Origin of the sequence: Pseudomonas sp. BF-B-30 (assembly GCF_019956305.1) — a bacterium.
GTDB classification, from domain to species: Bacteria; Pseudomonadota; Gammaproteobacteria; order Pseudomonadales; family Pseudomonadaceae; genus Aquipseudomonas; species Aquipseudomonas jessenii.
On the sequence record NZ_JAHBDG010000005.1, the window covers coordinates 1 to 57,230 of the forward strand.

The 57,230-nt window shown below is 59.2% G+C and carries 55 protein-coding genes and 1 tRNA gene (1 of these 56 running past the window's edge); 19 read left to right on the forward strand and 37 right to left on the reverse strand.

The genetic code is table 11. The features are described 5' to 3' along the window. Positions 1-103: 103 nt before the first annotated feature. On the reverse strand, positions 104-1,162 hold the full coding sequence (gene nadA / locus KGB29_RS02990; RefSeq protein ID WP_007995624.1) for a quinolinate synthase NadA: 1,059 nt from the start codon (positions 1,160-1,162) through the stop codon (positions 104-106). 352 nt (positions 1,163-1,514) lie between these two features. On the opposite strand from nadA, the gene KGB29_RS02995 reads away from it, so the two are divergent. Beyond that, on the forward strand, positions 1,515-2,471 hold the full coding sequence (locus KGB29_RS02995) for an alpha/beta fold hydrolase (RefSeq protein WP_150813299.1): 957 nt from the start codon (positions 1,515-1,517) through the stop codon (positions 2,469-2,471). A gap of 98 nt (positions 2,472-2,569) precedes the next feature. On the opposite strand, the gene KGB29_RS03000 is transcribed toward KGB29_RS02995, so the two are convergent. The 17 genes from KGB29_RS03000 to KGB29_RS03080 all read right to left on the reverse strand — a co-directional run bounded on the left by KGB29_RS03000 (position 2,570) and on the right by KGB29_RS03080 (position 15,671). Next, positions 2,570-2,645: transfer RNA gene (locus KGB29_RS03000), tRNA-Lys, on the reverse strand. Positions 2,646-2,708: 63 nt separating this feature from the next. Next, positions 2,709-3,401, reverse strand: a complete 693-nt coding sequence (queC, locus tag KGB29_RS03005) for a 7-cyano-7-deazaguanine synthase QueC (protein WP_090457445.1) — start codon at positions 3,399-3,401, stop codon at positions 2,709-2,711. Position 3,402: 1 nt separating this feature from the next. After that, positions 3,403-4,050: a 7-carboxy-7-deazaguanine synthase QueE gene (queE, locus tag KGB29_RS03010; RefSeq protein WP_053155342.1), complete on the reverse strand. Its 648-nt coding sequence runs from the start codon at positions 4,048-4,050 to the stop codon at positions 3,403-3,405. Positions 4,051-4,216: 166 nt separating this feature from the next. Then, entirely contained in the window at positions 4,217-5,050 is an 834-nt protein-coding gene (gene ybgF, locus KGB29_RS03015; RefSeq protein ID WP_102670353.1) for a tol-pal system protein YbgF, read from the reverse strand. Positions 5,051-5,056: 6 nt separating this feature from the next. Next, positions 5,057-5,554, reverse strand: coding sequence for a peptidoglycan-associated lipoprotein Pal (gene pal / locus KGB29_RS03020; RefSeq protein ID WP_003178634.1), 498 nt, complete (start codon positions 5,552-5,554; stop codon positions 5,057-5,059). A 52-nt stretch (positions 5,555-5,606) separates the two neighbouring features. Beyond that, complete coding sequence (gene tolB / locus KGB29_RS03025; RefSeq protein WP_167362903.1) at positions 5,607-6,887, reverse strand: Tol-Pal system beta propeller repeat protein TolB; 1,281 nt, start codon at positions 6,885-6,887, stop codon at positions 5,607-5,609. Between the two features lie 17 nt (positions 6,888-6,904). Further along, a complete protein-coding gene (gene tolA / locus KGB29_RS03030) occupies positions 6,905-7,984 on the reverse strand; it encodes a cell envelope integrity protein TolA (RefSeq protein ID WP_218543249.1) in 1,080 nt (359 codons plus the stop codon). Next, on the reverse strand, positions 7,984-8,436 hold the full coding sequence (gene tolR / locus KGB29_RS03035) for a protein TolR (protein ID WP_162135951.1): 453 nt from the start codon (positions 8,434-8,436) through the stop codon (positions 7,984-7,986). The genes tolA and tolR overlap by 1 nt, the downstream gene beginning before the upstream one ends. Before the next feature lie 23 nt (positions 8,437-8,459). Continuing rightward, a complete protein-coding gene (gene tolQ / locus KGB29_RS03040) occupies positions 8,460-9,155 on the reverse strand; it encodes a protein TolQ (protein ID WP_007897030.1) in 696 nt (231 codons plus the stop codon). Then, positions 9,145-9,612 (reverse strand): tol-pal system-associated acyl-CoA thioesterase, encoded by a 468-nt coding sequence (ybgC, locus tag KGB29_RS03045; RefSeq protein ID WP_057713518.1) that lies wholly within the window; start codon positions 9,610-9,612, stop codon positions 9,145-9,147. Before ybgC ends, tolQ begins: the two co-directional genes overlap by 11 nt. Before the next feature lie 127 nt (positions 9,613-9,739). Continuing rightward, positions 9,740-10,801 (reverse strand): Holliday junction branch migration DNA helicase RuvB, encoded by a 1,062-nt coding sequence (ruvB, locus tag KGB29_RS03050; protein ID WP_057713517.1) that lies wholly within the window; start codon positions 10,799-10,801, stop codon positions 9,740-9,742. After that, on the reverse strand, positions 10,802-11,410 hold the full coding sequence (ruvA, locus tag KGB29_RS03055; protein ID WP_008052450.1) for a Holliday junction branch migration protein RuvA: 609 nt from the start codon (positions 11,408-11,410) through the stop codon (positions 10,802-10,804). It lies immediately after the preceding gene. Between the two features lie 113 nt (positions 11,411-11,523). Beyond that, positions 11,524-12,048, reverse strand: a complete 525-nt coding sequence (gene ruvC / locus KGB29_RS03060; protein ID WP_008015799.1) for a crossover junction endodeoxyribonuclease RuvC — start codon at positions 12,046-12,048, stop codon at positions 11,524-11,526. A 158-nt stretch (positions 12,049-12,206) separates the two neighbouring features. Then, on the reverse strand, positions 12,207-12,953 hold the full coding sequence (locus tag KGB29_RS03065; protein WP_150813301.1) for a YebC/PmpR family DNA-binding transcriptional regulator: 747 nt from the start codon (positions 12,951-12,953) through the stop codon (positions 12,207-12,209). Between the two features lie 129 nt (positions 12,954-13,082). After that, positions 13,083-14,858, reverse strand: a complete 1,776-nt coding sequence (aspS, locus tag KGB29_RS03070; protein ID WP_150813302.1) for an aspartate--tRNA ligase — start codon at positions 14,856-14,858, stop codon at positions 13,083-13,085. Positions 14,859-14,977: 119 nt separating this feature from the next. Beyond that, positions 14,978-15,199: an FmdB family zinc ribbon protein gene (locus tag KGB29_RS03075; protein ID WP_032829812.1), complete on the reverse strand. Its 222-nt coding sequence runs from the start codon at positions 15,197-15,199 to the stop codon at positions 14,978-14,980. Positions 15,200-15,335: 136 nt separating this feature from the next. Next, complete coding sequence (locus KGB29_RS03080; RefSeq protein ID WP_150813303.1) at positions 15,336-15,671, reverse strand: ribbon-helix-helix domain-containing protein; 336 nt, start codon at positions 15,669-15,671, stop codon at positions 15,336-15,338. 512 nt (positions 15,672-16,183) lie between these two features. Between KGB29_RS03080 and KGB29_RS28695 the strand changes: the two genes are divergently transcribed. Next, a complete protein-coding gene (locus KGB29_RS28695; protein ID WP_057713515.1) occupies positions 16,184-16,786 on the forward strand; it encodes a cold-shock protein in 603 nt (200 codons plus the stop codon). A 64-nt stretch (positions 16,787-16,850) separates the two neighbouring features. Here the strand turns inward: KGB29_RS28695 and KGB29_RS03090 are convergent, their stop codons facing one another. Beyond that, the gene (locus tag KGB29_RS03090; RefSeq protein WP_008052459.1) at positions 16,851-17,057 is read right to left on the reverse strand and encodes a SlyX family protein; all 207 of its coding nucleotides are present in this window, start codon (positions 17,055-17,057) and stop codon (positions 16,851-16,853) included. Between the two features lie 3 nt (positions 17,058-17,060). Then, on the reverse strand, positions 17,061-17,486 hold the full coding sequence (locus KGB29_RS03095) for an HIT domain-containing protein (RefSeq protein ID WP_150813356.1): 426 nt from the start codon (positions 17,484-17,486) through the stop codon (positions 17,061-17,063). 908 nt (positions 17,487-18,394) lie between these two features. Here KGB29_RS03095 and KGB29_RS03100 point away from each other — a divergent pair. Next, positions 18,395-19,741, forward strand: coding sequence for an OprD family porin (locus KGB29_RS03100; RefSeq protein WP_150813304.1), 1,347 nt, complete (start codon positions 18,395-18,397; stop codon positions 19,739-19,741). A 144-nt stretch (positions 19,742-19,885) separates the two neighbouring features. Here the strand turns inward: KGB29_RS03100 and KGB29_RS03105 are convergent, their stop codons facing one another. Both KGB29_RS03105 and KGB29_RS03110 read right to left on the reverse strand, forming a co-directional pair. Further along, entirely contained in the window at positions 19,886-20,728 is an 843-nt protein-coding gene (locus KGB29_RS03105; protein WP_057713512.1) for a mechanosensitive ion channel family protein, read from the reverse strand. A 136-nt stretch (positions 20,729-20,864) separates the two neighbouring features. Next, positions 20,865-21,350: a YajQ family cyclic di-GMP-binding protein gene (locus tag KGB29_RS03110; protein WP_007990750.1), complete on the reverse strand. Its 486-nt coding sequence runs from the start codon at positions 21,348-21,350 to the stop codon at positions 20,865-20,867. A 135-nt stretch (positions 21,351-21,485) separates the two neighbouring features. Between KGB29_RS03110 and KGB29_RS03115 the strand changes: the two genes are divergently transcribed. The 3 genes from KGB29_RS03115 to KGB29_RS03125 are packed head-to-tail and all read left to right on the forward strand — an operon-like array spanning position 21,486 to position 25,069. Further along, entirely contained in the window at positions 21,486-22,403 is a 918-nt protein-coding gene (locus tag KGB29_RS03115) for a putative 2-dehydropantoate 2-reductase (protein ID WP_150813305.1), read from the forward strand. Positions 22,404-22,448: 45 nt separating this feature from the next. Then, a complete protein-coding gene (locus KGB29_RS03120) occupies positions 22,449-24,485 on the forward strand; it encodes a sensor histidine kinase (RefSeq protein ID WP_150813357.1) in 2,037 nt (678 codons plus the stop codon). 2 nt (positions 24,486-24,487) lie between these two features. Next, complete coding sequence (locus KGB29_RS03125; RefSeq protein WP_057713510.1) at positions 24,488-25,069, forward strand: cob(I)yrinic acid a,c-diamide adenosyltransferase; 582 nt, start codon at positions 24,488-24,490, stop codon at positions 25,067-25,069. A 106-nt stretch (positions 25,070-25,175) separates the two neighbouring features. On the opposite strand, the gene KGB29_RS03130 is transcribed toward KGB29_RS03125, so the two are convergent. The 4 genes from KGB29_RS03130 to secA form a co-directional block, all read right to left on the reverse strand. Beyond that, positions 25,176-26,123 (reverse strand): Nudix family hydrolase, encoded by a 948-nt coding sequence (locus tag KGB29_RS03130; RefSeq protein WP_150813306.1) that lies wholly within the window; start codon positions 26,121-26,123, stop codon positions 25,176-25,178. Then, positions 26,120-26,752 (reverse strand): glutathione S-transferase family protein, encoded by a 633-nt coding sequence (locus tag KGB29_RS03135; RefSeq protein ID WP_150813307.1) that lies wholly within the window; start codon positions 26,750-26,752, stop codon positions 26,120-26,122. The genes KGB29_RS03130 and KGB29_RS03135 overlap by 4 nt, the downstream gene beginning before the upstream one ends. 179 nt (positions 26,753-26,931) lie before the next feature. Next, positions 26,932-28,149, reverse strand: a complete 1,218-nt coding sequence (gene argJ, locus KGB29_RS03140; protein WP_056726069.1) for a bifunctional glutamate N-acetyltransferase/amino-acid acetyltransferase ArgJ — start codon at positions 28,147-28,149, stop codon at positions 26,932-26,934. A gap of 120 nt (positions 28,150-28,269) precedes the next feature. Beyond that, entirely contained in the window at positions 28,270-31,005 is a 2,736-nt protein-coding gene (gene secA, locus KGB29_RS03145; RefSeq protein WP_150813309.1) for a preprotein translocase subunit SecA, read from the reverse strand. A 307-nt stretch (positions 31,006-31,312) separates the two neighbouring features. Here secA and KGB29_RS03150 point away from each other — a divergent pair, with 307 nt between their 5' ends. Then, the gene (locus tag KGB29_RS03150; protein ID WP_150813310.1) at positions 31,313-31,768 is read left to right on the forward strand and encodes a DUF721 domain-containing protein; all 456 of its coding nucleotides are present in this window, start codon (positions 31,313-31,315) and stop codon (positions 31,766-31,768) included. A gap of 125 nt (positions 31,769-31,893) precedes the next feature. On the opposite strand, the gene KGB29_RS03155 is transcribed toward KGB29_RS03150, so the two are convergent. Beyond that, a complete protein-coding gene (locus tag KGB29_RS03155; protein WP_150813311.1) occupies positions 31,894-33,372 on the reverse strand; it encodes a helicase HerA-like domain-containing protein in 1,479 nt (492 codons plus the stop codon). A gap of 188 nt (positions 33,373-33,560) precedes the next feature. Between KGB29_RS03155 and KGB29_RS03160 the strand changes: the two genes are divergently transcribed. The 4 genes from KGB29_RS03160 to KGB29_RS03175 all read left to right on the forward strand — a co-directional run bounded on the left by KGB29_RS03160 (position 33,561) and on the right by KGB29_RS03175 (position 38,534). Then, positions 33,561-35,450, forward strand: a complete 1,890-nt coding sequence (locus KGB29_RS03160) for a methyl-accepting chemotaxis protein (RefSeq protein WP_150813312.1) — start codon at positions 33,561-33,563, stop codon at positions 35,448-35,450. Between the two features lie 210 nt (positions 35,451-35,660). Continuing rightward, entirely contained in the window at positions 35,661-36,773 is a 1,113-nt protein-coding gene (locus KGB29_RS03165) for a glycosyltransferase family 4 protein (protein WP_150813313.1), read from the forward strand. Continuing rightward, positions 36,766-37,542: a DUF2334 domain-containing protein gene (locus KGB29_RS03170; protein WP_150813314.1), complete on the forward strand. Its 777-nt coding sequence runs from the start codon at positions 36,766-36,768 to the stop codon at positions 37,540-37,542. The genes KGB29_RS03165 and KGB29_RS03170 overlap by 8 nt, the downstream gene beginning before the upstream one ends. Next, complete coding sequence (locus KGB29_RS03175) at positions 37,539-38,534, forward strand: YbhN family protein (RefSeq protein WP_150813315.1); 996 nt, start codon at positions 37,539-37,541, stop codon at positions 38,532-38,534. The genes KGB29_RS03170 and KGB29_RS03175 overlap by 4 nt, the downstream gene beginning before the upstream one ends. On the opposite strand, the gene KGB29_RS03180 is transcribed toward KGB29_RS03175, so the two are convergent. Next, positions 38,521-38,697 carry a hypothetical protein gene (locus tag KGB29_RS03180; protein ID WP_173677941.1) on the reverse strand — a complete coding sequence of 59 codons (177 nt, stop codon included), beginning with the start codon at positions 38,695-38,697 and terminating at the stop codon, positions 38,521-38,523. The two genes, KGB29_RS03175 and KGB29_RS03180, sit on opposite strands and share 14 nt — an antisense overlap. Before the next feature lie 86 nt (positions 38,698-38,783). Further along, positions 38,784-39,632: a formyltetrahydrofolate deformylase gene (gene purU, locus KGB29_RS03185; RefSeq protein WP_057713501.1), complete on the reverse strand. Its 849-nt coding sequence runs from the start codon at positions 39,630-39,632 to the stop codon at positions 38,784-38,786. Between the two features lie 336 nt (positions 39,633-39,968). On the opposite strand from purU, the gene mvaT reads away from it, so the two are divergent. Continuing rightward, positions 39,969-40,346, forward strand: a complete 378-nt coding sequence (gene mvaT, locus KGB29_RS03190) for a histone-like nucleoid-structuring protein MvaT (RefSeq protein WP_007933316.1) — start codon at positions 39,969-39,971, stop codon at positions 40,344-40,346. A 99-nt stretch (positions 40,347-40,445) separates the two neighbouring features. Here the strand turns inward: mvaT and sbcB are convergent, their stop codons facing one another. Then, entirely contained in the window at positions 40,446-41,876 is a 1,431-nt protein-coding gene (gene sbcB / locus KGB29_RS03195; RefSeq protein ID WP_150813316.1) for an exodeoxyribonuclease I, read from the reverse strand. Between the two features lie 200 nt (positions 41,877-42,076). Here sbcB and KGB29_RS03200 point away from each other — a divergent pair, with 200 nt between their 5' ends. The 4 genes from KGB29_RS03200 to KGB29_RS03215 are packed head-to-tail and all read left to right on the forward strand — an operon-like array spanning position 42,077 to position 46,467. After that, on the forward strand, positions 42,077-42,802 hold the full coding sequence (locus KGB29_RS03200; protein WP_150813317.1) for an RDD family protein: 726 nt from the start codon (positions 42,077-42,079) through the stop codon (positions 42,800-42,802). Then, positions 42,799-43,776 carry a stage II sporulation protein M gene (locus tag KGB29_RS03205; protein WP_150813318.1) on the forward strand — a complete coding sequence of 326 codons (978 nt, stop codon included), beginning with the start codon at positions 42,799-42,801 and terminating at the stop codon, positions 43,774-43,776. The genes KGB29_RS03200 and KGB29_RS03205 overlap by 4 nt, the downstream gene beginning before the upstream one ends. Then, on the forward strand, positions 43,763-45,307 hold the full coding sequence (locus KGB29_RS03210) for a DUF4129 domain-containing protein (protein ID WP_150813319.1): 1,545 nt from the start codon (positions 43,763-43,765) through the stop codon (positions 45,305-45,307). The genes KGB29_RS03205 and KGB29_RS03210 overlap by 14 nt, the downstream gene beginning before the upstream one ends. A 32-nt stretch (positions 45,308-45,339) precedes the next feature. Next, entirely contained in the window at positions 45,340-46,467 is a 1,128-nt protein-coding gene (locus tag KGB29_RS03215) for a DUF4350 domain-containing protein (protein WP_191626097.1), read from the forward strand. 171 nt (positions 46,468-46,638) lie between these two features. Here KGB29_RS03215 and KGB29_RS03220 read toward each other — a convergent pair whose 3' ends face one another. Both KGB29_RS03220 and KGB29_RS03225 read right to left on the reverse strand, forming a co-directional pair. Beyond that, entirely contained in the window at positions 46,639-49,149 is a 2,511-nt protein-coding gene (locus KGB29_RS03220) for a putative bifunctional diguanylate cyclase/phosphodiesterase (RefSeq protein WP_150813321.1), read from the reverse strand. Positions 49,150-49,609: 460 nt separating this feature from the next. Beyond that, entirely contained in the window at positions 49,610-49,810 is a 201-nt protein-coding gene (locus KGB29_RS03225) for a DUF6602 domain-containing protein (protein WP_218543245.1), read from the reverse strand. A 237-nt stretch (positions 49,811-50,047) separates the two neighbouring features. Between KGB29_RS03225 and KGB29_RS03230 the strand changes: the two genes are divergently transcribed. After that, the gene (locus KGB29_RS03230) at positions 50,048-51,049 is read left to right on the forward strand and encodes an AAA family ATPase (protein WP_150813322.1); all 1,002 of its coding nucleotides are present in this window, start codon (positions 50,048-50,050) and stop codon (positions 51,047-51,049) included. After that, entirely contained in the window at positions 51,046-52,374 is a 1,329-nt protein-coding gene (locus KGB29_RS03235; protein WP_150813323.1) for a DUF58 domain-containing protein, read from the forward strand. The genes KGB29_RS03230 and KGB29_RS03235 overlap by 4 nt, the downstream gene beginning before the upstream one ends. Before the next feature lie 37 nt (positions 52,375-52,411). Here KGB29_RS03235 and KGB29_RS03240 read toward each other — a convergent pair whose 3' ends face one another. Both KGB29_RS03240 and KGB29_RS03245 read right to left on the reverse strand, forming a co-directional pair. Next, positions 52,412-52,771 carry a PilZ domain-containing protein gene (locus KGB29_RS03240; RefSeq protein ID WP_150813324.1) on the reverse strand — a complete coding sequence of 120 codons (360 nt, stop codon included), beginning with the start codon at positions 52,769-52,771 and terminating at the stop codon, positions 52,412-52,414. A 235-nt stretch (positions 52,772-53,006) separates the two neighbouring features. Next, positions 53,007-53,390 carry a tetratricopeptide repeat protein gene (locus KGB29_RS03245; RefSeq protein ID WP_057713491.1) on the reverse strand — a complete coding sequence of 128 codons (384 nt, stop codon included), beginning with the start codon at positions 53,388-53,390 and terminating at the stop codon, positions 53,007-53,009. A gap of 208 nt (positions 53,391-53,598) precedes the next feature. Here KGB29_RS03245 and pyk point away from each other — a divergent pair, with 208 nt between their 5' ends. Then, the gene (gene pyk, locus KGB29_RS03250; protein ID WP_007978464.1) at positions 53,599-55,050 is read left to right on the forward strand and encodes a pyruvate kinase; all 1,452 of its coding nucleotides are present in this window, start codon (positions 53,599-53,601) and stop codon (positions 55,048-55,050) included. A 208-nt stretch (positions 55,051-55,258) separates the two neighbouring features. On the opposite strand, the gene KGB29_RS03255 is transcribed toward pyk, so the two are convergent. The 3 genes in view from KGB29_RS03255 to KGB29_RS03265 are tightly spaced (at most 29 nt apart) and all read right to left on the reverse strand, a layout consistent with a single transcriptional unit that may run on beyond the window. After that, entirely contained in the window at positions 55,259-56,008 is a 750-nt protein-coding gene (locus KGB29_RS03255; RefSeq protein ID WP_150813325.1) for an enoyl-CoA hydratase-related protein, read from the reverse strand. 29 nt (positions 56,009-56,037) lie between these two features. Further along, positions 56,038-56,973, reverse strand: a complete 936-nt coding sequence (locus tag KGB29_RS03260; protein ID WP_150813326.1) for an iron-sulfur-binding ferredoxin reductase — start codon at positions 56,971-56,973, stop codon at positions 56,038-56,040. Beyond that, positions 56,966-57,230 carry the 3' end of a GGDEF domain-containing protein gene (locus tag KGB29_RS03265; RefSeq protein ID WP_057713488.1) on the reverse strand. Its footprint extends 842 nt past the window's final position, so 265 of the gene's 1,107 nt are visible here — the last part of the coding sequence; its start codon lies off the right edge, out of view; its stop codon occupies positions 56,966-56,968. The genes KGB29_RS03260 and KGB29_RS03265 overlap by 8 nt, the downstream gene beginning before the upstream one ends.

The window sequence follows — 57,230 nt, forward strand, 5'->3', positions numbered from 1 at the left end:
TGCTCGCGAAGGCGTAGTGTCAGCTGATATCAATGCTGCCTGACACTACGCCTTCGCGAGCAAGCCCGCTCCCACAGTTTTTGCTACCAGCTGACAGATAATCTCAGGCGTTACCGGCCAGCTTCATCCGCGCCGCCTGGGTGAAATCGAGCATGCGCTTGAGCGGCCGGATCGCCTGCGGGATCAGTGCCGGATCGACAAAGATCTCGTTCGCCCCTTCCTTCAACGCCTTGAGCGTGCGCTCAAGGGTGTTCATGGCCATCCACGGGCAATGTGCACAACTGCGGCACGCCGCGCCGTTACCCGCCGTTGGGGCTTCGATAAAGACCTTGTCCGGGCACAACTGCTGCATCTTGTAGAAAATGCCGCGGTCGGTCGCAACGATCAGCGTCTTGTTCGGCAGGCTCTGTGCCGCCGCGATCAACTGACTGGTGGAGCCCACGGCGTCCGCCAGTTCGATCACCGAGGTCGGCGACTCCGGGTGCACCAGAATCGCCGCATCCGGGTACAGCGCCTTCATGTCTTCAAGCTGCTTGGACTTGAACTCTTCGTGAACGATGCAGGCACCGTCCCACAGCAGCATGTCGGCACCGGTCTGGCGCTGGATGTAGGTCCCCAGGTGCTTGTCCGGGCCCCAGATGATGGTCTCGCCGTTGTCCATCAGGCTTTCGACGATCTCCAGCGCACAGCTTGAAGTCACCACCCAATCCGCTCGGGCCTTTACCGCAGCCGAAGTGTTGGCGTACACCACCACCGTGCGCTCCGGGTGCTGATCGCAGAACGCGGAAAACTCGTCCACAGGGCAGCCCAGGTCGAGCGAACAGGTTGCTTCGAGCGTAGGCATCAGCACGCGTTTTTCCGGGTTGAGGATCTTGGCAGTCTCACCCATGAACTTCACGCCGGCGACGACCACGGTCTTGGCCGGATGGGCGTTGCCGAAACGGGCCATTTCCAGCGAGTCGGAAACACAACCGCCCGTCTCTTCGGCCAGCGCCTGAATGACAGGGTCACAATAGAAGTGGGCCACCAGCACCGCGTCCTGAGCCTTGAGCTCGGCAGCGATGGCAGCACGGTAATAAGCCTCTTCATCGGCAGTCAGCGGCTTGGGCTGTTTGGCGTCGAGGTGGGCTTGAACCAGAAGGCGTTCGGAAATTTGCGTCATGTTCGCAAGACCTGCAGGCGCATTCGCGCGAAAGTCGAGTATACACCCGGCTCCGGACCCTACGGGGTACCGCCGGGAAAGTGAGTATTCATCAGGCACGGACAGCGTTGAAGCTGCGCAAGGCTACAGAATATCCGATGGATGCAAAAGATGATTCTGACCAGGGTGATGAATAGACGCGCCCTGATACAAAGCCTATGGCCTTGATCCTTCGGGAAAAACATTCGCCGTTGCAGTTATCACACAAAACCTGAATGGCTTTGCCACTAACCTGCGCAAGGGCGGATAGAAGGGTGACGCCGATTAAAGGAAACCGCCCAACCGAAACTGGAACAACCAAAGGACTGAACACATGTCGATCCAACGCCTGATCAAAATCATGACCGCCTCAACCTTGCTGCTCACGGTATGGCTGATGCCTTCAACACTCGTCCTGGCCGGCGCTGATCTGAATCCAACCGCGACAACCCGGCATTGTGAAACCCCACCCCTCTGCGCGCGCCTGATCCAGGCAGGCAACAGCACCTGGTCGTATTACGAAAGCGAGCGGCAGGGGCCAACGGTGATCCTGATCCACGGGTTTTCATCAAGCAAGCAAGTCTGGTTCGAATCCGGCAAGGCATTGAGTTCGCGTTTCCACGTCATCATCCCCGACCTCCCGGGCTGGGGAGCCTCCACTGACAATGACCATTCCAACTACGACATCGAAGCGCAAGCGACTCGGCTCCATGACTTTATCCTGGCGCTCGAAGCCGAGAACATCACCCTCATCGGGCATTCAATGGGTGGAGCCATCGCCGGCGTGTATGCAGCCGATCAACCGCAGCGCGTCAGCCGGCTGGTATTGGTAGGCGCGCTGGGGCTGAGCTTCAAAGACAATGATTTCATGCGGGAATTGAATGCTGGAGGCAATCCATTTATCTACGACGATCGTGCAGGCGTCGAACGCACTGCCCGCCTCGTCTATCTGAACCCTCCACAGATGTCTGACCGACAAGTGCAGGAAGCAATCCTTGCCAACCGCGCACAGCGAGCGTTTATCGAATCCACCCTGGCGCAGATTCGCCCCTCCTCGCAATGGCTCGCCCTCGACCACCGGCTGACAAAATTGAACATGCCGGTACTCGGCATCTGGTGTCGCGAGGATAAAGTGATTGATGTCTCGGCGCTGGACACGTTGCGCAACGGTCTTCCTGCCAGTTCAGCGAACGACTCGGTCATCCTTGAAGGGTGCAACCACCTGCCGATGGTCGAACGCCCGGCCGAGACGCTTCAAGCATTGGACGCCTTCATTGCAACGAGTGACTAGTCCAATGCAGCGGTGGCAAGGGCACGTTCTTGCGGGCAAAAAAAAACCCGGAAATCCTCACTTGCGTGGGCCTTCCGGATTTTCTAAACCGCCAAAAATGGTGGGTCGTGTGGGATTCGAACCTACGACCAATTGGTTAAAAGCCAACTGCTCTACCAACTGAGCTAACGACCCGCTGTGTGGTGGCGCGTATAATACTGATTTTTAAGGACTATTCAACACCTATTTTGAAATAAATCAAAAATAAGGGGTTGGATCGCTGATTCCGGCCGCTGCAAAGCCTTCCGCACGCAGTCGGCAGCTGTCGCACTTGCCGCACGCACGGCCTTCATCGTCGGCCTGATAGCAGGAAACGGTCAGCCCGTAGTTCACGCCAAGCTTCACGCCCGCCTGGACGATTTGCGCCTTGCTGAGGTTTTGCAGCGGTGCCTGAATACGGAAGCCATTGCCTTCAACGCCGGCTTTGGTTGCCAGGTTGGCCATGCGCTCGAACGACTCGATGAACTCGGGACGGCAGTCCGGGTAGCCGGAGTAGTCCACGGCGTTGACGCCGATGAAGATGTCCCGTGCGCCGAGTACTTCTGCCCAGCCCAGCGCCAGGGACAGGAACACCGTGTTACGCGCAGGCACGTAAGTCACGGGAATGCCTTCACCGAGCTCCTCTGGAATATCGATGCTGCTGTCGGTCAGGGCCGAGCCGCCCATGCCGTTCAGGTTCAGGCCTATCACCTTGTGCTCGACCACACCCAGGTCCCGCGCCACACGCTCGGCGGCGTACAGTTCGGCGTGAGAGCGCTGGCCGTAGTCGAAGCTCATGGTGTAGCAGCTGTAGCCTTCGGCGCGCGCCATGGCCACGACGGTCGCCGAGTCCAGGCCACCGGACAGCAGGATGACCGCACGTTTTTCAGCAGTATTGAGTTGTTCAGTCATTTCAGCGCCCCGGCTCGTCATTCCATAGATATTTATGCAGCTGCAATTGCAAACGCACTGGCAGGTTGTCCGCCACCACCCAGTCCGCCAGATCCCGGGCATTGAGGTCATGGTGACTTGGCGAGAACAGGACTTCACCGGCGCGTCGGTCCAGACCGTACTGGATCAGCTTGGAAACAGACCAGTCATAGTCCTCTCGCGAACAGATGACAAATTTCACCTGATCGTTGGGCGTGAGCAGCTCGATGTTTTCGTAGCGGTTGCGGTGCGCTTCCTTCGAACCCGGGGTTTTCAGGTCGACAACGCGACTGACCCGGGAATCTACTGCCGAGATATCGATGGAGCCACTGGTTTCCAGTGACACTTCGTAACCGGCGTCACACAAGCGCTTGAGCAAGGGAATGGCGTTGGGCTGTGCCAGGGGCTCGCCGCCCGTGACGCAGACGTAACGCGGGCGAAATCCTGCGACCTGCTCGAGGATGTCGTCGAGCGTGCGAATGGTCCCGCCGGTGAACGCGTAGGCGCTGTCGCAGTATTGGCAACGCAGAGGGCAACCGGTCAGGCGCACAAAAACAGTGGGCAGGCCGGCAGTCCGCGTTTCACCCTGCAACGAGTAGAAAACTTCGGTGATTCTCAATGTGTCTTGCATAGTCGCCACGGGCGTAACAGCTAAACAGGCTGTCCGCCTCCGTCAGGCACTTGAAGGAACCCCGGCAAAGCGCAGGCCCCCAAAAGCGTGTTTCATAAAAAGGGCGTGAATTCTAACGAAAAAACCCGCGACAAGCGCGGGTTTCTTTGAAACGGGTCAAGCAGGCTTACATTTTTTGCAGATCGCGCTGAGCCAACTGAGCGGCGGAAGTGCCCGGATATTGGGAAACCACCTGCTGCAGAATGCCTTTGACTCGGTCGGTATGCCCCAAGCGGCGCTCTACATCAGCGAGCTTGTACAGCGAGTCCGGCACTTTGGCGTGCTTGGGATACAACTGCGAAACCTTGGCAAATGCCTGACCTGCGCCTTGCAGATCGCCTTTGGCCAGGTTCACTTCGCCCAACCAGTATTGGGCGTTGCCCGCGTACTGGCTGTTCGGGTATTTGCGCAGGAATGCGGCAAAAGCCTGACTGGCCTTGTCGAAATCCTTGGCTTTGATCAGGTCGAAGGCAGCATCGTAGTAGAGCTTTTCCTTCGCCGGATCCGCCGGTTCGCTACCAGCGGCCGGTGCCTGGGCGGCAGCTGCCCCTGCACCAGCTGCTGCACCGGGAGCGTTCAAATCGCCACCGGTGGAAGAATTTTCAGGAGTCGCGGCTGGTGCAACGCCGGTTCCTATGCGCCGATCAAGATCCTGATATCGCTCCAGGTTTTCCTGCTTCATGCGCGCTACATCATTTTGCAGAACTTCAATCGCACCTTGCTGGCGCTCGATCTGTTGCTGCATTGATTGCAGTTGGTTGAACAGCTCGCCCTGTGCCGAGACAGGGGCCGAAACCCCTCCCCCGGCATAGGCGCCGTTCGTACCGTAACCTGCAGGCGGATAACTGCTCCCGCTATTGTTATAGCCGGAGTCGTTATCGACCACAGGAACCGCAGCCCACGCCGCAAGCGGCGCGAGGCTGAGAGCCAGAACAGTTACAGCACGACGGCACGTTCGCATGACGAATTACTTACGCAGTTCGACGCGACGGTTTTGAGCCCAGGACTGCTCGTCGTTGCCGGTAGCAACTGGACGCTCTTCGCCGTAGGAAACCAGTTCCAGCTGAGCTGGGGAAACACCTTGCAGTACCAGGTAGCGCTGAACGGCTTTCGCACGACGCTCGCCCAGTGCCATGTTGTACTCACGAGTACCACGTTCGTCGGTGTTGCCTTCCAGAACAACGCGAGCGCCGTTTGCTTTCAGGTCTTTGGCGTGAACGTCCAGAGCGCGCATGGCTTCTGGCTTCAGGTCCGAACTGTCGTATTCGAAGTAGAAAGTGGTGATAGCGCGCAGAGCAGCTTCTTCGCTCAGGGAGCCGTCAACTGCACCAGTGTTTGCGCCGTAACCAGCGTTTGGATCTACCGCGCCTTCACCGGCATTGTCGCCGCCTTTGGACGAGCAACCTACAGCTACAGCCATGGCCAGTGCCAGCGCAGCAAATTTACCAAACTTCAGCATTTCCATCGTGAAACTCCTAATGAACCCCAGTGTGTTAAGTACAACGTATAGCGCCGCGTCAGTTCAGGTAAGGGGACCAGGAAGGTTCTCTGACTTCGCCTTGTGCGGTAGGAAGCGGGAGCCTTACGCGTCCATTGATGGACACGAGCATCAAGACTCCCCGGCCCTGCTGGCGGGTGGCGTAGATTACCATGGTGCCGTTGGGCGCGACAGTAGGCGACTCGTCCAGAGTGCTATCAGTGAGGATTTTTACACTACCGCGCTGCAAATCCTGGGCCGCCACCTTGAAATTGGTGAAGCCATCCTGACGGTGAATCATGACAAGCGTCTTTTCATCGGCCGACAGTTTAGGGTTGGCGTTGTAGTTACCGACGAAAGTCACGCGTTCGGCACCGCCACCACCGGCACTGGTCTTGTAGATCTGCGGTTTGCCGCCACGGTCGGAAGTGAAGTAGATGGTCGAGCCATCCTTGCCCCAGAACGGTTCGGTGTTGATGCCAGGACCGTTGGTGACGCGGCTGATCTGACGCGAACCCAGGTTCATCACATAGATGTCCGGGTTGCCGTCTTTCGACAGTACGAACGCCAGGCGATTGCCATCCGGCGACCAGGCTGGCGCACCGTTCAGGCCTTCGAAGTTGGTGATCTGTTCACGGCGACCGGTGTCGATGTTCTGCATGAAGATGCGTGGACGCTTCTGCTCGAAGGAGACATAAGCGATGCGCTTGCCATCCGGCGCGAAACGCGGCGACAGGATCGGCTCGCGCGACTGCAGCAGGGTCACGGCGCGAGCACCGTCGTAGTCCGAACGTTGCAGGGTGTAGCGAGTGTTGTTCTCGGAGAAACGCTCGGCCGTTACGTACAGCAGGCGAGTCGAGAAGGCACCCTTGATACCCGTGAGTTTTTCGAACGACTGGTCGGAGATGTAGTGCGCCATGTCGCGCAACTGATCGACGCCGCCGGACACGCTGCCGGTCAGCACTTGCTGCTCGGTGGCCACGTTGAACAGTGCGTATTGCACCTGCAGGCGACCGCCCGCCGGCACAATGCTGCCGACCATGACGTACTGGGCACCCAGCGCCTTGAAGTCACGGAAGATGATTTCGCTGGCCTGGCTCGGCTGGCTGATCATGTTCTGCTTTGGAAGCGGCGAGTAGTAACCCGAGTTGCGCAGGTCGTTACCGATGATTTCCGCCATGTCGTCCGGCAGCACGCTACCGCCCTGGAAGCCGAACGGCACGACTGCGATCGGGGTCGCCCGATCGCTGCCGCTGGTAACCAGAATGTTTTTCTCATCTGCCATCGCCATCCCTGCCATGCAGCAGATAACGACCAGCATTCCTCGAAGAAGGTTTCTCACAAGGCTAGATCCTCAGGTGTGAATGTCATCTTGAATGAACGATACGGAGCGAAATCACTCGGCCTCATTCCCTGCATTTCTGTCAAACGTCCAATATTCTTCACCGCTGCAACAGCCGATGCGTCAAACGGACCGTCGCCACTGGACTTGGACACGCTGACCGAAGTCACCGTACCGTCCGGCAACATGCCGATTTGCAACACGACCGTCATGCCTTTGCGTGCCGAAGGTGGACGAGCCCAGCCTTCCGCTGCACGCGCACGAATCAGGTCATCGAAACTGCCGGCGACTTCGTCGCCCTGCTCATCGGCCAAGGCCTGCTGACGCTGCGGCGTGTCTGAAAGCAAATCTGCCAGGGCCTGGGCCTTTTTGTCTTCGGCGGATTTACGCGCCGCATCCTGCGATTTCTTCTTCGCAGCATCGGCAGCAGCTTTCTTCTTCGCTTCCTCGGCGACTTTCTTCTTCGCCTCTTCAGCTTCAGCTTTCTTCTTGGCGTCTTCCGCGGCTTTCTTCTTCGCGTCTTCGACGATCTTTTTCTTGGCTTCTTCAGCGGCCGCTTTCTTGGCCTCTTCTTCAGCAGCCTTCTTGGCTTCTTCTTCAGCTTTCTTCTTGGCTATATCAGCCAATTGTTTCTCTTCTGCCTTCTTGGCTTCCGCGGTTTTCTTCGCATCGTCGGCTTTCTTGGCTTCATCAGCCTTTTTCGCCTCGTCCGCTTTCTTCGCCTCGTCGGCCTTCTTGGCTTCTTCGGCCTTTTGAGCAGCCTCTTCTTTCTTTTGTTCCGCAGCCTTCACCGCTTCCTGCTCGACCTTTTTCTGTTCCATCTGCTCGACTTCGGTCTGACGCGCAGCAGATTTCTGCGCCTCACCGGCAATCTTCTGATTGGTCTGGGTGGTGGCCCGACTTTTCGATTTCAGCTGGTACAAGGTCGCCTGGACAATCGGCTTGGCCGGCGGCAGCTCCGGGGTAAAGGCAAAGCTGACGAACAGCATGCCGAACACCAGCACGTGCAAGCCAATCGCCCAGACACTAGGCCAGAAGTAGCTTTCCGAGGCGGACGGCTCTCGCTGTTGCTGCATCAGGGCGCCTCGGTAATCAAGCCAACATTACCGACCCCGGCTTTCTGCAACCCGCCCATGGCGCCCATTACGGAGCCGTAATCGACACTCTTGTCGCCGCGAATGAAGACCTGGGTACGCTTGCCGCCTTCGTTGCCGACGCGAATGATCTTGGTCACCGCGTCAGTCATCTGCGGCAGGGTCATGGCCCGATCCTGCTGTTTTTCGGTGTCGACTTCGCTACCAAGGTTCCAGTAGTAGGTCTTGTCGGATTTGATGGAAATGGTCAGGACCTGGGTGTTGTTGTCCTGCGGCAAGGCTTCGCTGGAAACCTTGGGCAGATCAACTTTCACGCCCTGATTGAGCATCGGCGCGGTCACCATGAAGATGACCAGCAGTACCAACATCACGTCGATGTAAGGCACCACGTTCATCTCGGCGACCGGCTTGCGCTTTTTGCGAGCTCGAGCGATTAAAGCCATTGGAAATTACCTGCTTATTCTTCGCTGGTGTGCACTTTGCGGTGCAGGATCGCCTGGAACTCGTCGGCGAAGGTGTAGTAGCGGCCCAGCAGGGTTTCACTGCGCGCAGCAAAACGGTTGTAAGCGATAACGGCTGGAATGGCAGCGAACAGACCGATCGCGGTGGCAATCAGTGCTTCGGCGATACCCGGGGCCACAGTGGCCAGGGTCGCTTGCTGGGCGGTCGCCAGACCGCGGAAGGAGTTCATGATCCCCCAGACCGTACCGAACAGACCGATGTACGGGCTGACGGAACCAACGGTGGCCAGGAAGGGCAGGCTCTGCTCAAGCTTTTCTTCTTCACGGGAAATGGCAACGCGCATGGCACGCGCCACGCCTTCCATGACCGCTTCCGGATCAACGCCTGACTGCTGGCGCAGACGGGAGAATTCCTTGAAACCGGCACGGAAGATTTGTTCGACACCCGAATCAGGGTCCGGATTGCTGCCGGCCTGACGGTACAGCTTGGACAGGTCGATACCCGACCAGAAGCGCTCTTCAAAGCTCTCCAGGGCACGTCGACCGGCGCGCAGCAGGTTGCTGCGCTGAAAGATCATGATCCACGAGGTCACCGATGCGGCTACCAGGATCAGCATTACCAGTTGCACCACGATACTGGCATTGCTGACCAGGCTCCACATGGAGGAATGGTCGACGACGTTAGCTTCCACGCTTTATCTCCTGCTTTGAGTGTGTACCCGCGCCGCTCACGTCGGCAAAGGCCGCTCGTAGAGCTTCGGGAATGGCCCGGGGTTTTAAACTTTCAGTGCGCACACAGGCCACCAGAAACTGCCCTTCGCAGAGCAGTGCATTATCCGTTGCTCGCCTGACCTGCTGCTTGAAGCGCAGGCTGGCACGGTTCAATTCGATTACTTCAGCGCTTACCAGCAGTTCGTCGTCCAGTCGCGCCGGCGCGTGGTAGCGCGCTTCGCTGGAATGCACGACGAACAACAGGTCCTCCCCTGCCAGCTGCGATTGGGCAAAGCCCAGATCTCGTAGCCGCTCGGTTCGAGCCCGTTCCATAAACTTGAGGTAATTAACGTAATACACGATGCCGCCCGCATCGGTGTCCTCGTAATAAACGCGACAACGATGTGCGAAAGGCTCAAGCCCGTTTTGCGCGCGCATACTCTAGTGCTTACTCCTCAGGTTGCCAATCCGGCATGGCAACTGTTTTTCATTGTTCTGCGGCTTTCACGTGAAAGTACGGTCCTGGGACCCTACATTGCCCGAAAAAATCAGCACGCAATGTTAATTAATCGTCAGCGGCTTCAAGAAACTCGTCTACCACGGGCATTTCGCCCAATCGTGACGGAATGTTTAAGCCGAAATGCAGGTAGGCATGCCGCGTCACCACCCGCCCCCGTGGCGTGCGCATGATGTAACCCTGCTGGATCAGGTAAGGCTCCAGCACGTCTTCGATGGTGTGACGCTCTTCACTGATGGCGGCAGCCAGGCTGTCGACCCCGACTGGCCCGCCGTCGAACTTCTCGATCATGGTCAACAACAGACGCCGGTCCTGGTGATCGAAGCCACGTTCGTCGACATCCAGCAGGTTCAGCGCCAGGTCGGCAATCGGCTTGGTGATATGCCCCTTGGCGCGAACTTCGGCGAAATCACGCACCCGGCGCAGCAGCCTGTTGGCGATCCGTGGCGTGCCACGGGCACGGCGGGCGATTTCGAAGGCGCCTTCCGGGTCCAGCGGCAAACCGAGGATGCTCGCCGAACGACTGACAATCGTCGACAAGTCGGCGTTATTGTAGAACTCAAGACGCTGAACGATGCCGAAACGGTCACGCAACGGGTTGGTGAGCATCCCCGCCCGCGTCGTTGCGCCCACCAGGGTGAACGGCGGCAGATCCAGCTTGATCGAACGCGCGGCCGGCCCTTCGCCGATCATGATGTCGAGCTGGAAATCCTCCATGGCCGGGTACAGCACCTCTTCAACGATGGGCGACAGGCGATGGATCTCGTCGATAAACAGCACATCGTGGGGTTCAAGGTTGGTCAACAGCGCCGCCAGGTCACCGGGGCGCTCCAGCACCGGCCCCGAGGTGCTCTTGATCGATACGCCCATTTCCTGGGCGATGATGTTGGCGAGGGTGGTCTTGCCCAGGCCGGGCGGCCCGAAGATCAGCGTGTGATCCAGGGATTCATTACGACCGCGCGCAGCCTGAATGAACAATTCCATCTGCTCGCGAACGGTCGGTTGGCCAATGTACTCGGCCAGGCTGACCGGGCGAATGGCTCGGTCCTGGACTTCTTCGCGCTCACGCGGGCTGTGCGTGGCAGCGATCAGACGATCAGCTTCAATCACTTAGATCATTCCCTTCAAGGCGCGGCGGATCATGTCTTCACTGCTCAAATCTTTCTCCTTGATCGCAGACACCGCCTTGCTCGCTTCCTGGGGCTTGTAGCCCAGGGAAATCAAGGCGCTGACGGCGTCAGTCTCGGCAGTGTTCACCGGGGCCGGACCGTCCGGCTGGTTCGGCACCAGGGCGAACATGGCCGGTACGGTTTCCCAGGCCTTGAAGCGATCCTTGAGTTCCACCAGCAAACGCTCGGCGGTTTTCTTGCCGACGCCCGGGACCTTGGTCAGCGCCGACGTGTCCTGTGACTGTACACAACGAACCAGTTCGTCGACTTCCAGGCTCGACATCAAGGCCAGGGCCAGTTTCGGCCCGACGCCATTGAGGCGGATCAATTCACGAAAAAAATCGCGCTCACGCTTGCCGACAAAACCATAGAGTAACTGTGCGTCTTCGCGTACGACCAAATGCGTGTGCAAGGTTAGCGGCTCACCAACCGACGGCAAGCGGTAAAGGGTCGTCATGGGCACTTCAAGTTCATAGCCCAGGCCATTTACATCCAGGATCAGATGGGGAGGCTGCTTCTCAGCCAGGGTGCCGCGCAAACGTCCAATCACGTTACAAATCCTTGAGCGTTGGCCAGCTCATGGCCAGCGACTGATAGAGCGAGGAATACCGCCGACAACACAGGCGGAATGCCCTCACTCCATGAAAATGATTGCTGATGCTATCAGAGACGCAGGCGCCCGCCACGACTGCGTGCAGCTCCCAGACCATGGGGCAACAGACTGGAACGGGTATGAGCGTGGCAGATGGCAATGGCCAGGGCATCCGAAGCATCGATCTGCGGTTTGCTGGTGAGTTTGAGCATGTGCATGACCATCATCTGCACCTGTTCCTTGTTGGCCGCACCGGTGCCGACGACCGCCTGCTTGACCTGGGTTGCAGTGTATTCGGCAATTTCCAGGCTTTCCTCGGCTCCCGCCACGATCGCGGCACCACGGGCCTGCCCCAGTTTCAGGGCGGAATCGGCGTTACGGGCCATGAACACCTTTTCGATCCCCATGGTCACCGGGTGGTAAGTCTGGATGATCTCCCGCACTCCGCGATAGACAATCTGCAGTCGCTCATGCAACTCGCCGGCACCGGTGCGGATACAACCGGAGGCAACGTACTCACAGCCACGGCCGGTATCGCGAACCACACCGTAACCGGTGATGCGCGAACCGGGGTCGATACCAAGAATTAAAGTCATAACGCCTGCGGGTTAAGAAAAAACACGATCTTCAGCTCAGCGAAAAATAAATGTGGGAGCGGGCTTGCTCGCGAATGCGGACTATCAGACAACATCGTTGCTGAATATTAAACCGCTTTCGCGAGCAAGCCCGCTCCCACATGGGACATTGTTGCCCTTTAGCCGAGCTGTGCGGCCACCGACTCCGGAATCTCCGCGTTGGAATAGACGTTTTGCACGTCATCCAGGTCTTCGAGCATATCGATCAGCTTGAGGACTTTCTCCGCACCTTCAAGATCGAGCTCGGCGCTGGTGGTCGGCAACATGACGATTTCCGCGTCATCACCTTTGAAACCCGCCGCCTCCAGTGCGTTACGCACGGAATAGAACCCGGCAAACGAGGTGAAAACGTCGATCGAACCGTCTTCGTTGGTCACCACGTCATCGGCGTCGGCTTCCATGGCAGCGTCCATCAGTGCGTCTTCGTCAACGCCGGCAGCGAAGGAGATCTGCCCCTTGCGCTCGAACAGATAGGCCACCGAACCGTCAGTCCCCAGGTTGCCACCGCACTTGCTGAACGCGTGACGAACAGCGGCTGCGGTGCGATTACGGTTGTCGGTCATGCATTCGACCATCACCGCCACGCCGCCCGGACCGTAACCTTCGTAGGTCAGTTCGACCACGTCGTCCGTGTCGGCAGCGCCGGTTCCGCGGGCGACGGCACGATCGATGATGTCGCGGCTCATGTTCGCACCCAGGGCCTTGTCCAGGGCCAGGCGCAGACGCGGATTGGAGCCTGGATCACCACCACCCTGACGGGCAGCGACGGTCAGCTCACGAATCCACTTGGTGAAGATCTTGCCCCTCTTGGCATCCTGACGTTCTTTGCGGTGCTTGATGTTCGCCCACTTGGAATGACCTGCCATAACTCGCTCCGAATTCTCTTTGAAACATTGCCCGCCGCGCTGCATTGCGCCGGCCAGCAAACAAAAATCTTGAACTGCTCTGCCTATAAAGGAAAGGGCGCATCCACAGATGCGCCCTTCAGGTCAGCCTTACTCGGCCTTAGGCGTTTCGCGCAGACGAATGTGCAGCTCGCGCAATGCCTTGGCATCCACCTGGCCCGGCGCCTGAGTCATGACATCCGCCGCGCTCTGGGTTTTCGGGAAGGCGATCACTTCACGGATCGACTGGGCGCCGGTCATCAGCATGACCAGACGGTCCAGACCGAAGGCCAGGCCACCGTGCGGCGGCGCGCCGTATTTCAGGGCATCGAGCAGGAAGCCGAATTTCTCTTCCTGTTCCGCTTCGTTGATACCCAACAGACGGAACACCGACTGCTGCATCTCTTTACGGTGGATACGGATCGAACCGCCACCCAGTTCGGTACCGTTCAATACCATGTCGTAGGCACGGGACAGAGCGGCAGCCGGGTTGGCCTCCAGCTCTTGCGGGGTGCACTTCGGCGCGGTGAACGGGTGGTGCAAGGCGGTGAAGCTGCCGTCGTCGTTTTCTTCAAACATCGGGAAGTCGACGACCCACATTGGTGCCCACTTGCAGGTCAGCAGGTCCAGGTCGTGGCCAAGCTTGATCCGCAGCGCGCCCAGGGCTTCGCTGACGATCTTCGCCTTGTCGGCGCCGAAGAACACGATATCGCCGTCGACCGCACCGACGCGATCGAGGATCACGTTGAGGTTGTCTTCAGGGATGTTCTTCACGATTGGCGACTGCAGGCCTTCAACGCCCTTGGCACGCTCGTTGACCTTGATGTACGCCAGGCCCTTGGCACCGTAGATGCCGACAAACTTGGTGTAGTCGTCGATCTGCTTGCGCGGCATGCTCGCCCCGCCAGGTACGCGCAAGGCGGCGATACGGCATTTCGGGTCGTTGGCCGGGCCGCTGAACACCTTGAAGTCGACTTCCTTGAGCTGATCGGCCACGTCCACCAGTTCCAGCGGGTTACGCAGGTCTGGCTTGTCGGAACCGTAGCGGCGCATGGCTTCTTCGAAGGTCATGTGCGGGAACTCGCCGAATTCCAGGCCCAGCACTTCCTTGAACAGGTTGCGGATCATTTGCTCGGTCAGGCCCATGATCTCTTTTTCATCGAGGAAGCTGGTCTCGATGTCGATCTGGGTGAATTCCGGCTGACGGTCGGCACGCAAGTCTTCGTCACGGAAGCACTTGGCGATCTGGTAGTAACGGTCGAAGCCGGCCACCATCAGCAGTTGCTTGAACAGCTGCGGCGATTGCGGCAAGGCGAAGAACGAACCGGCATGAGTACGGCTCGGCACCAGGTAGTCGCGTGCGCCTTCCGGGGTGGCACGGGTCAGGATCGGCGTCTCGACGTCGAGGAAGCCGTTCTCGTCCAGGAAGCGGCGGATGCTGGTGGTCATGCGCGAGCGCAGACGCAGCTTCTCGGCCATTTCCGGGCGACGCAGATCGAGGAAGCGATAGCGCAGGCGGGTTTCTTCGCCGACGTCGGAGAACTCGTTCAGCGGGAACGGCGGGGTTTCCGACTCGTTCAGCACTTCCAGCTCGTAGCCCAGGACTTCGATCATGCCCGACGCCATGTTGGCGTTGGTCGCGCCGGCCGGACGCAGGCGAACCTTGCCGGTGATCTTCACGACGTACTCGCTGCGCACGCGATCGGCAGCGGCGAAGGTTTCAGCACGGTCCGGATCGAACACGACCTGGGCCAGACCATCACGATCACGGATATCGAGGAAAATCACCCCACCGTGGTCACGGCGACGGTGGACCCATCCGCAAAGGGTAATTTCCTGGCCGTCCAGGCTTTCGTTCAGTTGGCCGCAATAATGGCTGCGCATCATGGTCGTGGTTTCACTTCTCGTAATTCGAAATTCGGTGGAGATCCTGCAGCAGCCCCGCCTTTTAAAAAGTCGTCGGGTGATGCAAGAGCACGCGTGTCGTTCAACTCAGGTTCCAGACCTTAGTCAGCTTTGTCGCCGCCGGCCAGGTTCTTCTTGGAACCGGTCTTGAAATCGGTTTCGTACCAACCCGTGCCGCTGAGGCGGAAGCCCGGCATGGACAGCAACTTTTTAAGCTCTGGCGCCTGACAGGCAGGGCAGTCGACCAGCGGTGCATCGCTGATCTTTTGAATGGCTTCCAACTGATGACCACAGGAAGCACATTGATAATCGTACATCGGCATGGAGGTTGTCTCGGCGATCAGATTGCTACCGCAAACGCAGGGTTTTGCGGCAAAGAGCGGGATTATATCCATTAAATGCGGCCTGTGCAGCCGTAAGACTGCACAGACCGACACTCTGCTGTTTTCGCCGTCCAGACTAGGCCGTGGCGATGCAACCCCCTTCCTTGAGACTGTGCACGACACAGACAACCCGCACCAATCCACTGAAGTTCCTTACCCCGCCGTGACGCAAGTGAACTTCGCGATCCACATGAGACAACAGGTTGTTGACCGAGCAACCATTGGCCCGCGCCATCCCCCCCAAAATATCCCAATAAACCTGCTCGAGCCGCAAACAGGTGGCGAAGCCATTCAATCGTACGGAGCGGGACAAGGGCTGGGCCAGCCCCATATCGAACTCGCGAACAAACGGATCAACCTTTACATCCTTGTGCGAACCGTATCGCCCCTCTTCCTGCCTTTCATAAACCATAACGCTGACACTCCTTTGCCATCCTGGTTTTTAAGAGCAACTGCCTGTCGACTAATAAAAACGCAGGTGCAAAGGTATATCCAGACGACTTTCATGACCCTCGACGTAGGATAAGCCAACAACTATTGGCAGACCCTGGAGAACGTCCTACTCCGGATATTTTCCCACACTGCGAAGCGATACCCCCTTCAGAAGCACCTTATGGAATGGCGTAGGAAAGAAGAGCGCGAACAACACTTCAAGGTGCCTGGCAAAACCCGCCGTTGTGCCGCAGCCCCGGAACTTCGGGCAATCCGCGGCAAATCCCCCTCCCAAAAGAGCCGCCGGACGCCCTGATTTGAGTAGCCTGCGGCTTTGCTGTTAAATAGACAGCGTGTCGCCAGTGCCCATTTTTACCGGGCTCGGCGCATAGGCTGATACCGGGTACGTGTCCAACGCCTCTTTATTATCTTGAAGCGAACCGTGCGCCATCAGCTCTTCCTTGTGAGCTGTCTTAACGTGAGTTAATCAAAATGTTGAAAATCGTCCATCTGTTGATAGGCGCAGCGGCCTTGCTGCTGTCCTTCATCCCTAGCCTGCAATCCGAAGCCTTACCTTACCTGCAACAACCCGACGCGCTGTACCTGGCCTTTTTCGGTCTGCTCAACCTCACACTTGCGCCTGTCATCCCTTACTGGAACAAAGGCCCGCGTCACCAACTGCAAAACCTGGTCAGCGCCCTGCTGGTTCTGAGCGTGGTCCTGCAGACCCTGACGCTGATCGCACCGATGCCCGTCATCGCCGGTCAACCCGCCGTACTGTTCAGCCTGGTCGCTGCCCTGATCGCCGTTACCCTGCACCTGGGCATCAGCTTCTACAAGTCGTCACCAGCCGCCACCTCGCCAAGCTACGACATGAGCAACCGCGATACCGGCACCGTCAAGTGGTTCAACACATCCAAAGGCTTCGGCTTTATCTCCCGCGACTCCGGTGACGATATCTTCGTCCACTTCCGGGCCATTCGCGGCGAAGGCCACCGTGTCCTGGTCGAAGGCCAGCGCGTGGAGTTCTCCGTCATGAATCGTGACAAGGGCCTGCAAGCCGAAGATGTGATCGCCGCACTGCCGCGCCGCTGATTCAAGGCTAAAAAAAACCGCGCACAGCCGAGCTGTCCGCGGTTTTTTCATGCCTGCGACACTCTTAATAGTGCGGCGGCGGCGCCTCTTCTTCGAATGACTCGAACTGCCCGACCATTTCCTCCTGCCGCTTGAGCAGCGCAGCCATTTGCAGCTGCAGGCGCTCGACCACCCGCTGCTGCGCCACCAGCACATCGTTCAACGCCTGGATGGTGTCATCCTGAAACGCCAGACGGCTTTCAAGCTCGGTAACGCGCTCTTCCAGGCTCATGCTTCAGCCCTCCAGAAACGTAAATTCATCGGTCAAAATCAAGCGCAAACGTTCGCGAATCGCGGCGATCTGCTCCGAACTGTAGGGTTTCGCCGGATGTTTACCCCAAACCGGCGCTGGCCAGGCGGCATCTTCGCGCTTGCGCACTATCACATGCATGTGCAACTGACTCACGACATTGCCCAGCGCCGCCACATTCAACTTGTCCGCATCGAACGCGTCCTTGAGCACTTGCGACAGCACTGTTGTTTCCTGCCAAAGCTGTTGCTGCTCTGCGACATCCAACTGAAATATCTCGCTGATAGCCTCGCGACGAGGTACCAGGATGAACCAGGGATAGTTCGAATCGTTGGACAGCAGCAACCGGCAGAGCGGAAAGTCCCCGATCGGTAACGTGTCTTGTTGAAGTCGTGGATCTAAAGTGAACACTGCGCGTACTCCCGCCGGGCCATCATTTTTCAGCTTAGCGCCCATCCAGAGGGACAGCGCACCAAGCGACCGGACGGCAGCATACCTGCGAACGGCGCAGGCTTCACGGCGAACCTTGCATCGAAGCCACGAGCGCCAGTGGAAATCTGACAGCCGCCCCCGAATGGGACAATTTTCGCTGCCGCGCACCTTTACAGAACCGAACGTCAGGCAACAAACGCCGAAATGACTGATCAACAAGGAAAAGTTCGCTTCAGGCAAGCAGCCGACAGAGATGAATTCAGTACAGGGCTAAAATTTTTTGCACCAAAACCGCACAGTGGGTCTACGCTGAACGCTTCGACATCCGCCATTTACTCAGTGGTGGGGTGAACCGGTAACATTTTTGGTTGCCAGACTGTCGACCAGAAGGCCGCAACATGATGTCAGGCAAGGCGTCAAGCCCAAACCAAAAGCGCTTGAACCCCCCGGTTTTATGAGGTTTTTACAGCACCTGGCAGCCAACAAGAAAAAAATCGAAAAAAAGACGATTTTGTGCACGCTTGTTGCATTCATACCCAACATCGCCCGAGTCGCACCCGCTGGAAGCGGAGGCCCTCAGGCAAAAAAAACAGTGGCAAGGTAGCCCGATGGAGATTCAAACGTTTCACCAGGACTCTTTTTACCGACGACAAGGCGCAAAAAACAGCATTAAAGTTGTCCGCCCGGTTGCGTCGGAGCTGGAAATTTGCGACATCTACCACGCTGTTTGCGACAGGGTCGTAAAGAAGGCGAAAGGTTAGATGCGCAAGTATCGCCAACATTGTCGGCGTGATATAAGTTTGCGCCGACACAAAAAGAAAGAGCCGCCCAGATAATAAAACAGGTGGGACGGCAGTACTCTTCTAAAACCAAAGGAGCAAATCACGATGCGCGTGATGAAGTGGAGCATGATCGCACTGGCAGTTGCAGCAGCAGCCAGTACCCAATTGGCTACGGCCGCCCCTTTCGTAAGTGACCAGGCTGAAGCCAAAGGTTTTGTTGAAGACAGCACGCTGAACTTGCTGGTTCGCAACTACTACTTCAACCGTGATAACAAAGACGGTGGCCGTGACCAGAAAGACTGGACCCAGGGCATCTGGGCTAACTACAGCTCCGGTTACACCCAAGGCCTGATCGGTGTCGGCGTTGATGCGTACGGTTACCTGGCAATCAAGCTGGACGGTGGTGACGGCACTAGCGGTACCGGCAACATGAGCCGTAGCGACACCGTTAACGCCAACGGTTCTCGCGATGTCAACGACAGCCAGGGTAAAGCCGGTGGCGCCGTTAAATTCCGCGTTTCCAAAACCGAGCTGAAAGTCGGCGACATGCAGCCAAGCACTTCCCCAGTGTTCGCTGTGGGCGGCTCCCGTATCCTGCCGCAAACTGCCAGCGGTATCCAACTGCAGAGCAGCGAGATCAAAGACCTTGACCTCGAGGCCGGTCACTTCTACTCGGGTAGCAGCCAGGACAAAAACGCCCGTGACGGCGACCTGTTTGCAACCTACGCCGGCGTTTCCGCCAACAAGATCGACTACTTCGGCGGCAAGTACGGTTTCACCGACAACCTGAGCGCATCGCTGTACGGCGCCAAGCTGGAAGACATCTGGAACCAGTACTACGCCAACCTGAACTACACCATCCCGTTCACCGACACCGAGTCGCTGAACCTGGACGGTAACATCTACAACACCAAAGACACTGGCGATGCCAAAGTCGGCGATATCAGCAACACCACGTTCTCCCTGGCGGCTGCTTTCTCGTTCCTGAAAGCACACACCATTACCCTGGGCTTCCAGAAGGTCAACGGTGACACTCCGTTCGACTACATCGGTATTGGCAAGAACAACCGTGGCGGCGACTCGATCTTCCTCGCCAACTCCATCCAGTACTCTGACTTCAACGCTCCGAACGAGAAGTCTGCCCAGGTTCGTTACGACCTGAAAATGGCCGAGTACGGCGTTCCAGGTCTGAGCTTCATGACCCGTTACGTTAAAGGTTGGGACATCGACGGTACCAACACTCCAGCCAACAGCGCTTACGCTGGTCTGTACGGTGCAGATGGCAAGCACAACGAAACCAACTTCGAAGCCAAGTACGTTGTTCAGTCTGGCCCGGCAAAAGACCTTTCCTTCCGTATTCGTCAAGCATGGCACTTCGCTAACGCTGACGAAGGTGAAGGCGACGTGAAAGAGTTCCGTTTCATCGTCGACTACCCGCTGTCGGTTTTGTAATCGCATCCAGTTAGTTTGCGGTAACAAAACAAAAGGCCCATCTTCGGATGGGCCTTTTTTGTTGGCTCTCGCCTGACTGCTTTAACGACCTGCCCCTTACAGAACATGCCTGACCAAAGAGTCAGACATTGTTCAAATGACCTGTTACTGCACCGCAGACTCCTGAACCACACGAATAACCCGCTGTGGAAACGGAATATCGATACCGGCCTCTCTCAGGCGATCACGGGATAGTTCGTTGAACATGAACAACACATCCCAGTAATCGGCAGTCTTTACCCAGACACGAAGCGAAAGCGTGATCGAACTGTCACCCAGGGTAGAAACAACTGCCTGTGGTTCCGGATCTGTCAATACTCGCGGGTCCCTGGCCAATTCCAGTAAAACTTCACGGGCTTTCTGAAGGTCCGCTTCGTAATCAACGCCTACATCAAACACGACTTTACGAGTCGGCTGACGGTTTGTGTTAGTGATGATGCCATTCGACAGATTGCCGTTCGGCACGATGATGGTCTTGTTGTCACCAGTACGCAGTACGGTATGGAAAATCTGGATGCTGTCGACAGTACCGGCGATACCCTGAGCCTCGATCCAGTCGCCGATGCGAAACGGACGGAACAGCAAAATCAGCACGCCACCGGCGAAGTTCGCCAGGCTGCCCTGCAAGGCCAGGCCAATGGCCAGGCCTGCCGCACCAATCGCCGCCACAAACGAAGTGGTTTCCACACCGATCATCGAGGCCACGCTGACGACCAGCAGGATCTTGAGGATGATGTTCGCCAGACTGCTGATAAAGCCTTGCAGCGCCAGGTCGGCATTACGTAATGCAATCAGGCCGCCGAGCTTTTTCGTGACCTTGTTGATCAGCCACCAGCCGATGGCCAGGGTGATGACCGCCAGCAGTACACGGCTGCCGTATTCCATGATCATCGGGATCCAGCTTTGGGATACCTTGACCAGATTGTCTACCTCGGCATTTAAGTCCATCTACATTCTCCTGTTTTCCGGCTACCCGGCATGCGTAAAAAAGCGGCAGAAAGATCTAACCGCGACGGGCTCGATCGTTTCTGCCGTTGCTGGGGTCTGCGACGTCGCAAACGCCAGGAGGTTCCCGCTTTCAAGATCAGTCGCGGAAGTTGTTGAACTGCAGCGGCATACCGAATTCCTTGGCCCGCAGCACTGCAATGGCTTCTTGCAGGTCATCACGCTTTTTACCGGTGATGCGAACCTGCTCGCCCTGAATGGCCGCCTGGACCTTTAGCTTGGCATCTTTGACATGAGCGACGATTTTCTTCGCCAGCTCCTTGTCGATGCCTTCCTTGAGGACGGCGTCCTGCTTCATCAGTTTGCCCGACGCGAACGCGTCCTTGACTTCAAGGCACTGCACGTCGATTTTGCGCTTGACCAGCGCCAGCTTGAGGATCTCAATCATCGCTTCGAGCTGGAAATCCGCTTCGGCGGTCAGGTTGACGGTCAGGTCTTTTTCCTTGAACTCGAAGCTGCCTTTGCCTTTCAGGTCATAACGACGATCGAGTTCCTTGACGGCGTTCTCGACCGCGTTGGTGACTTCGTGTTTGTCCAGTTCGGATACCACGTCGAACGACGGCATGTAATCTCTCCAAATTTAAAGGCGCACTGATGGAGCACGCCTGGCTTGCGGTTAAAATCCGCGCTGATTATAACGGGTCTTTCCCATCATTCACTGCGAGCTGCCGATGCACGCCTTAAACAGAGCAAAAAGCTGATGTCCACCACCTGGCATGTACTGGGCGCCGGCAGCCTCGGCACATTATGGACGACACGTCTGGCACGGGCTGGCGTGCCGGTCAGGCTGATCCTGCGGGACACCGCGAGACTGCAGGCCTATGAGGCGGCCGGTGGATTGACACTGGTGGAACACGGCGAGGCACAACACTATGCCGTGCCCGCCGAGACAGCCGACAGCCCGCAACCGATCCACCGCCTGCTGGTGGCGTGCAAAGCCTACGATACCGAAAGTGCGGTGGCTCGATTGGCGCCACGCCTGGCCCCAGGCGCCGAACTGATCCTGCTGCAAAATGGCCTGGGCAGTCAGGACGCGGTAGCCGCACAGGTTCCTCAGGCACGCTGCATCTATGCCTCGAGCACAGAAGGCGCCTTCCGCGATGGCGATTGGCGGGTGGTGTTTGCCGGGCATGGCTTCACCTGGCTGGGGGATGCGAGCCATCCGGTGGCGCCGATCTGGCTCGATGACCTGAGCGCTGCCGGCATTCCCCACGAGTGGAGCACGGAGATTCTGACCAGGCTGTGGCGCAAACTCGCCCTCAACTGTGCGATCAATCCGCTGACGGTGCTGCACGATTGCCGCAACGGCGGTTTGCAGCAACATCAATGCGAGGTCGCCACCCTGTGCGGCGAACTGGCGGAGTTGCTTGAGCGTTGTGGTCAGCCGGCAGCCGCCGAAAACCTGCAGCAGGAAGTCGAACGAGTGATTCACGCCACCGCAGCCAACTACTCCTCGATGCATCAGGACGTCACGAGCCAGCGCCGCACGGAAATCAGCTACCTGCTCGGTTACGCCTGCAAAGTGGCCGGGCGTCATCAACTGAACCTGCCTCACCTCAATCAACTTGAGGCAAGGTTGATCGCTCGCCTGCAAAGCCTTGGATTGCCCAGCGACTGAGCAGCGGCTACGCTGGCCACTTGTTCCTTGCCTGCGATGAATCCGATGCCATTGCGCCAGCGCCTTGAAAACCTGCCCGTCGGCCAGAAACTGCTGGCCGCCCTGCTGGTACTGATGGTCACCGTCCTGCTGGTTGCGAACCTGACCTTTATCAGTGCCGCCTACTACATCTCCCAGGAAAGCATGGCGCCCCAGGCTCTGCAGACCATCGGCCGCCTGATATCCAACCCGACCCTGGCCTCCGAAGCCCTGGCGTCACCGCAAAGCGCCGAGCGCCTGCTCAATGAACTCAACAGCTATTCGCCGTTGCGCGCGGCGGCCCTGTATGACGGAAAGGGTGAGCGATTGGCGCAATTGCAGCATGGCGACAACCTGGAACTGCCGAAGCGTTTCCGGCATATCGAAGACTGGCAGGCCACCGAGTTTCGTACCAACCAGGTCATCCCCCTGGCCCGCACCGGTGCGGCACCAGGGCACCTGTTGTTGGTGGCCACGAGCGAACTGCCAGTGGCGTTCTACACCGGGACCCTGACGGCCAGCCTGGGGATTCTGATCTTCAGCGTGCTGCTGTGGCTGATCATTGCCCGCCAGATCAAGCGCTTGATTACCCGGCCGATCCACCAACTCGAGGAATTGTCCCGGCAGGTAACCCGTGAAGAAAACTATGCACTGCGTGCTTCGCGCGGAAACCACGATGAAATCGGCAGCCTCGCCGAGGCGTTCAATACCATGCTTTCGCGGATCGAGGCCAGGGAGCAGCAACTCAAGCGGGCCAGGGACGACTCCCAGGCAGCCTACGACCAGGCCCAGGGTCTGGCAGAGGAAACCCGCCATACCAACCGCAAACTGGAGCTCGAAGTCCAGGTGCGCAGCAAGATCGAGAAAAAGCTCACCGGTTTCCAGAACTACCTCAACAGCATCATCGACTCCATGCCGTCGGCGCTGATCGCACTCGACGAACAGCTCTACGTGACGCAATGGAACCAGGAGGCCAGTGCCCTGTCCGGCACGCGTCTCGATGAAGCCCTGAACCAGCCTATCTTCCTCGCCTTCGAACCGCTCAAGCCGTTCTTGCCGCAACTCAAGGAAACGGTCGAGCAGCATACGGTGGCCAAGATCGAACGTGTCACCTGGCTCAAGGACGATGAGCCCCGCCACTACGCCCTGACTTTCTACCCGCTGATGGGCGGTGCCGGGCGTGGCGTGGTAATCCGGATCGATGACATCACCCAGCGCCTGTCTCTGGAAGAGATGATGGTGCAGTCGGAGAAAATGCTTTCGGTGGGTGGTCTGGCCGCCGGCATGGCCCACGAGATCAACAACCCGCTGGGCGCGATCCTGCACAACGTGCAAAACATTCGCCGGCGCCTGTCACCCGATTTGCCGAAGAACCTCGAAGTGGCTGAACAGGCCGGCATCGAACTGACGACGGTCAACCAGTACCTGCAAGTTCGCGAGGTGCCACAGTTGCTCGACGGCATCCAGCAGGCAGGTGCCCGGGCGGCGAAAATCGTCACCCACATGCTCAGCTTCAGTCGTCGCAGCACCCGCCAGATGGCCCCTTGCGACCTGCCCGCCCTGATCGACCAGGCGGTGGAGATCGCCGGTAACGATTTCGACCTGGCGATCGGCTTCGACTTCAAGGGCCAGGCCATCATTCGTCAGTTCGATCCCGCGCTGGGACCGGTCCCCGGCACCGCCAACGAACTGGAGCAAGTGCTGCTCAACCTGTTGAAAAACGCTGCGCAAGCCATCCACCAGCGCGAAGATGACAGCGAGCCTGGACGGATCATTCTGCGCACCAGGCTCAACCCGCCATGGGCGGAAATTCAGGTCGAGGACAACGGCATCGGCATGAGCGAAAGCGTGCGCAAACGGACCTTCGAACCATTCTTCACCACCAAGGAAATCGGCCAGGGCACCGGGCTTGGCCTGTCGGTGTCGTACTTCATCGTCACCAATAACCACAAAGGGCAGATGGAAGTGCAATCGACGCTTGGCCAAGGCACCTGCTTCACCTTGCGCCTGCCCCTGGCGAGCACGCCGCCTGTCTCGCAACAACTCAATCTGCTATCGAGGTAACCATGGGCTTTCGTTTGTCGAAGATTTACACCCGCACTGGCGACAAAGGCGAGACCGGGCTGGGCGATGGTCGTCGCGTGCCCAAGGATCACCCGCGGATCGAGGCCATTGGCGAAGTCGATACGCTGAACAGTCAGGTGGGCGTGTTGCTGGCCGGGTTGGCAGCGCAAACGGGTCAGTTTCCGGACTTGAACGAAGTGATCGAGGTATTGGCCCCCTGCCAGCATCGGTTATTTGATCTGGGTGGCGAGCTGGCGATGCCGGTGTATCAGGCGTTGAATGCAGCGGAAATCGAACGACTGGAAGCGGCGATCGATCTGTGGAATGAAGAGCTGGGGCCACTGGAAAACTTCATCTTGCCCGGCGGCTCGACGCTGATTGCCCAGGCCCATGTCTGCCGCAGCCTGGCGCGCAGCGCAGAACGGCGATGTCAGCAGCTCAACGCGATTGAACCGTTGGCCGGGGTTGGCCTGGCGTACATCAATCGGTTGTCGGATTTGTTGTTTGTTGTGGCGCGGTTGATTGCCAAGCGTCAGGGAGTGGCGGAGATACTTTGGCAGCCTGCGGCGAAACCTGAGGTTTAATCGGCGCCTGTCAGGGCCCCTTCGCGGGCAAGCCCGCTCCCACAGGTTTTGTGAACGCCACAAATCTACTGTGGGAGCGAGCTTGCTCGCGATGAGGTCATTTGCATCACTGGGAATCAGGCCAAAACGCCCGAATCCCCGCCACCCCCTGCGCACCCGCAGCCCAGGCTTTCTCGACCTCCGACGGACCTACACCACCGAGCAGGAACACCGGCTTGCTGAAGCCCTCGATCAGGCTCGATGCCTGCTCCCAACCCAACGGCTCGGCGCCAGGGTGAGTCAGGGTCGGTTGAACCGGCGACAGGGTCACGAAATCCACCCCCATCTGTTCGGCCAGCGCCAACTCTTCAGCGTTATGGCAAGACGCCGCCAGCCAGCGCGATGCCGGAAGCGGTCGGCCAGCCGCTGCGTATTTGCGCAGTTGCGCCGCGGTAATGTGCCAACCGGCGGACGGGAAGTCGCCCAGCCATTCGAATGGCCCCTTGATCATCAATTGCGCCTTGCCGGCACACAGCCCCACAGCATCCACTGCCAGGTCGCGGTATTTCGGGTCGTAGCCGTTCGGTGCACGCAACTGGATCAGCTTGACGCCGCCGGCAATGGCCTTCTGAATACCACGCAGCAACGCGGGGGGTTCCAGGTCTTCCGGGGTGATCAAGTACTGCTCGGGTAACCGTGCGGCCGCGACGATCGGCCGGTTGGCTTCAGGGAACTCATAATCCGACAGGTCGCGGGGTGTCACCCAGGCCAGCGGTTGTCCCTCGGCACCGTGGGGCTCGCCGCTAAACGCCGAGACTTCCCAGACATCCAGCAACACCTGCTTGTCCGGGTAATCGTGCCGGACCTTGATCAGCGGGCGCGCCGCGCCGACCACGATGCCCAGTTCCTCATGGAGTTCGCGGGCCAGTGCGGTTTCGACCGACTCGTCGGCCTCGACCTTGCCCCCGGGAAACTCCCACAGGCCACCCTGGTGCTGGGTATCGGCACGGCGGGCGATAAGGATCTTGCCGTTGTTATCACGGATAACGGCGGCGGCTACATGAACTCGTTTCACCGCTCGATTTCCTCCAGTCCGGCCTTCTGCCAGGCCTTGAACGCTGGCCATTGGTAGAGGGTTTCAACATAGGCTTCATCAGCCGCGGACAGTTTCACCCGATAGGTGCGCAGGCGCACGGCGATGGGTGCAAAGAACACATCCGCCAGACTGATACGACCAAACAGGTACGGTCCGGTTTCTGTCGCGACAGCACGGCACTCCGCCCACAACGCTGACATGCGCTCGATGTCCGCCTGGACATCGGCCGGGACCGGCGACAGCGCTGAGTCATGGCTCAGGTCGAACGGCATGTTGCCGCGCATGGCGAAAAAGCCACTGTGCATCTGCGCGCACGCCGAACGCGCCTGGGCACGGGCGGCGGTGTCTTTGGGCCACAGGTTCGCGTCGGGAAACTGTTCTGCCAGGTATTCGGCAATCGCCAGGGAGTCGGCGATGGTACTGTGTTCGGTTTTCAGCAGCGGGACCTTGCCGGTTGGCGAATGCTTGAGCAGACGCTCACGGGTGTCCGGCTGATTCAGCTTGATCAGTTCTTCGGTGTAGGAGGCGCCGGTCAGATCCAGAGCCAGGGCCCCGCGCAGGGACCAGGAAGAAAGCAGTTTGTCGCCGATGATCAGGTGCAGGCTCATGTTCGGGGTGCCTTCTCGTCAGGGTAACAAGCAAGAATATCCAGCGTCCGGTCGTCAGCCTTCGCGAGCAAGCCCGCTCCCACAGTTGATCGGACAGTACTCACATTTTGTGTTCACTGAAGATCTCCTGTGGGAGCGGGCTTGCTCGCGAATGGGACGACTCGGTCTTTAACCGTGTATCAAGTACGGTACTCGGCGTTGATCTTCACGTACTCGTGGGACAGATCGGTAGTCCAGATGGTTTCACTGCAATCGCCACGACCCAACTCGATACGGATGGTGATTTCTTCTTGCTGCATCACCGCCGCGCCCTGGGCTTCGGTGTAGGTCGCCGCGCGCGCACCACGGCTGGCGATGCACACGTCGCCGAGGAATACGTCGATCTTGCTCACGTCCAGGTTCGGTACACCGGCACGGCCGACGGCGGCCAGGATGCGGCCCCAGTTCGGGTCGGAAGCGAAGAGCGCGGTCTTGATCAGCGGCGAGTGAGCCACGGTGTAACCGACGTCCAGGCATTCCTGGTGGTTGCCGCCACCATTGACTTCAACAGTGACGAATTTGGTCGCGCCTTCACCGTCACGAACGATGGCCTGGGCTACGTCCATGCACACTTCGAACACCGCTTGCTTGAGTTTGGCAAACAGTTCGCCTTCGGCGCGGGTGATTTCCGGCAGCGCAGCCTGACCGGTGGCGATCAGCATGCAGCAGTCGTTGGTCGAGGTATCACCATCGATGGTGATGCGGTTGAACGACTTGTTGGCGCCATCCAGCATCAGGTTTTGCAGCACATCGCGGGAGACTTTGGCGTCGGTGGCGATGTAGCCGAGCATGGTCGCCATGTTCGGGCGAATCATGCCGGCGCCTTTGCTGATGCCGGTAACGGTGATGGTCACACCGTCGTGCTGGAACTGACGACTGGCGCCCTTTGGCAGGGTGTCGGTGGTCATGATGCCGGTGGCGGCAGCTTCCCAGTTGTGGATCGACAGGTCATCGAGGGCCGCTTGCAGCGCGCCTTCGATTTTCTCGACCGGCAGCGGCTCGCCGATCACACCGGTGGAATACGGCAGCACCTGGCTGGCATCGACACCGGTCAACTCGGCCAGTTTCGCGCAAGTGCGCTCGGCGGCGGCCAGGCCAGGTTCGCCCGTGCCGGCGTTGGCATTGCCGGTGTTGGTCAACAGATAACGCACAGGGCCTTGTACGCGTTGCTTGGCCAGGATCACCGGTGCGGCGCAAAAGGCGTTCAGGGTGAACACGCCGGCAACCGTGGAGCCCTCAACACAGCGCATGACCACAACATCCTTGCGCCCCGGGCGCTTGATGCCAGCCGAGGCGATACCGAGTTCAAAACCGGCAACCGGGTGCAACGTTGGCAAAGGACCAAGACCAACAGCCATGAATGCGCTCCTTTATAAATGATGTCAGCACCGTTTCAGCAGAACGGTGGTTCGAATGGTAAAACGCCGCGACGGCAGAAGCCGGTCGCGGCGCGGGTATTTCAGCGATTGAAACGGGTTTTACTGAATCTGCCCGTGGCAATGCTTGAACTTCTTGCCCGAACCGCAGTAGCACAACTCGTTGCGACCCAGCTTCTGCTCGTTGCGAACCGGCGCGGCAGCGAGGGCAACATCGACCTCTTCGCCCAACACTTCAGGCTGTTCAAGGCCTGGAGCCTCTTCATGCAGGAACTGCATGCGAGCGGCCAATGCCTCGGCTTCCTGACGCAGGCGCTGCTCCTCTTCGATCGGGTCTTCGCGACGAACCTGAACGTGGGACAGCACACGGATCGAATCGCGCTTGATCGAATCCAGCAATTCGGAGAACAGGGTGAAGGACTCGCGCTTGTATTCCTGCTTCGGGTTCTTCTGGGCATAGCCACGCAAGTGGATACCGTGGCGCAGGTGATCCATGGTCGACAGGTGGTCTTTCCACAGGTCGTCCAGTACGCGCAGAACGATTTGCTTCTCGAAGGTGCGCAACGCTTCGGCGCCCGCCTGGTCTTCTTTCTCGTTGTACGCCGCGATCAGTTCCTGCATCAGTTTCTCGCGCAGGGTTTCTTCGTACAGGTGGTCGTCTTCGTCGAGCCACTGCTGGATTGGCAGCGCCACACCGAAATCGCTCTGCAACGCGGCTTCCAGACCGGCCACGTCCCACTGCTCAGGCAGCGATTGTGGAGGAATGTGCGCGCTGACGGTGGCGTCGAGCACGTCCTGACGGAAGTCAGCGATGGTCTCACCGATGTTGTCGGCGGCCAGCAACGTGTTACGCATGTGATAGATCACTTTACGCTGTTCGTTGTTGACGTCGTCGAACTCGAGCAGTTGCTTGCGAATGTCGAAGTTGCGGCCTTCAACCTTGCGCTGGGCCTTTTCGATAGCGTTGGTCACCATGCGGTGCTCGATCGCTTCGCCAGGCTGCATGCCCAGGGCCTTCATGAAGTTCTTCACCCGGTCAGAGGCGAAGATGCGCATCAGGCTGTCTTCCAGCGACAGGTAGAAACGGCTGGAACCGGCGTCGCCCTGACGACCGGCACGACCACGCAGCTGGTTGTCGATACGGCGCGATTCATGGCGCTCGGAGGCAATCACCTGCAAACCGCCCGACTCGAGCACTTGCTGGTGACGTTTCTGCCAGTCGGCCTTGATCTGGGCAATCTGCTCAGGGGTCGGGTTTTCCAGGGAAGCCACTTCCACTTCCCAGTTACCACCCAACAGGATGTCGGTACCACGACCGGCCATGTTGGTGGCGATGGTCAGCGCGCCCGGGCGACCGGCCTGGGCAATGATCTCGGCTTCCTTTTCGTGGAACTTGGCGTTCAGGACCTTGTGTTCGATGCCTTCCTTCACGAGCAGGCTGGACATGTGCTCGGAGGTTTCGATAGTGGCGGTACCGACCAGGACCGGACGGCCCGCGGCCATGCTTTCCTTGATGTCGGCCACGATTGCCGCGTATTTCTCGTCGGCGGTCAGGAACACCAGGTCGTTGTAGTCCTTGCGGGCCAGCGGCTTGTTCGGTGGAATCACCATGACCTGCAGGCCATAGATCTGGTGGAACTCGAACGCTTCGGTGTCGGCCGTACCGGTCATGCCGGACAGTTTGTTGTACAGACGGAAGTAGTTCTGGAAGGTGGTCGACGCCAGCGTCTGGCTTTCGGCCTGGATGTTCAGGTTTTCCTTGGCTTCGATGGCCTGGTGCAGGCCTTCGGACAAGCGGCGGCCCGGCATGGTACGGCCGGTGTGCTCGTCGACCAGTACGACCTGACCGTCCTGCACGATGTATTCGACGTTGCGATGGAACAGCTTGTGCGCGCGCAGGCCGGCGTAAACGTGAGTCAGCAGGCTCAGGTTGTGGGCCGAGTACAGGCTCTCGCCTTCAGCCAGCAGGCCGATGCGGGTCAGCGTTTCTTCGACGTACTGGTGACCGGCTTCGTTGAGTTCGACCTGACGGGTCTTCTCGTCGACGGTGAAGTGACCGGCCTGGGTCACTTCGCCTTCGACTTCTTCAACGTGCAGCTTGAGCTGCGGGATCAGCTTGTTGACCTCGATGTACAGCTTGGAGCTGTCCTCGGCCTGACCGGAGATGATCAGCGGCGTACGGGCTTCGTCGATGAGGATCGAGTCGACTTCGTCGATCACGGCAAAATTGAGTTCGCGCTGGAATTTTTCTTCCATGCTGAACGCCATGTTGTCGCGCAGGTAATCGAAACCGAATTCGTTGTTGGTGCCGTAGGTGATGTCGGCGGCGTAGGCAGCACGCTTCTCTTCCGGCGGCTGGAACGGCGTGACAACGCCGACCGTCAGGCCGAGGAATTCATACAGCGGGCGCATCCAGTTGGCGTCACGGCGGGCCAGGTAGTCGTTCACCGTCACAACGTGCACGCCGTTGCCGGACAGCGCGTTGAGGTAAACGCCCAGTGTTGCCACCAGGGTCTTGCCTTCACCGGTACGCATTTCCGCGATCATGCCTTCATGCAAGGTCATGCCGCCGATCAGCTGGACATCGAAGTGGCGCATGCCCATGACACGCTTGCCGGCTTCGCGGGCGACCGCAAAGGCTTCTGGCAGCAGTTTGTCGAGGGATTCCCCTTTGGCGATGCGGGCCTTGAACTCGCTTGTCTTGGCACGCAATTGATCGTCCGAAAGGGCCACCATTTGCTCTTCGAAGGCATTGACGAGTTGCACCGTCTTGAGCATGCGTTTGACTTCACGCTCGTTCTTGCTTCCAAAAAGTTTCTTTAACAAAGGCGCAAACATATCGGCAGGATCTTCCACACTAAAGGGATGGAGGGCGGCCCCGTGAGTCGCCCGTGCAGCCCTCATGGCCGCATGCGAACGAGCATTCTACCCGGAAACGATGGAGAGGAAAGTGGCGATATTCCACGATGCTGGCACAGCGCTTTGACGGGGCTCACTTAAAATAAGGGCGTTTTGCTCAACTTCAAGCCGTTCAAGGCAGAAGTTAGTTGTTGATTTAATGGGTAAAGCGCCCACAAAAGCAATGGGCGGGTGCACTCGGCGCTTTCTGCTACCATGGCGCCTCTGTTACTTCAGGTGTCTGATCATGGCATTTCGCCCACTTACGGCCAAAGTACCTGCCGTTCTACTACGCGAAGCCAAGCCGCTGAAGGCCATTCTCGGCCACGCTCAACGCCTGGGTCATCTGCAACGTTTGCTCGAAAGCCAATTGCAACCCGCCGCTCGCGAGCATTGCCACGTGGCTTCCTGGCGCGAAGGCAGTTTGTTGCTGATTGTCACCGACGGTCATTGGGCAACTCGCCTGCGTTACCAGCAAAAGCGTTTGCAGCGGCAATTGCAGATGTTCGATGAGTTCGCCAATCTGACCCGGATCCTGTTCAAAGTTCAACCGCCGACCGTTCAGCAAGGTGCGGCCGGGCATACCATGGATTTGTCCAACGACGCGGCAGCGACCATCCAGGCCACGGCCGATGGGATCAGCGACCCGAATTTGCGGGCAGCGCTGGAGCGACTGGCGGCGCACGCCAAATCCAGAACCTGACATCGGACTAATGTGGGAGCGGGCTTGCTCGCGAATGGGTTTACCAGTCAACATTTTCGTTGAATGAAACACCGCATTCGCGAGCAAGCCCGCTCCCACATTTACTGTGCCCACTTAGAATGGATTCAACGGCGTTTACTGCCGCCCAGTAATGACCCCATCAACCCGCGCACCAGCTGTCGCCCAAGCTGGTTGGCCGCCTGACGCATTGCTGATTTCAACGCCTGGCCGGCCGCCGTGCCGAGAAATTCCCCGGCCTGTTCGGTGAAGCTCGGCTCCTGTTTGCCCTGCTCCGCTTCGGGCTCAGGCGCCAGGCCCTTGCGTCCCATCAGCACCTCATAGGCCGAATCACGGTCAATCGGCTTGTCATAACGCCCCTGCAACGGCGAACCGGCAATCAACGCTGTGCGTTCCGCACCGGTCAAAGGCCCGATCCGCGATTGCGGCGGTGCCACCAGCACCCGCCGGACCATTTCCGGCGTGCCTTTTTCCTGCAGGGTGCCGACCAGCGCCTCCCCGATCCCGAGCTCGGTCAGCACCGACAACGCATCAAACGCCGGGTTCGGCCGGAAACCCTCGGCCACCGCGCGCAGGGACTTCTGTTCCTTGGCGGTGAACGCACGCAGACCGTGCTGGATGCGCAAGCCCAACTGCGCCAGCACATCATCCGGCAGGTCACCCGGCGACTGGGTGACGAAATACACGCCCACGCCTTTCGAACGAATCAGCCTCACGACTTGCTCCAGACGGTCACGCAAGGCCTGGGGCGTACCGTTGAACAACAAGTGGGCCTCGTCGAAGAACAGCGCCAGCAATGGCTTGTCGGCATCGCCACGCTCAGGCAACTGTTCGAACAGCTCTGCCAGCAGCCACAGCAGGAACGTCGCGTAGACTTTCGGCGCTTCATGCACCAGGCGGCTGGCATCCAGCAAATGAATGCGACCGCGCCCGTCCGCCGTGGGCTGGAGGATGTCTTCGAGTTGCAGCGCCGGCTCTCCGAACAAGGCTTCGGCGCCCTGTTGCTCCAGGGTCGCCAGACGTCGCAGCAATGCCTGGCTGGAGCCGGTGGTCATCAATGCCGCATCGTCGCCCAGCAACTGGGGGTTGTCCCGCAGGTGATTGAGCAATGCCTTCAGGTCCTTGAGATCAAGCAACAACAGGCCTTCGCGGTCCGCCACCTTGAACGCGGCGTACAGCGCCGACTGCTGACTGTCAGTCAGCTCCAGCAGACTGCCCAGCAGCAGCGGCCCCATTTCACTCAAGGTTGTGCGTAAAGGATGACCGGACTGACCGTGTATGTCCCACAACGTCACCGGATAAGCCTGAGGCTTGTGGTTGAGCCATGGCATCCCGGCAATCCGCTCGGCGATCTTGCCCAGGGGATTGCCGGCGGCGCCGAGGCCGCACAGGTCACCCTTGATGTCCGCGGCGAACACCGCCACGCCGGCATCGCTGAAGGCTTCGGCCATTCGTTGCAAAGTGACTGTCTTGCCGGTGCCGGTCGCGCCCGCGATCAATCCGTGGCGGTTCGCCAGGCGCATGGCCTGGGCAGTCGGCTGCCCTTCTGGATCGGCGCCGATAACGAGTTGCAATGAGTCAGGCATTTGGTCACCCATGATTAATCTTTGGTCCTACACGGCCGATAGAGATAACGACAAAGCAGTCAGACACGATCTGGTCGGAAATTTCCCTAAGGAGAGTCGGAAAATTCACTTGCTTTCAACCTTGCCCGTCGTGCGTCCCTTTATAAAAGCACGCGCTGGACATTAAGACCTTAGCGGAACCCCAAGCCATGAACAAAAATCTGCGTTTCAGCCATAAAATCCTGCTTGCTGCCGCCCTCATTGTGATTGCCGCCTTCGCCTCCTTTACGCTGTACAACGACTACTTGCAGCGCAATGCCATCCGCAAAGACCTGGAAAATTATCTGCAGGAAATGGGCGCGGTGACCGCCAACAATATCCAGACCTGGTTGAACGGGCGCAGCCTGCTGATTGAAAACCTGTCACAAACTGTTGCGCTCAACCCCGATGCCGACAACGTTTCCAGCCTGCTTGTACAAAAAGCCGTGACCTCGACCTTCATGGGCGCCTACCTCGGCAACAAGGATGGCTCTTTCATCATTCGCCCGGACAGCAAGATGCCCGATGGCTACGACCCGCGTGCACGTCCCTGGTACAAGAGCGCGCAAAGCAGCAGCAGTTCGGCATTGACCGAGCCTTACATTGATCTGGCCTCCGGCCAACTGGTGATTTCCATTGTCGACAGCGTTATCAAGGACGGCCAGAACATCGGCGTGGTCGGTGGCGACCTGAGTTTGCAAGTGATCGCCGACAGCCTTGGCAAGCTGGATTTCGACGGCATGGGTTATGCGTTCCTGGTCAGCTCCGACGGCAAGATCCTGGTACATCCCGACAAAGCGCTGGCGATGAAGGCGCTCAAGGATGTCTACCCGCAAGACACGCCGGCCATCAGCAGCGCCATGAGCGAAATCCAGGTCGACGGCAAAACCCGCATCGTGACCTTCACCCCGATCAAAGGCTTGGCATCGGTCAACTGGTACATCGGTCTGTCGGTCGATAAGGAAAAAGCCTACTCGATGCTCAGCGAATTCCGCACCTCGGCTGTGGTTGCGACCATCATCGCCGTGGCCATCATCATCGCCCTGCTCGGCATGCTGATTCGCATCCTGATCCAGCCGTTGCACGTCATGACCCGCGCCATGGCCGACATCGCCGACGGCGAAGGCGACCTGACCAAGCGCCTGACCATCCAGAACAATGACGAATTCGGCACTCTGGGCACCGCGTTCAACCGTTTCGTCGAGCGCATTCACGGCTCGATCCGCGAAGTGTCTTCGGCCACCGGGCAAGTCAACGAAGTGGCATTGCGCGTAGTGGCCGCTTCCAACTCGTCGATGTTCAACTCCGACCAGCAAGCCTCGCGCACCAGCAGCGTCGCGGCCGCAATCAACCAGCTCGGCGCCGCCGCCCAGGAAATTGCCCGTAACGCCGCTCAGGCTTCGAGCCAGGCCAGCGATGCCCGCAGCCTGGCCGAAGACGGCCAGCAAGTGGTGGACCGCAGTATCGTGGCGATGAATCAACTGTCGAGCATGCTCAGTGCATCGAGCTCCAACATCGAATCGCTGAACAGTAAAACGGTGAACATCGGGCAGATTCTCGAAGTGATCACCAGCATTTCCCAGCAAACCAACTTGCTGGCGCTCAACGCCGCCATTGAAGCCGCCCGCGCCGGTGAAGCCGGTCGTGGATTTGCCGTGGTGGCGGACGAAGTGCGCAACCTGGCACATCGCACGCAGGAATCGGCGCAACAGGTGCAAACCATGATCGAGGAGCTGCAGGTCGGCGCCCGGGAATCGGTCAGCACCATGAGCGATAGTCAGCGCCACAGCCAGGACAGCGTGGAAATCGCCAACCTTGCGGGTGAGCGCCTGAACAGCGTGACGCTGCGTATCGGTGAAATCGACGGCATGAACCAGTCGGTGGCCACCGCGACCGAAGAACAGACCGCCGTAGTGGAGTCGATCAACGTCGACATCACCGAAATCAACACGCTGAACCAGGAAGGTGTGGAAAACCTGCAATCGACATTGCGCGCGTGCTCGGACCTTGAGCAGCAGGCGGCGCGGTTGAAGCAGTTGGTAGGTAGCTTCAGGATCTAAGGCAACCTCACCGGCCTCATCGCGAGCAAGCTCGCTCCCACAGTAGATCTATAGTGCGACAAAGATTCCTGTGGGAGCGAGCTTGCTCGCGATAGCGGCCTGCCAAACGATACATCCCCCCGCCGACATCCCTCCCGCACAACCCCAACCGAACATCTATCCTTCATATAGGTCAACCAAAGGAGAAACAGGACCGGAGGATCGTTCATCGTGCATATCGCGGACATCACCATGTTCTACGCCCCTGCCAGCGGAGGCGTGCGCACTTATCTGGATGCCAAGCACCGTCGCCTGGGCATCAAGCCAGGCATTCGCCACAGTTTGCTGATCCCCGGATCGTCCTTTGGAGAGCAGGATGGCATCTTCACAGTTCCCGCCCCTGCCCTGCCCTTCGGCAAGGGCTATCGCTTTCCTCTGCGTCTGGCGCCCTGGCGCAATGTCCTGCAAGACTTGCAACCCGACCTGATCGAAGTTGGCGACCCCTACCTCACCGCTTGGGCGGCGCTGGATGCGCGGCGCCAACTCGATGTGCCGATCATCGGTTTTTATCACTCGGACCTGCCCCTGCTGGTCAGCAACCGCATGGGCAACTGGGTGACCAACAACGTCGAGGCCTATGTCAGCAAGCTCTACGGCAACTTCGACCGGGTCCTGGCGCCCAGCCGGGTCATGGCCGACAAACTCACCGGGCTTGGGGTCAGGAATGTCTTCGTGCAGCCGCTCGGCGTCGACCTGCAAACCTTCAATCCCGATGCCAGAGATTCCGGGCTGCGGGCCGAACTGGGTCTGGATGAAAACACCCACCTCTTGATCTTTGCCGGGCGCGGTTCCAAGGAAAAAAACCTGCCGGTGCTGCTCGACTGCATGAAACGCCTGGGCCGACGCTATCACCTGCTGCTGGTTGGGTCGTCGATGCCCACGGCCGTGCCCTCCAACGTGACGGTGATCGACGAGTTCTGCCCGGCGGCGCAGGTGGCCCGCCTGATGGCCAGCGCCGACGCCTTGCTCCACGCTGGCGATCAGGAAACCTTCGGCCTGGTGATACTCGAAGCCATGGCCAGCGGTATTCCGGTGGTAGCCGTGGCGGCCGGGGCGTTCGAAGAAATCGTCACCGAGGACTGCGGCCTGCTCTGTGCGCCGAACAATCCCGCCGCGATGGCCACCGCTGTTCGAGAACTGTTCGGCTCGGGCAGCGTAGCGCTGGGCCGACAGGCGCGATTACATGTCGAACGACATTATGCCTGGGACACGGTGGTCACCAGTTTGCTGCGCCACTACCACGCCGTGCTCGGCAGCCAATGGCCGTTGACAGCCAATGGTTGAGCCCATGAACAGTCCCGCTTTACTGCTGGTACTGCACGACGTGGCGCCGCCCACCTGGGCCGATTACCAGCCGTTCGTCAAAGCCGTCGACGCTTTGGGTGGCGTACCGATCACCTGGCTGGTGGTGCCGGATTTGCACAAACACAACAACCTGGACGCCCATCCGCAGTTTTGCCGCCAGCTCAGTGCCAGGGTCGCCCGAGGCGACGAACTGGCACTGCATGGCTATTTCCATTACGACGACGGGCCGATGACCATCAATCCCCGCGACTGGTTCATGCGCCGGATCTACACCCACGAAGGCGAGTTTTACCGTTTGTCGCAGGAAGACGCCCTCGCCCGCCTGCGTTCGGGCATCGAGATGTTCCACCGCCATGACTGGCCGCTGGAAGGGTTCGTCGCCCCGGCCTGGCTGATGAGCCAAGGCACTCGCCAGGCATTGCGCCAATTGCCGCTGAGTTACACCAGCGACTCGCAACATTTATACCGGCTACCGGATTTCACTGCGCTCGAGGCGCCGGGGCTGGTCTGGAGTGCGCGCAGTGCCTGGCGCCGGGGTGTGTCGAAGCTCGTCAGCGACCGGCGTGAACAGCGCTGGCAGCACGCTCCGGTGATTCGCCTGGGCCTGCACCCGGTGGACATGCGCCATGAGTTCTCGCGCCGATACTGGCTAAAAACCCTTGAGCGCCTGCTCGACAACGGACGGGTGCCAATGACCAAGGCCCACTGGCTGGCGATGCAAAACGACCGACTGGTCCGTGCCGCATGAGTCGCGCACTGCTGTTGCTCGTCGGTCTGCTCGCGGCAGTGCTGATTCCATTACTGTTGGGCGGCAGCGAAATCTGGTCTCGGCTGACCGCCTTTCCGCTGCCGTGGTTGCTGGTCATGTTCGGCATGATCCTGTTGTGCTGGGGGGTGAACACCCTGCGTTTGCGCCTATTGCTGGGGGATCAATGCGACAAGGTCGGCCGGCTCAGGAGCCTCGGCATGGTGATGGCCGCCGAATTCGCCTACTGCGCCACGCCCGGCGGCAGTGGCGGGCCTCTGACGATCATGGCTTTGCTGGCGCGTCACGGTGTGCGTCCAGCCAGGGGCAGTGCGGTGTTTGCCATGGATCAACTGAGCGACTTGCTGTTTTTTCTTTGTGCCCTGAGCGGGATTCTGATCTACGCCCTGTTCCAGCACCTCAGCCAGCGCATGGAATGGATGCTGATGGTCAGCGCCGTTTCGCTGTTCGGCGGCCTGGTCAGTTGCGTCATGGTGGCGCGCTATCACCGATTATTGATTCGCCTGAGTGGTCGCTGGCTCGCCCGACTCAATGTCAAAGCGGCCACTCGAATGCGCTGGGCGCGCAAACTCCTGCAGTTTCTGGCGGCGTTTACCGACACGTTGAAGTTGCCCGTGCAGACCTTGATCAAGGTATTCGCCCTGACCTGTGTGCATTGGGGCCTGCGCTACAGCGTGCTGTACCTGGCGTTGCGCGGGCTCGGCGCGGATTTGCAGTGGGTCTGGAGTTTTCTGATCCAGATGCTGGCACTGAGCGCCGGGCAATTCAGCCTGCTGCCGGGCGGAGCCGGGGCGGCTGAGCTGACGTCCGCCGCGCTGCTGGCGCCCATGGTCGGGAAGTCCACGGCAGCCGCGGCGATTCTGATTTGGCGGGCGGTAACCTATTACTTCTATTTACTGGTTGGTGGGCCGGTGTTTCTGCTGATGCTGGGTCGGCCGCTGCTGAAGAAGTTGATGAAACTCAGGCAGGCTTAGGTTTGTCCTCGGGCTCTTGCTGCAACTGTTCCCACAACTGCGCGGCGTCGGGAAACTCCGTACCGGTTTCAGGCCCCATGTCATCCGGGTCGTAGCGGCTCAGGCAACCCTCGCCCAGCGTGGCGGGAGCCTTGGAAGTGGCTTTGTCCAGTGGATCGGCCATGGTCATGTCCTCGGTGCAAAAACGGCGAAGGGCCTGAAGCGATTGAACGCCCAGGCCCTTCGAATTTCAACTGTGACGTACGTCTGTCAGAAGACGACGGTCTTGTTGCCGTGCACCAGCACGCGGTCTTCCAGGTGATAACGCAAGCCACGGGCCAGCACCATTTTCTCGACATCGCGGCCGAAACGCACCATGTCTTCGATGCTGTCGCTGTGGTTGACGCGCACCACGTCCTGCTCGATGATCGGGCCGGCATCCAGCTCTTCGGTCACATAGTGGCAAGTCGCGCCAATCAGCTTCACGCCGCGCAAGGAGGCCTGGTGGTACGGCTTGGCACCGACGAACGACGGCAGGAAGCTGTGGTGAATGTTGATGACCTTGTGCGCGTATTCGCTGCACAACTCAGGCGGCAGGATCTGCATGTAGCGGGCAAGTACCACCACTTCGGCATCGTGTTGCTTGACCAGGCGCGAAACCTCGGTGAAGGCTGGCTGCTTGTCCTGTGGATTGACCGGGACGTGGTAGTACGGGATACCGTGCCACTCCACCATGCTGCGCAAGTCATCATGGTTGGAAATCACGCAGGAAATTTCACAGTCCAGTTCATCGCTGTGCCAGCGGTGCAGCAAGTCGGCCAGGCAGTGCGACTCGCGGCTGGCCATCAGGACCACGCGCTTCTTTTGCTCGGTATCGGTGATGCGCCAGTCCATCGAGAACTCTTCGGCGATCGGGGCAAAGGCTTCACGAAACGCTTCGATACCAAATGGCAGGGAGTCGGCACGGATTTCGTGACGCATGAAGAACCAGCCACTGAGATTGTCCGAGTGATGGCTCGCTTCAGTGATCCAGCCGTTGTGTGATGCCAGAAAGTTACTGACTTTGGCAACGATGCCAACACGGTCCGGGCAAGAAATCACCAGACGAAAAGTGCGCATGAGGGGGGAACTCCAGAACTTCGCAAAGGCCGCCATTCTAGCGATTGCGCAACAAAACTGCAGTATTGTTGACGTTTCGCCCTGCCGGAAGGTCAGTGCGGCAGGGTGGACACCAGCAGTGCCTGCTTGCACAGATGCTCTTGCGGTGCCGGCCAATTGTTAATTTATGTATATCTGACAGACCGGGACCACACTAATAATCGCACTACCAATGCGCGCAAAAACCCCGGCAATTAAATTAAATAAACTTGCCTTAAATGTTTACTTGATGAAACACCGTGACTATTATTGCCGCACTGTCATCTGCCATCCAGCGCACAACATAAGGTAGTCCACATGTCCTTGATCAACGAATATCGCGCCACCGAAGAAGCTATCAAAGAGCTGCAAGCCCGTTTGAAGAACCTGTCCCAAGACGACAAACTGCAAACCGAGCTGGAATTCGAAGGCAAACTGCGCACCCTGATGGGTGAATACTCCAAGTCCCTGCGCGACATCATCGCGCTGCTGGATCCAGAATCCAAAACCAAGGCACCACGCGGTGGTGCAGTGAAAACTACCGGCACCAAGCGTGCTCGCAAAGTTAAACAATACAAAAACCCGCACAACGGTGAAGTCATCGAAACCAAGGGTGGCAACCACAAGACTCTGAAAGAGTGGAAAGCCAAGTGGGGCGGTGACGTGGTGGAAGGCTGGGCAACCCTGCTGGGCTAAGCCTCAGAGCTTGTCGCAGATGGATCCGTGACAAAAAATAACGCCAGCAAATGCTGGCGTTTTTTTATGCTCGGCGTTTAAGCCCTGGCATGTTCGATTTCAAAGACTCAAACGCTGGCGCAGTCCTTGGACATAATCCTGCCACTCACCGAGCACCCCCTGCTGAAACGCAGTAGCACTAACGCTCAATTGGGCCGCGGCTTCTACAAAACTTTCAAGGGTATTTGGCGCCCCCCATTCAGGGTCTGACAAACGTTTCTGACAGAATATTCGCCAGCGTTCTTGCTCTTCGGGATTCAACGTGTCGGGAAAGTTGCGTGCGCGATATCGAAACAGCAATTCAGGCAAACGTTCGTCATCGAAAGGCCACTGTTCTTGTGCCAATTGCATCGGGTCAACGGCCCTGACTTGTTCACACAATCGCCGATCCCGATCACCGATAAATCCATCGTATAACTGTTGCTCCGGATCCTGGCTCTGGGAAAAGTCTTCGCGGGCATAAATCGCCAGGATTTTATCCAGCCAAACTTTCCGGGCGTCATTGAGCTGCGACACCCTCTGCTGATACAGCGCCATATCCAGCCCCAAACGCTGCTGATCTTCCTGGCGAAGTACCGACAACGGTGCCACCACCGGACACTTGTTGATGTGAATCAGCTTCAACGGCACCGGCAACTCGCCTTCGGCCAGTTCGTCGCGGCGGGTATACAAGCGCTGGCGCAAACTTTCGGCATCCAGGTCGAGCAGGCCCTGGGGATCGAGGTGCAGGTCACAGACAATCAGGGCGTTCTTGTTGCGCGGGTGCCAGGCCAGCGGCAACACCACCCCCACATAGTTGCGCGCGGCCGAAAATCGTCCGGAAACATGCACCAGCGGTTGCAGCAGGCGTATCTGATCCATGACTTTTTGCTTGCTGCGCAGCTGAAACAGCCAGTCGTACAGCTTTGGCTGTTTTTCCCGTATCAGGCGCGCCAGGGCGATCGTCGCGCGAACGTCCGACAGTGCTTCGTGGGCATTGCCATGATCGATGCCATTGGCAGCGCTCAGGCGTTCGAGCTTGAGCGTGACCCGCCCCTCGTCATCGGTCGGCCAGACCAGGCCATCGGGACGCAATGCATAGGCCGCGCGCACCACATCGATCAGGTCCCAGCGGCTATTGCCGCCCTGCCACTCCCGCGCATAGGGGTCGAAAAAGTTTCGGTACAGGCTGTAGCGGGTCATCTCGTCGTCGAAACGCAAGATGTTATACCCCGCACCACAGGTACCGGGCGCCGCGAGTTGGGCATGCACCCGGGTCATGAAATCGGCTTCGCTCAAGCCGTGCTCTTGCAGTTGCCCGGGGGTGATTCCCGTGATCGCGCAAGCGGCAGGATGCGGCAGGATGTCGTCACTGGGCTGGCAGTAAAGATTGACCGGCTCGTCGATTTCATTGAGATCGAAGTCGGTGCGCAGGCCGGCCATTTGCAACGGACGGTCGCTACGGGGATTGATGCCAGTGGTTTCGTAGTCGTACCAGAAAATGGAGGTCACGGGCGATTCCTGAACTGAAGATCGGCAAAGTCTAGGCGTTCACCGCCCGCCCCGGCCAGTAGTCTTGTCATTCAAGCACCTTGCGCGACTCACCATGCAATACATAGTTATGTCGTTTCCCCCGGCCCCCGCCCCTCGAATAGGCTGCTAGCATCGAATGGATACACAATCCCGAATAAGGCCACATCATCAGGTTGCCCATGCTCGAGACCACAGCAAAGCCACGGAATGCGCCGCTGTCACCGCCGCTGGATACGCGGTACCAGGTCGAAACGCCGGAGGGCGTCGACCTGCCACTGCGCCCGGCCGGGTTGATGGTCCGTGCGCTGGCATTCTCCATTGATCTTGGTTTACGCGGCCTGGTCCTGGGCGTGCTGTTCATTGTGCTGGCGATGCTCGGCAAACTGGGAGCCGGGCTCGGCTCGATCCTGCTGTTCGTGGTGAGCTGGTGGTACATGGTGCTGTTCGAGGTGCTGAACCACGGTCGCTCGCCGGGCAAGCAATGGATGGGCTTGCAGGTGGTGCACGACGATGGCACCCCGATCGGCTGGTCGGCGTCGCTGTTGCGCAACCTGCTGCGCGTTGTCGACCTGCTGCCGTTCGGTTACTTCCTCGGGGCCATCAGTTGCCTGCAACATCCCCACTTCAAGCGCCTCGGCGATATCGCCGCCGGGACCCTGGTGATCTACCGCGAACGACCGCACACTCGCCCCCAGCTCCCCGAAGCCCGGCCCCGTCGCCCGGCCTTTGTCCTGACACTCACCGAGCAACGGGCCATCCTCGGGTTTGCCGAGCGCCAGGGTGAACTCTCCGAAGCGCGGGTCAATGAACTGGCTTCGATTCTCGCCCACCCCTTGCAAGTCGAACCCCCGCAGGCAGTGACCGAGCTCAACGGCATCGCCCGCGGGTTGTTGGGGCCGACATGAAGCAAAGCCTTTTTGAAAGCCGGCACAAGGCCGAATGGAACCATTTCGCCCATCTGCTCGAGCAGTTGGAACGGGACGGCAAGGCTACCGACGCCGGCAGTTTCCCGAAGGACTACCGACGCCTCTGCCAACACCTGGCACTGGCACGGGAGCGTGGCTACAGCAGTTTTCTGATCGACTCCTTGCAGCAACAGGTGCTGCGCGGACACCAACAGCTTTACCGTCATCGCAGCCATTTGGGGGCCAATGTGCTGGCGTTCATCCTGGCCGACTTTCCGCGACTGGTGCGCGAACAGTGGCGTTTTGTCCTCGCCGCCAGCCTGATGTTTTTTGGCAGCCTGGCCGGTTTCGCGCTGCTGGTGTACCTGTACCCGGAGCTGGTCTACAACCTGATCCCCGTCGAGCAGGTCAGCGAAATGCAAAGCATGTACGACCCCGTTGCCGGTCACCTCGGGCGCACGGCGGAACGAGCCGCCAGTGAGGACTGGGCGATGTTCGGCTACTACATCATGCACAACATCGGCATTGCCTTTCAGACCTTCGCCAGTGGTTTGCTGTTCGGTCTGGGCAGCGTGTTTTTCCTGATTTTCAACGGCCTGATGATCGGTGCGGTGGCCGGGCACCTGACCTACGTCGGCTACGGACAAACCTTTTGGTCATTCGTGATCGGCCATGGCGCTTTCGAACTCAGCGCCATCGCCCTGGCCGGTGCCGCCGGTCTGAAGCTGGGCTGGGCCTTGGTCGCCCCGGGGCGCCTGCCACGGGCCGAGGCCTTGCGATTGGCTGCGCGCAAGAGCGTGCTGCTGATCTGCGGGGTCATGCTGTTTCTGTTGATCGCTGCGTTTATCGAAGCCTATTGGTCGTCAATGACCGGCCCTTCGCACCAGACCAAATATCTGGTTGGCGCGGCGCTCTGGCTGTTGGTGGTGGTTTATCTCGTGTTTGCCGGACGTCAGCGCCATGCGCCTGAGTGACGCCACGGTGGTGATTCGCCCGCGCTCGACCTGGGAAGCCATGGACCTGGGGGTGCTGCTGAGTCAACGCCACCGACGCCTGTTGATGACCAGTTGGGCCTTGGTCACCTTGCCGGTTTTCGCGCTGCTCAGTTGGGGGCTCTGGGATTCGCCCGATCTCGCCGTGTTCATTTTCTGGTGGCTGAAGCCGGCGTTCGAACGCCTTCCCCTATACATCCTGTCCAAGGCCATGTTCGATGAAACGCCCACGCTCAAACAGGCCCTGCGCCAATGGCCACGTCTGCTCAAGCCGCAATTGCTGGCCAGCCTGACCTGGCGACGCCTGAGTTTGCCCCGCAGTTTCGTGATGCCGGTGGTGCAACTCGAAGGACTGGACGGGCAGCAACGGCAACAACGCCTACAGATGCTGTTGCAGCGAGACGCCGGCGCCGCACGCTGGCTGACGATCATCGGCGCGCACCTGGAAGGCGCATTGTGGGTCGGCTTGATGGTGTTGTTCTATCTGCTGCTGCCACAACAGGTCGCGCTCGACTGGAGCTGGCAGTCGCTGATCTCGGCGGCCACCCAGGACTGGCGTTGGCTGGAACACCTGACCAACGCCTTTTATGCACTGGTGCTGGTGGTCTGGGAACCGATCTATGTCGCCTGCGGTTTCAGTCTGTACCTGAACCGGCGCACCGTGCTGGAGGCCTGGGATATCGAACTGGTGTTTCGCCGGATGCGCCAACGCCTGGTCAGTGCAGGCGCTGTCCTGTTGATGGCCGTGATTATGCTGATGCCAACCACCCACAACGCATGGGCCACAGAACCGGCCCTCTCACCCGACAGCCCGCGCCTGCTGGACCAGCCCCTGACCAGCCAGGCCTCCAGGGACAGCATCAAGGCGATCCTCGAACAGACGCCCTTCAAGAACCGGGAATCGGTCACGCGCTACCGCTTTGGCGAAGAGCAACCGAATGCTGAAGCTTTGGACGACGGTAAGACACCACAATGGTTGAAGGCGCTGTTGAAGCTGTTCGAGGGGCAACGCTTCGGGACATTGGCGACACTGATCGAAATCGTACTGTGGGGCATCGTCATTGGCGCCGTCGGCCTGTTGATCTGGCGCTATCGCGACTGGCTGAAGACGTTCGTCAGCCGACGACCGCCCCTCAATGTCAAAGCCACGCGACCGTTACCGCAGCAGGCGTTCGGCCTGGACCTCAAGCCCGAGTCCCTGCCCGCCGACATCGCCGCCCACGCCGAAAGCCTCTGGCAAGCCCACCCACGCGAAGCGCTTGGCTTGCTCTATCGCGCCCTGCTCAGCCGCCTGTTGCACGACTTCAATATCGCGCTCAAGGCCGCCGACACAGAAGGCCAGGTGCTTCGGCGTGTCGAGCTACTGCAGCAGCCGGCCTTGCTGGCCTACAGCCAAAACCTGACCGGGCACTGGCAAAACATGGCCTACGGGCATCGCCTGCCGCCCGCTCAAGTGCAACAGGAACTGTGTAACGGCTGGCGTGTTCTGTTCGGTCCGGAGGCTGTCCGTTGAGTCGGCGCCGGGGTTCGATAGCCGGTGCGTTGATGGCCGTGTTGCTGGCTGCGCTGAGTGTTTATCTGTACCTCAAGGCGACTCCCTACCAGACTGAAATCGATCACGGTCCCTCCCCCGAAGCCAAAGCCAACCCTTATCTGGCGGCCGAGTTGTTCCTGCGCAAGCAAGGCCTGAAGGTCGGCCACGCCAATGGCCTCGATATCCTGCCCAGCCTCGACCCGCATCAACACAGCCTGCTGTTGCTCGGGGAACGCTACAACATGACCCCACGGCAGATCGACCAGGTGATGAACTGGACCCGGGCCGGCGGGCGGCTTCTGTTCGTCGCCGAGTCGCTGTGGGATGAAAAACTCGGCCATAGCAATGACCTGCTGCTCGACCGGGTGCAACTGCACCAGTCCTTGAGCAAAGACCTCAAGGACCCACCGCCGGATGTCGGTGACGATCCGTACCCGCAACTGACCAAGCTCTATCTGGAAGACGAAGACGCCCCGGCCTATGCCGGTTTCGATACCGCGTTCCATCTCGAAGACCCGAAAAACCTCGCCCTGGCCTGGGCCAACAGCGCCAGGGCCACGCACATGATGCAACTCGACCACGGGCTCGGTTCGATCATCGTGGTCACCGATGCCGACCTGTGGAAAACCCCGGCCATCGACCGGTACGACAACGCCTGGCTGCTCTGGTACCTGACCGCCGACACCCGCGTGACGCTGATCTTCAACACCGATCACGACAGCCTGCTGACGTTGCTGCTGCGTTACTTCCCCCAGGCGCTGGTCGCGTTGCTCGCCTTGATCGGCCTGGGTTTCTGGCACTTTGGCGTGCGCCAGGGACCGCTGCTGGAAGCGGCTCCGAAAGCACGCCGGCAATTGCAGGAGCACCTGCGCGCCAGTGCCGACTTCCTGTTGCGACGCAACGGTCAGGCCGGCCTGCTGCAAGCCCTGCAGCAAGACATCCTGCGGCGTGTACGGCGTCGTCACCCCGGTTTTGAACAGCTCGGTGTTGCCGAACAATGGCTGGTGCTCGCGCGCCTGACCGGCCAACCCACACGCGCCATCAGCCAGGCCATGAGCCCGCGGCCGAAACAACGGCTTTCCAGCGTTGAATTCAGCCGCCAGGTCGCCCACCTGCAAACCTTGAGGAACGCCTTATGATCTGGCACCTGACAAGTGTTGGATTCCCATTGGATTAGAAGACAGCCCTTACGAGCTGTTCGAGGCTACCTCCGGCAGTTGCGGGTGCGAGCCACATTTGAGTCGACCTCTCATCGTCCGCATTGGGTTCAATCCACAGCCGACAGCGGACGTCCCCAGGCACCTACGAAGTTATGGCGATTTAGTCTTGGTCCGTGTGAAATCAGTACTCGCCATTAATCTTTCGTGAACATACTCCTCAAATTGTTCGGCTGGCAGTGGCGGGGAAAACAGGAAGCCCTGGTAGGTCTGGCAGCCATGCTTGACCAGAAAGATGCGCTGAGCTTCTGTCTCCACACCTTCTGCAATCACCGAAAGCCCCAATATCTGGCTCAGGCTCACAATCGCGCAGGCGATGGCGGCGTCGTTGGGATCAACCAGCACATCTCTGATGAAGGACTGGTCGATCTTGAGTTGATCCAGCGGAAGGCTCTTCAGGTATGACAGTGACGAGTAGCCGGTTCCGAAATCATCCAGAGAAAGGCCTATGCCGATCTCTTTCAACTCGATCATTTTGGCGACAGTACCTTCCATATCCTCTATCAGCAGGCCTTCGGTCAGTTCCAGTTTCAATTTCTTCGGATCGGCCCCCGTGTATCTCAGTACATGCAGTACCTCCTCGACGAAGTCCGGATGGTGAAACTGGCGGGCGCTGACATTCACAGCCATACCCAGTCGGGCGGTTTCCGAACGTTTTGCCCAGGCAACCAGCTGAGTGCAGGCTGCCTGCAGCGCCCAACGGCCTAATGGCAGAATCAACCCCGTTTCCTCTGCCAATGGAATGAACTCGCCTGGAAACACGACTCCGCGCTCAGGGTTCTGCCATCTCATCAGTGCCTCTGCGCCAATGATACGGCCCTCACTATTCACCTGCGGCTGGTAATGAAGAAGGAATTCGTTGTCCTGCAAGCCTTGGCGCAAGTCTACTTCCAGTCTGGCGCGTGCCGTGGCAACCGCCTGCATTTCCGGATCGAAGAAGCGCATGGTATTGCGGCCCGCCGCCTTGGCGCGATACATCGCCAGGTCAGCGCGCTTCAGAATATCGTCCGCTGTGCTCAGTTGCCCCTGGAACAGCGCAATGCCGAGGCTGGGGGTGCTGTGGTGCTCATATCCATCCAACTGGTAGGAAATGTTCAGAGAGTTGAGAATCTTTTCGCCAATAGCCTTGGCCTGGATAGCTGCTTCTGGAGGATTCTCATTAAGGCCATCCAGCAAGACAACGAATTCGTCTCCGCCCAGGCGAGCCACGGTGTCGCTCTCGCGTATGCAGCCGCAAAGGCGCAGAGCAACTTGCTGCAGCAACATGTCGCCTCTGTCATGTCCCAGCGTGTCGTTCAGTGCCTTGAAGTTATCCAGGTCAATGAGAATTATCCCGCTCGTATGCAGGCTACGGGCGCTGCCCGCCAGCAGATGCTGTAACCGGTCCAACATGAGCCGCCTGTTGGCCAGCCCGGTCAACTGATCGTAGAAGGCCAAACGCTGGACCTCTTGCTCAGCGGTCTTACGGTGGGTGATGTCAGTATTGATCGACAGAACGGATTGCGGCTCGCCATCATCGTCTCGCACCAGGGTTCGATGACTTTCGAGCGTGATGGTGCAGCCATCCCGGCGTCGAAGTGTAACTTCGTCCGCCCGGTCACCCGTTTCTATCAGGCTGTCAGTGGCCGCATTGAAAGCGGCACAACCCTGGTAGATCAACTCCTGTGCCGATTTGCCGAGTGCCTCTTCCTTTGACAGACCGTAGAGACGCTCGGCACTTTTGTTCCAGTACAGGATGCGGTTATCCATCCCGTGAACGACAATGGCGTCCTGGGCCTTGTCCAGCAGCGATGCTTGCTGGCGGGCCTGCTTCTCGCTTTCGCGCAGCACTGCCAGATAACCTTCCCTTTCGGCTGCTTGCGACTCCATTTCGCGCCTGATCTTGCCCCCGTAGATAACGGCCGCACTGACCATCAGTAGCACGAACACCATGATCGCGTATTCGACCCGGCGCAGTTCTTCGACCGACTCAAGCTCCTCCTCCAGGAGCTTGCTTTGAATCAGGCCAACGCGGTCCCGCACGGTACTGAGTGAGGCGAGCAACAGGGCAAACTTCCTGTCCATCGTTGCCATGCGTTTGCCGGCATTATCCGACTGACCCTCCCTGAAGTAGGAAAAGATCAACAAGGCCTCGTTCACCATTTCGACCATCGCGGCATCAACTGCGCCCACCTCATCCTTCAATGCAAGGGTAAAGGCCTGTATATCTGCACTGTGTTCAGCCTCATTGGCGATCCGTACTTCCAACTGTTTTTTGGCCATTGCCAAATGCTCGTTGAAGGCGCGCAAGGCTTCATTCATGTTCCGCGATTCGGCTTCAACATTATGTGTATCGAACACATTATTGCCCGGCGCATTGACTGTGGAAGCCAGGCTGCCCAGCGTTGAATAGCTCGACAGCTGTTGGACCCACGACTGGTTTGCCTTGATGGAGCGGTGATAGGTATCGACGATCAGGTGGTTCAATAGCACGCTCAGCACAACAACCAGCACGTCGAATCCCGCAAGAAAAAAGTACATGCGGTGCCATTTGGTCGAGCGCGGCTTATTTGAACTGGTGGGTATGGCTTGCTTTGCGGCGCTTTTGTCCCTGAAAGAATCCATTTCACAATCTCCAAACATAATCCTTCTAAACTGACCAATAGAAGCGGTATTCGGAAACCAGTTAACCTTTTGTGCCGACACCTGAACCTGAAAACACACCGCGCGTAGCATCAGCCAAATTTTTTCTCTGTTCTGGATTCACGCTGGTTTTCGTGAGCGAAGCTCCCGAGTGTCGTTGCGGATTTGCGCCCCTGAACTGGATGCTTCATGCAGGATAGTCGAGTGACACAGGGCACGTTGCGGGTCATTTCCGCGCAGCCTGCCGGACTGCCTGATCAGTTTCGATAGCAGACCAAGCATAGCCACTAATTTGCCATTATTCTGTTCGCCGACTGCTCCAGTTCGGTAGCAGCCCTTGATGGTCGGCAGCTTTCGGCTGTGGATTCAACCGGTCGGTGCAACACAGCTAAATTCTGTGTAGACAGAAGGAGTGTTGCAGGCCTGCTCTGCTGTGAAATTGTCACTGGCTGAACCCGTCCCTGCTATCTACGACATGCGCCGTTGCCGCCTGATACCGGTGCGGCAGATACGTTTCAAGCAGCTCCAGCCATGCTTTTTCGCTCGCATCACCCTTGGTTCCGGGATGACCGAATGACTGCCGCGACACGGCAAGGCTTTGCTGCACCTTATCGTGCCGACCCGACAGCAGCGTTTGATTCACTCATCGAACCAAATTCTCCCAAGCAAGGCAGGAAATGTCGGCAGTTGACCGTCATAGACTAACCTCCACCTCTGACGAACGCTCAAATGAAGGGTTGCCATGGGTTTGCAATGAGGCAGATTGGCAGTCACTCACTCGTTCCACGCGTAAAAAAATACGTGAAAAAAGTTAGATTAGATAAGTGACTGACTTATGGAAGATAAAACAAATGTAACTGCTAACAAGGCTCCGGAAGTCGTGAGTCAACCGATCGAGCCCGACGCACCGAGCCATGCCGCTCAACAGCGTCAGCGTGCCGGCCATCTGGCCCAGGCCGTACGCAAAGAACTGCAAAAAGCGGTGATTGGCCAGGACAGCGTGATCGACGACGTCCTGACGGCACTGATCGCCGGCGGCCACGTGCTGCTCGAAGGCGTGCCGGGTTTGGGCAAGACCCTGTTGGTGCGCGCCCTCGCCCGCTGCTTCGGCGGCGAGTTCGCACGCATCCAGTTCACCCCGGACCTGATGCCCAGCGATGTCACCGGGCATGCCGTGTATGACCTGCAGACCGAGCAATTCAAACTGCGCAAAGGCCCGCTGTTCACCAACCTGTTGTTGGCCGACGAAATCAACCGCGCCCCGGCGAAAACCCAGGCGGCGCTGCTCGAAGCCATGCAGGAACGGCAAGTCACCCTCGAAGGCCGTCCATTGCCGATTGCGCAACCGTTCATGGTGCTTGCCACGCAGAACCCGATCGAACAGGAAGGCACCTACCCGTTGCCGGAGGCTGAACTGGACCGTTTCATGCTCAAGGTGCGCATGGATTACCCCGACGCCGAGCAGGAGCTGGACATGGTGCGTCAAGTCAGCCGCTCGACCCGGGCCGACATGCTTGATGTCCAACCGATGCGCACGTTATTGCAGGCCAGGGATGTACTGGCCCTGCAACGCATCGCCAGCGACCTGGCACTGGACGACCAGGTGCTCGATTACGCCGTGCGCCTGGCCCGTTCCACCCGCAACTGGCCCGGCTTGATCCTCGGCGCCGGCCCACGCGCATCCATCGCGCTGGTGCGATGTGCCCGGGCCCGGGCGCTGCTGCGCGGCGGTGAGTTCGTGATTCCGGATGACATCAAAGGCTGCGCCCTGGCCGTGCTGCGCCATCGTGTGCGCATCGCGCCGGAGCTGGATATCGAGGGTCTGGATGTCGATCAGGTGCTCCAGCAGTTGCTCGACCAAGTGCCGGCGCCGCGCCTGTGAAACCCTCGCGCCTGATGCTCGTCTGGCTGTTGATCCTGCTGGCCTGCACCATTGTGTCGGGCACTTTGGTGGCATTGGAAGTCTCGGTTCCGACGAATCTCATGGCGATCAACTGGGGGTTGCTCCTGGCGCTGCTGGTCCTGGCACTGCTGGATGCGGTGCGCGTGAAGCGCTTGCCGTCGCCCCACCTGAAACGCCAGATACCCGGCAGCCTGGCGCTGGGTCGATGGAGCGAGGTGCAACTGACGGTCGAGCACGACTTTGCGCAACCGCTGAAGGTACAAGTCTTCGACCATGTGCCACCGGGCCTGAGCTTCGAAAACCTGCCGCTGACGGTCGAGCTGCAACCCGGCCAGCACAGCCTGGCCGGTTATCGCCTGCGCCCGCTCAAGCGCGGCCACTTCAGCTTCGAACACTGCGAAATCAACCTGCCAAGCCCCTTGGGCCTCTGGTCGCAAAGACGCTTGCTCGACCTGCCCGACGCCACCCGCGTCTACCCCGACTTCGCCCGTCTCTATGAAGGGCAATTGCTGGCGGTGGACAACTGGCTCAGCCAGCTTGGCGTCCGCCAGAAACAACGGCGGGGCCTGGGCCTGGAGTTCCATCAATTGCGCGAATTTCGCGAGGGCGACAGCCTGCGCCAGATCGACTGGAAAGCCACCGCACGCCAGCGCACGCCGATTGCCCGGGAATATCAGGACGAACGCGATCAGCAAATCATTTTCATGCTCGACTGCGGCCGGCACATGCGCAGCCAGGATGATGAGCTGTCGCACTTCGATCACGCCCTCAACGCCTGTTTGTTGCTCAGCTACGTCGCTCTACGTCAGGGCGATGCGGTGGGCCTGAGTACTTTTGCCAGCGAACAGCCACGCTACCTTGCGCCGGTAAAAGGCACCAGCCATCTCAACACCCTGCTCAACACCGTCTATGACTTGAACAGCACCCAACGCAGCGCCGACTATCAAGCCGCGGCCACGCAACTGCTGGCACGGCAAAAACGCCGGGCTCTGGTGGTGCTGGTGACCAACCTGCGCGAAGAGGACGACGATGAATTGCTTCCGGCCGTCCACCGCCTGAGCCGGCAGCATCAGGTATTGGTCGCGAGCCTGCGCGAAGACGTGCTCGACACCCTGCGTCAGTCACCGGTGCAGACTTTGCCCGAAGCATTGGCCTATTGCGGGACCGTGGACTACCTGAATGCACGCGCCGAACTCCATGAGCGCTTGAACGCTCATGGCGTATTGGTGATGGATGCGCGGCCCGGTGAGTTGGGGGCAGAGTTGGTGACTCGGTACCTGGGCTGGAAGAGAACCGGACTCTGAGCCTGGGCAATCACTCACAGCCAGGTTCCCACTGATCTCACGCCGAAGCCGGCAGCGGCAGAAAACTGAAATACTGCTTCAACGCCTCTACCAGTTGCCCATACTCCGGTGGCGCCCGTTGCAGGCTGAACCCGGCGTCGTAATGTTGGGGGGTCGCGTCTTCGTGGCACCACAGGCAACAGGCCTGCAGGTCGATGATTCGCAGACCACCTTCGCTGGCGGGAATTTTCAGGCGCAGGCTGAAGTCCGCGCCGATCATCATCGGCAGCTGGCTGATCAACATCAGCCCGTCTTCGGAGACATTGCCCAGGTAGCCGATGGGTTTGCCGGTGATGCCGTTGAACACTTTCAGGAAGTACGGCAGTTGATGCCGCTCGATTCGGCGGTCAGTGAACATGTGCAAATTCGCTATGCAAGGCTCTTAAGCAGAGCCGCACTACTGCTTCGGAACGGGTATGCATAAGTCTTTGCCCGCTCTCCCCGCTTCCGGTGCGCCAGTCCTTGTAGCGCAGAGTCTTGCTTGTGCCGGTCACAGGTGTTGCCCCGGTTCATCAAAGACAACGCTCTAAAACCGGTTCCCTGGACTATAGCTCACCACCGCCGGGGAGCCAGCGATCAGAGGGTTGCGGCCGTCAGAACTGCGTGGATTTTGTCGCGGCAGCACTGCGCAACGGGTAGTGACCCAGGCTTTGCAGGGTTTCCAGACGGGCTCGGGCGCGGTAGGCGTATTCGCTCTGTGGGTACGAGGCGATGATGAACTGATACGTCTGCGCCGCATCGACAAACATCTTCTGCCGTTCCAGGCAAAGGCCGCGCATCATCGATGCTTCCGGCCACACATAAGGTCGCGCCCGGCTTTCGCGCTCGACCTTGGACAGTTCAAGCATGACTTGCTCGCAATTGCCCCGGTCATAGGCTTTGTAGGCATTGTTCAAATGATGGTTCATCGACCAACGGGTGCAGCCCGTGACGCTGAGGGCGCTGATGGCAAGGGCGGCAATGAGTACGCAACGCATGGGAAAATCTCCTGTCATGAACGCTGTATCGACCCATGGTCGGAAATCTTCAGGCTGCCGGATGCAAAGTTGCGCGGTTCTATAAAGAAGGCAATAACCAGGTTCTTCGAAAAAACCAAGCTCTTCACGAAAAGTAGTGCATACGAACAATGACTACACCTTCGGAGCATAGTAGCCTCACTCAGCGCTTGAACTCAGGAGTCTTTGCATGTCCGTCCGTCGTACCAAAATCGTCGCCACCCTTGGCCCGGCCAGTAACTCGCCGGAAGTTCTCGAACAGCTGATTCTGGCTGGCCTGGACGTCGCCCGCCTGAACTTCTCCCACGGCACCCCCGACGAGCACAAGGCTCGCGCGAAGCTGGTGCGTGACCTCGCTGCCAAGCACGGCCGCTTCGTCGCCCTGCTGGGTGACCTGCAAGGCCCGAAAATCCGTATCGCCAAATTCGCCAACAAGAAGATCGAGCTGAAGATCGGTGATCAATTCACCTTCTCCACCAGCCATCCTCTGACCGAAGGCAACCAGCAAGTGGTCGGCATCGACTACCCGGACCTGGTCAAGGACTGCGGCGTGGGCGACGAGCTGCTGCTCGACGACGGTCGCGTGGTGATGCGCGTCGATACCGCCACCGCCACCGAGCTGAACTGCACCGTGACCATCGGCGGCCCGCTGTCCGACCACAAAGGCATCAACCGTCGCGGTGGCGGCCTGACCGCTCCGGCCCTGACTGAAAAAGACAAGGCCGACATCAAGCTCGCCGCGGAAATGGAAGTCGACTACCTCGCGGTATCCTTCCCGCGTGACGCCGCCGACATGGAGTACGCCCGTCAACTGCGCGACGAAGCCGGCGGCACTGCCTGGCTGGTAGCGAAGATCGAACGCGCCGAAGCCGTGGCCGACGACGAAACCCTCGACGGCCTGATCAAGGCGTCCGACGCGGTGATGGTTGCCCGTGGTGACCTGGGTGTGGAAATCGGCGACGCCGAGCTGGTGGGCATCCAGAAGAAAATCATTCTGCACGCACGCCGCCACAACAAGGCGGTGATCGTGGCGACGCAGATGATGGAGTCGATGATCCAGAACCCGATGCCGACCCGCGCCGAAGTGTCCGACGTAGCCAACGCCGTGCTCGACTACACCGATGCCGTGATGCTCTCGGCCGAAAGCGCCGCTGGCCTGTACCCGCTGGAAGCCGTTCAGGCCATGGCGCGTATCTGCGTCGGTGCCGAAAAGCACCCGACCAGCAAGACCTCCAGCCACCGCATCGGCAAGGAATTCCAGCGCTGCGACGAAAGCATCGCGCTGGCGACCATGTACACCGCCAACCACTTCCCGGGCGTGAAGGCGATCATCGCCTTGACCGAAAGTGGCTACACCCCGCTGATCATGTCGCGCATCCGCTCCTCGGTGCCGATCTACGCGTTCACCCCACACCGCGAAGCCCAGGCTCGCGCGGCAATGTTCCGTGGCGTGTACACCATCCCGTTCGACCCGGCTTCGCTGGCGCCGAACGAAGTCAGCCAGAAGGCTATCGACGAGCTGGTCAAGCGCGGCGTGGTACAGAAAGGCGACTGGGTCATCCTGACCAAAGGCGACAGCTACCACACTACCGGTGGCACCAACGGCATGAAGATCCTGCACGTTGGCGATCCGATGGTCTGAGTGACTGTTTGCTGAAAAACGAAAGCCCCGCCATGTGAATGGCGGGGCTTTTTGCATTCTGATCCATTTTTTGAGTTGTCTGATCCGGCCCCTTCGCGGGCAAGCCCGCTCCCACATTGACCGGGATTGTTCACAAATCATGTGACCAACACAAAACCCTGTGGGAGCGGGCTTGCCCGCGAAGAGGCCGGTACAGTCAGCGAAAGATTCAATGCCGCTTGATAAACCCCGTCAACGCCGCCAACGCCTCCGGCGACCGCAGCCGCTGAGTGAACAACGCCCCCTCCTCTTCAATCACCTTGCGCAACAGCTCCCGGTCCGGCGCTTTCATCAATTGCTTGCTGATGCGCACCGCTTCCGGCGGCAGCGACTCGAATCGCAGGGCCATCTCCCGCGCCTTGGCCAAGGCTTCTTCGCCACTGCCCAGCGCTTCGGACGCAATGCCCCACGCCGCAGCCTGCTCCCCATTGAAACCTTCACCGAGCAGCAACAACTCCGCCGCCTTGGCCTGCCCGAGCAGACGCGGCAGGATCAGGCTGGAGCCGAACTCCGGGCAAAGACCAAGGTTGACGAACGGCATGCGCAGGCGGGCGTCGCGGCTGACGTAGACCAAATCGCAATGCAGCAACATGGTCGTACCAATGCCCACCGCCGCTCCGGCCACTGCGGCGACCACCGGTTTGCGGCATTCGAGCAAGTTGAGCATGAAATGGAACACCGGGCTGTCGAGACTGTTCGGCGGTTGCTGGATGAAATCGGCGATGTCGTTGCCGGCGGTGAAGCATTCGGCAGAGCCGGTGATCAACACGGCGTTGACATTCGGGTCGCTGTCGGCCTGTTTCAGCGCCTCGGCCAAGTGGCTGTACATGGCGCGGGTCAGGGCGTTTTTCTTGTCCGGGCGATTCAGGCGCAGGGTCAACAGGCCGCGTTCGCGTTCAACTTGGATAGCATCGGTCATGGCAGGTCTCGCGTCTGAAAAGTCAGCGCTCAACCACGGGGCAGGAACACATCGGCCAGCAGTTGATTGCGCGGCAATCCCGCCAAATACAGACGCCGGGCAAAGGCGTCGACACTGTCGGGGCCTCCGCAGAGTAAGGCCAGGGTTTGCCGGGAAACAAGCCGCAGTTGCGCCAAAGCCGCTGGCAACTCGGCCGGGGTCCACAGTTCGACACTCAGGTTCGGACGGCTGGTTGCCATGGCTTGCAGGGGTTTGGCCAGGTAGTGCTCATCGGCATCATGGGCCAGGTGGATGACGCGGATGGTGCCTTGATGATCCTGGCGCAATGCTTCGCGCAAGACACCAAACAATGGCCCCAATCCGGTGCCGGCCGCCATCAACCACAACGGCCGGGCGTGCCAGTCAGGGTCATAATGCAAGGCACCGCCGCGCAGTTCACCGAGACGGATCGGATCGCCGATGCGCATTTGCCTGGCGGCATCGCTGAATTCCCCGGGCGTGCGGCAATCGAGATGAAACTCCAGAAAACGGTCTTCCTGCGGCAGGCTGGCGAGGGAATACGGCCGCGCCACGCTGCCCGCCCACAATACCAGGTGCTGCCCGGCGCTATAACGCAACGGTCGCTGGGGGATTACCCGCAAGCGCAGCACCGTGGTAGTCAGCCAATCGACCGCCGCGACTTCGGCCGGATGACCATCGGTTTGCGGGTCGAAGGCGTGCACCTGCAAGTCCTCGACCACCTGGCACTGGCACGCCAGCCGCCAGCCTTGTTCACGCTGCGGTGCACTCAAGGCATCGGGGCGGCTGTCGTTCGGCAGGCCCCGCACACACTGCACCAGGCACGCATGACAACTGCCGGCGCGGCAACTGTAAGGCACTGGCACGCCGTTCTGATTCAGCGCATCGAGCAGATTGCTGCCCGCCGCCACCGACCAATGGCGCTCGCCGACCCGCAGCTCAGGCATCGACGTTCTCCCACGCTGCCGCGCATCGGTTGCGGCCGTCACGCTTGGCGCGATAGAGCGCCTGATCGGCCTGCTGCAACGCATCATCGAGGTCGTCACCCAATTCCAGCAGGGTCATGCCGGCGGACAGGCTGAGGTTGCGTACATTCAGACCAATCAGCTCGACATCGGTGAACGCGATGCGCAGCCGTTCGCAGCACGAAGTCAGACTGTCGGCATCGCAATCGGGCAGCAGCACCACGAACTCTTCGCCACCG

Bases quoted from the DNA above. Each gene is read 5' to 3' on its own strand.
- KGB29_RS03075 (WP_032829812.1), bottom strand. From the start codon at position 15,199: ATGCCGATGTACGATTATCAATGTGCTTCCTGTGGTCATCAGTTGGAA.
- queE (WP_053155342.1), bottom strand. From the start codon at position 4,050: ATGCAAGACACATTGAGAATCACCGAAGTTTTCTACTCGTTGCAGGGT.
- ybgF (WP_102670353.1), bottom strand. From the start codon at position 5,050: ATGCGAACGTGCCGTCGTGCTGTAACTGTTCTGGCTCTCAGCCTCGCG.
- nadA (WP_007995624.1), bottom strand. From the start codon at position 1,162: ATGACGCAAATTTCCGAACGCCTTCTGGTTCAAGCCCACCTCGACGCC.
- KGB29_RS03170 (WP_150813314.1), top strand. From the start codon at position 36,766: ATGGTTGAGCCCATGAACAGTCCCGCTTTACTGCTGGTACTGCACGAC.
- KGB29_RS03135 (WP_150813307.1), bottom strand. From the start codon at position 26,752: ATGAGCCTGCACCTGATCATCGGCGACAAACTGCTTTCTTCCTGGTCC.
- aspS (WP_150813302.1), bottom strand. From the start codon at position 14,858: ATGATGCGCAGCCATTATTGCGGCCAACTGAACGAAAGCCTGGACGGC.
- KGB29_RS03150 (WP_150813310.1), top strand. From the start codon at position 31,313: ATGGCATTTCGCCCACTTACGGCCAAAGTACCTGCCGTTCTACTACGC.
- mvaT (WP_007933316.1), top strand. From the start codon at position 39,969: ATGTCCTTGATCAACGAATATCGCGCCACCGAAGAAGCTATCAAAGAG.
- pyk (WP_007978464.1), top strand. From the start codon at position 53,599: ATGTCCGTCCGTCGTACCAAAATCGTCGCCACCCTTGGCCCGGCCAGT.
- queC (WP_090457445.1), bottom strand. From the start codon at position 3,401: ATGACTGAACAACTCAATACTGCTGAAAAACGTGCGGTCATCCTGCTG.
- KGB29_RS03205 (WP_150813318.1), top strand. From the start codon at position 42,799: ATGAAGCAAAGCCTTTTTGAAAGCCGGCACAAGGCCGAATGGAACCAT.
- KGB29_RS03200 (WP_150813317.1), top strand. From the start codon at position 42,077: ATGCTCGAGACCACAGCAAAGCCACGGAATGCGCCGCTGTCACCGCCG.
- KGB29_RS03125 (WP_057713510.1), top strand. From the start codon at position 24,488: ATGGGCTTTCGTTTGTCGAAGATTTACACCCGCACTGGCGACAAAGGC.
- KGB29_RS03210 (WP_150813319.1), top strand. From the start codon at position 43,763: ATGCGCCTGAGTGACGCCACGGTGGTGATTCGCCCGCGCTCGACCTGG.
- tolA (WP_218543249.1), bottom strand. From the start codon at position 7,984: ATGCAGCAACAGCGAGAGCCGTCCGCCTCGGAAAGCTACTTCTGGCCT.
- purU (WP_057713501.1), bottom strand. From the start codon at position 39,632: ATGCGCACTTTTCGTCTGGTGATTTCTTGCCCGGACCGTGTTGGCATC.
- KGB29_RS03090 (WP_008052459.1), bottom strand. From the start codon at position 17,057: ATGAGCCTGGAAGAGCGCGTTACCGAGCTTGAAAGCCGTCTGGCGTTT.
- KGB29_RS03180 (WP_173677941.1), bottom strand. From the start codon at position 38,697: ATGGCCGATCCACTGGACAAAGCCACTTCCAAGGCTCCCGCCACGCTG.
- KGB29_RS03080 (WP_150813303.1), bottom strand. From the start codon at position 15,671: ATGGTTTATGAAAGGCAGGAAGAGGGGCGATACGGTTCGCACAAGGAT.
- KGB29_RS03155 (WP_150813311.1), bottom strand. From the start codon at position 33,372: ATGCCTGACTCATTGCAACTCGTTATCGGCGCCGATCCAGAAGGGCAG.
- argJ (WP_056726069.1), bottom strand. From the start codon at position 28,149: ATGGCTGTTGGTCTTGGTCCTTTGCCAACGTTGCACCCGGTTGCCGGT.
- KGB29_RS03255 (WP_150813325.1), bottom strand. From the start codon at position 56,008: ATGACCGATGCTATCCAAGTTGAACGCGAACGCGGCCTGTTGACCCTG.
- KGB29_RS03100 (WP_150813304.1), top strand. From the start codon at position 18,395: ATGCGCGTGATGAAGTGGAGCATGATCGCACTGGCAGTTGCAGCAGCA.
- KGB29_RS03120 (WP_150813357.1), top strand. From the start codon at position 22,449: ATGCCATTGCGCCAGCGCCTTGAAAACCTGCCCGTCGGCCAGAAACTG.
- KGB29_RS03260 (WP_150813326.1), bottom strand. From the start codon at position 56,973: ATGCCTGAGCTGCGGGTCGGCGAGCGCCATTGGTCGGTGGCGGCGGGC.
- KGB29_RS28695 (WP_057713515.1), top strand. From the start codon at position 16,184: ATGTTGAAAATCGTCCATCTGTTGATAGGCGCAGCGGCCTTGCTGCTG.
- ybgC (WP_057713518.1), bottom strand. From the start codon at position 9,612: ATGCGCGCGCAAAACGGGCTTGAGCCTTTCGCACATCGTTGTCGCGTT.
- KGB29_RS03220 (WP_150813321.1), bottom strand. From the start codon at position 49,149: ATGGATTCTTTCAGGGACAAAAGCGCCGCAAAGCAAGCCATACCCACC.
- secA (WP_150813309.1), bottom strand. From the start codon at position 31,005: ATGTTTGCGCCTTTGTTAAAGAAACTTTTTGGAAGCAAGAACGAGCGT.
- KGB29_RS03175 (WP_150813315.1), top strand. From the start codon at position 37,539: ATGAGTCGCGCACTGCTGTTGCTCGTCGGTCTGCTCGCGGCAGTGCTG.
- KGB29_RS03065 (WP_150813301.1), bottom strand. From the start codon at position 12,953: ATGGCAGGTCATTCCAAGTGGGCGAACATCAAGCACCGCAAAGAACGT.
- KGB29_RS03240 (WP_150813324.1), bottom strand. From the start codon at position 52,771: ATGTTCACTGACCGCCGAATCGAGCGGCATCAACTGCCGTACTTCCTG.
- KGB29_RS03110 (WP_007990750.1), bottom strand. From the start codon at position 21,350: ATGCCGTCGTTCGACGTGGTATCCGAACTGGACAAACACGAAGTCACC.
- KGB29_RS03245 (WP_057713491.1), bottom strand. From the start codon at position 53,390: ATGCGTTGCGTACTCATTGCCGCCCTTGCCATCAGCGCCCTCAGCGTC.
- KGB29_RS03160 (WP_150813312.1), top strand. From the start codon at position 33,561: ATGAACAAAAATCTGCGTTTCAGCCATAAAATCCTGCTTGCTGCCGCC.
- KGB29_RS03105 (WP_057713512.1), bottom strand. From the start codon at position 20,728: ATGGACTTAAATGCCGAGGTAGACAATCTGGTCAAGGTATCCCAAAGC.
- tolB (WP_167362903.1), bottom strand. From the start codon at position 6,887: ATGCTGGTCGTTATCTGCTGCATGGCAGGGATGGCGATGGCAGATGAG.
- pal (WP_003178634.1), bottom strand. From the start codon at position 5,554: ATGGAAATGCTGAAGTTTGGTAAATTTGCTGCGCTGGCACTGGCCATG.
- ruvC (WP_008015799.1), bottom strand. From the start codon at position 12,048: ATGACTTTAATTCTTGGTATCGACCCCGGTTCGCGCATCACCGGTTAC.
- KGB29_RS03115 (WP_150813305.1), top strand. From the start codon at position 21,486: ATGTCCACCACCTGGCATGTACTGGGCGCCGGCAGCCTCGGCACATTA.
- KGB29_RS03215 (WP_191626097.1), top strand. From the start codon at position 45,340: ATGGCCGTGTTGCTGGCTGCGCTGAGTGTTTATCTGTACCTCAAGGCG.
- KGB29_RS02995 (WP_150813299.1), top strand. From the start codon at position 1,515: ATGTCGATCCAACGCCTGATCAAAATCATGACCGCCTCAACCTTGCTG.